The sequence below is a fragment of the Mesorhizobium shonense genome (assembly GCF_040545255.1).
GTDB lineage: Bacteria > Pseudomonadota > Alphaproteobacteria > Rhizobiales > Rhizobiaceae > Mesorhizobium > Mesorhizobium shonense.
In genome coordinates this window covers 55,772-108,326 of sequence record NZ_JBEPLM010000020.1, presented here as the reverse complement: position 1 = coordinate 108,326, position 52,555 = coordinate 55,772, and the positions used below count along the sequence as shown (strand labels likewise).

General features: G+C 59.9%; 66 protein-coding genes and 1 pseudogene. 21 read left to right on the top strand and 46 right to left on the bottom strand.

Going from position 1 to position 52,555, the window contains the following annotated elements; translation table 11 throughout:
* The first annotated feature begins 112 nt into the window (after positions 1-112).
* Complete coding sequence (locus ABID26_RS32605) at positions 113-427, top strand: hypothetical protein (protein ID WP_292340626.1); 315 nt, start codon at positions 113-115, stop codon at positions 425-427.
* Positions 428-633: 206 nt separating this feature from the next.
* Here the strand turns inward: ABID26_RS32605 and ABID26_RS32600 are convergent, their stop codons facing one another.
* Positions 634-906, bottom strand: coding sequence for a hypothetical protein (locus ABID26_RS32600; RefSeq protein WP_292299245.1), 273 nt, complete (start codon positions 904-906; stop codon positions 634-636).
* A 483-nt stretch (positions 907-1,389) separates the two neighbouring features.
* Between ABID26_RS32600 and ABID26_RS32595 the strand changes: the two genes are divergently transcribed.
* Positions 1,390-1,671: a hypothetical protein gene (locus tag ABID26_RS32595; protein WP_126098491.1), complete on the top strand. Its 282-nt coding sequence runs from the start codon at positions 1,390-1,392 to the stop codon at positions 1,669-1,671.
* Between the two features lie 525 nt (positions 1,672-2,196).
* On the opposite strand, the gene ABID26_RS32590 is transcribed toward ABID26_RS32595, so the two are convergent.
* Positions 2,197-2,421: a DUF768 domain-containing protein gene (locus ABID26_RS32590; protein WP_126098489.1), complete on the bottom strand. Its 225-nt coding sequence runs from the start codon at positions 2,419-2,421 to the stop codon at positions 2,197-2,199.
* Positions 2,418-2,600, bottom strand: a complete 183-nt coding sequence (locus tag ABID26_RS32585) for a hypothetical protein (RefSeq protein WP_292340628.1) — start codon at positions 2,598-2,600, stop codon at positions 2,418-2,420. Before ABID26_RS32585 ends, ABID26_RS32590 begins: the two co-directional genes overlap by 4 nt.
* Before the next feature lie 212 nt (positions 2,601-2,812).
* Between ABID26_RS32585 and ABID26_RS32580 the strand changes: the two genes are divergently transcribed.
* From ABID26_RS32580 to ABID26_RS32570, 3 genes are all read left to right on the top strand, one after another.
* Complete coding sequence (locus tag ABID26_RS32580; protein ID WP_292340629.1) at positions 2,813-3,040, top strand: hypothetical protein; 228 nt, start codon at positions 2,813-2,815, stop codon at positions 3,038-3,040.
* Positions 3,041-3,531: 491 nt separating this feature from the next.
* Entirely contained in the window at positions 3,532-3,696 is a 165-nt protein-coding gene (locus ABID26_RS32575; protein WP_292340658.1) for an XRE family transcriptional regulator, read from the top strand.
* A 339-nt stretch (positions 3,697-4,035) separates the two neighbouring features.
* Positions 4,036-4,341: a hypothetical protein gene (locus ABID26_RS32570; RefSeq protein WP_292340630.1), complete on the top strand. Its 306-nt coding sequence runs from the start codon at positions 4,036-4,038 to the stop codon at positions 4,339-4,341.
* Positions 4,342-4,698: 357 nt separating this feature from the next.
* Here ABID26_RS32570 and ABID26_RS32565 read toward each other — a convergent pair whose 3' ends face one another.
* Positions 4,699-5,250 (bottom strand): group I truncated hemoglobin, encoded by a 552-nt coding sequence (locus ABID26_RS32565; protein ID WP_292340631.1) that lies wholly within the window; start codon positions 5,248-5,250, stop codon positions 4,699-4,701.
* Between the two features lie 364 nt (positions 5,251-5,614).
* On the opposite strand from ABID26_RS32565, the gene ABID26_RS32560 reads away from it, so the two are divergent.
* The gene (locus ABID26_RS32560; RefSeq protein ID WP_126098484.1) at positions 5,615-5,800 is read left to right on the top strand and encodes a DUF3606 domain-containing protein; all 186 of its coding nucleotides are present in this window, start codon (positions 5,615-5,617) and stop codon (positions 5,798-5,800) included.
* Positions 5,801-5,885: 85 nt separating this feature from the next.
* Here the strand turns inward: ABID26_RS32560 and ABID26_RS32555 are convergent, their stop codons facing one another.
* From ABID26_RS32555 to ABID26_RS32540, 4 genes are all read right to left on the bottom strand, one after another.
* Positions 5,886-6,026 (bottom strand): hypothetical protein, encoded by a 141-nt coding sequence (locus ABID26_RS32555; protein WP_292369944.1) that lies wholly within the window; start codon positions 6,024-6,026, stop codon positions 5,886-5,888.
* A 456-nt stretch (positions 6,027-6,482) separates the two neighbouring features.
* Entirely contained in the window at positions 6,483-6,776 is a 294-nt protein-coding gene (locus tag ABID26_RS32550) for a hypothetical protein (RefSeq protein ID WP_292340633.1), read from the bottom strand.
* Between the two features lie 96 nt (positions 6,777-6,872).
* Complete coding sequence (locus ABID26_RS32545) at positions 6,873-8,393, bottom strand: FAD-dependent oxidoreductase (RefSeq protein ID WP_292340634.1); 1,521 nt, start codon at positions 8,391-8,393, stop codon at positions 6,873-6,875.
* Positions 8,394-9,421: 1,028 nt separating this feature from the next.
* Positions 9,422-9,706 (bottom strand): hypothetical protein, encoded by a 285-nt coding sequence (locus ABID26_RS32540; RefSeq protein ID WP_354417670.1) that lies wholly within the window; start codon positions 9,704-9,706, stop codon positions 9,422-9,424.
* 358 nt (positions 9,707-10,064) lie between these two features.
* On the opposite strand from ABID26_RS32540, the gene ABID26_RS32535 reads away from it, so the two are divergent.
* On the top strand, positions 10,065-10,274 hold the full coding sequence (locus tag ABID26_RS32535; RefSeq protein WP_354417668.1) for a hypothetical protein: 210 nt from the start codon (positions 10,065-10,067) through the stop codon (positions 10,272-10,274).
* A gap of 19 nt (positions 10,275-10,293) precedes the next feature.
* On the opposite strand, the gene ABID26_RS32530 is transcribed toward ABID26_RS32535, so the two are convergent.
* Positions 10,294-10,500 (bottom strand): hypothetical protein, encoded by a 207-nt coding sequence (locus ABID26_RS32530; protein WP_354417666.1) that lies wholly within the window; start codon positions 10,498-10,500, stop codon positions 10,294-10,296.
* Between the two features lie 438 nt (positions 10,501-10,938).
* Here ABID26_RS32530 and ABID26_RS32525 point away from each other — a divergent pair, with 438 nt between their 5' ends.
* Positions 10,939-11,238, top strand: a complete 300-nt coding sequence (locus ABID26_RS32525; RefSeq protein ID WP_354417684.1) for an ATP-dependent DNA ligase — start codon at positions 10,939-10,941, stop codon at positions 11,236-11,238.
* 53 nt (positions 11,239-11,291) lie between these two features.
* On the opposite strand, the gene ABID26_RS32520 is transcribed toward ABID26_RS32525, so the two are convergent.
* Together ABID26_RS32520 and ABID26_RS32515 are read right to left on the bottom strand one after the other, a co-directional pair.
* The gene (locus ABID26_RS32520) at positions 11,292-12,623 is read right to left on the bottom strand and encodes a PQQ-dependent sugar dehydrogenase (RefSeq protein WP_354417664.1); all 1,332 of its coding nucleotides are present in this window, start codon (positions 12,621-12,623) and stop codon (positions 11,292-11,294) included.
* 380 nt (positions 12,624-13,003) lie between these two features.
* Entirely contained in the window at positions 13,004-13,333 is a 330-nt protein-coding gene (locus ABID26_RS32515; protein WP_354417662.1) for a thermonuclease family protein, read from the bottom strand.
* 554 nt (positions 13,334-13,887) lie between these two features.
* On the opposite strand from ABID26_RS32515, the gene ABID26_RS32510 reads away from it, so the two are divergent.
* The gene (locus ABID26_RS32510) at positions 13,888-14,061 is read left to right on the top strand and encodes a hypothetical protein (protein WP_354417660.1); all 174 of its coding nucleotides are present in this window, start codon (positions 13,888-13,890) and stop codon (positions 14,059-14,061) included.
* A 99-nt stretch (positions 14,062-14,160) separates the two neighbouring features.
* Here the strand turns inward: ABID26_RS32510 and ABID26_RS32505 are convergent, their stop codons facing one another.
* From ABID26_RS32505 to ABID26_RS32465, 9 genes are all read right to left on the bottom strand, one after another.
* Positions 14,161-16,161, bottom strand: coding sequence for a glycosyltransferase family 2 protein (locus ABID26_RS32505; RefSeq protein WP_354417683.1), 2,001 nt, complete (start codon positions 16,159-16,161; stop codon positions 14,161-14,163).
* Entirely contained in the window at positions 16,143-17,372 is a 1,230-nt protein-coding gene (locus ABID26_RS32500) for an HlyD family secretion protein (RefSeq protein WP_435528630.1), read from the bottom strand. The genes ABID26_RS32505 and ABID26_RS32500 overlap by 19 nt, the downstream gene beginning before the upstream one ends.
* 277 nt (positions 17,373-17,649) lie before the next feature.
* Positions 17,650-17,988, bottom strand: coding sequence for a slr1659 superfamily regulator (locus tag ABID26_RS32495; RefSeq protein WP_292340650.1), 339 nt, complete (start codon positions 17,986-17,988; stop codon positions 17,650-17,652).
* An 18-nt stretch (positions 17,989-18,006) separates the two neighbouring features.
* Positions 18,007-18,567, bottom strand: coding sequence for a slr1658 superfamily regulator (locus ABID26_RS32490; protein ID WP_354417656.1), 561 nt, complete (start codon positions 18,565-18,567; stop codon positions 18,007-18,009).
* 2 nt (positions 18,568-18,569) lie between these two features.
* Positions 18,570-20,936 (bottom strand): SpoIIE family protein phosphatase, encoded by a 2,367-nt coding sequence (locus ABID26_RS32485; RefSeq protein WP_292372831.1) that lies wholly within the window; start codon positions 20,934-20,936, stop codon positions 18,570-18,572.
* Positions 20,933-22,111 carry a class I SAM-dependent methyltransferase gene (locus ABID26_RS32480; protein ID WP_292372830.1) on the bottom strand — a complete coding sequence of 393 codons (1,179 nt, stop codon included), beginning with the start codon at positions 22,109-22,111 and terminating at the stop codon, positions 20,933-20,935. Before ABID26_RS32480 ends, ABID26_RS32485 begins: the two co-directional genes overlap by 4 nt.
* Positions 22,108-22,581, bottom strand: coding sequence for a ubiquinone biosynthesis methyltransferase UbiE (locus ABID26_RS32475; RefSeq protein ID WP_292372828.1), 474 nt, complete (start codon positions 22,579-22,581; stop codon positions 22,108-22,110). The genes ABID26_RS32480 and ABID26_RS32475 overlap by 4 nt, the downstream gene beginning before the upstream one ends.
* 109 nt (positions 22,582-22,690) lie before the next feature.
* Entirely contained in the window at positions 22,691-24,430 is a 1,740-nt protein-coding gene (locus ABID26_RS32470; protein WP_435528629.1) for a putative bifunctional diguanylate cyclase/phosphodiesterase, read from the bottom strand.
* 381 nt (positions 24,431-24,811) lie between these two features.
* Entirely contained in the window at positions 24,812-25,000 is a 189-nt protein-coding gene (locus ABID26_RS32465; RefSeq protein ID WP_292372826.1) for a DNA ligase-like domain-containing protein, read from the bottom strand.
* A 278-nt stretch (positions 25,001-25,278) separates the two neighbouring features.
* Between ABID26_RS32465 and ABID26_RS32460 the strand changes: the two genes are divergently transcribed.
* Positions 25,279-25,851 carry a tyrosine-type recombinase/integrase gene (locus tag ABID26_RS32460; protein WP_292372824.1) on the top strand — a complete coding sequence of 191 codons (573 nt, stop codon included), beginning with the start codon at positions 25,279-25,281 and terminating at the stop codon, positions 25,849-25,851.
* 318 nt (positions 25,852-26,169) lie between these two features.
* On the opposite strand, the gene ABID26_RS32455 is transcribed toward ABID26_RS32460, so the two are convergent.
* From ABID26_RS32455 to ABID26_RS32445, 3 genes are all read right to left on the bottom strand, one after another.
* Positions 26,170-26,805 carry a Crp/Fnr family transcriptional regulator gene (locus tag ABID26_RS32455; RefSeq protein ID WP_292372822.1) on the bottom strand — a complete coding sequence of 212 codons (636 nt, stop codon included), beginning with the start codon at positions 26,803-26,805 and terminating at the stop codon, positions 26,170-26,172.
* Positions 26,806-27,426: 621 nt separating this feature from the next.
* Positions 27,427-27,603 (bottom strand): hypothetical protein, encoded by a 177-nt coding sequence (locus ABID26_RS32450; RefSeq protein WP_292372820.1) that lies wholly within the window; start codon positions 27,601-27,603, stop codon positions 27,427-27,429.
* Between the two features lie 118 nt (positions 27,604-27,721).
* Complete coding sequence (locus tag ABID26_RS32445; protein WP_292372818.1) at positions 27,722-28,012, bottom strand: DUF982 domain-containing protein; 291 nt, start codon at positions 28,010-28,012, stop codon at positions 27,722-27,724.
* A gap of 323 nt (positions 28,013-28,335) precedes the next feature.
* On the opposite strand from ABID26_RS32445, the gene ABID26_RS32440 reads away from it, so the two are divergent.
* Positions 28,336-28,644, top strand: coding sequence for a hypothetical protein (locus ABID26_RS32440; RefSeq protein WP_292372816.1), 309 nt, complete (start codon positions 28,336-28,338; stop codon positions 28,642-28,644).
* Between the two features lie 340 nt (positions 28,645-28,984).
* Here the strand turns inward: ABID26_RS32440 and ABID26_RS32435 are convergent, their stop codons facing one another.
* The 3 genes from ABID26_RS32435 to ABID26_RS32425 form a co-directional block, all read right to left on the bottom strand.
* On the bottom strand, positions 28,985-29,275 hold the full coding sequence (locus tag ABID26_RS32435) for a hypothetical protein (protein ID WP_292372814.1): 291 nt from the start codon (positions 29,273-29,275) through the stop codon (positions 28,985-28,987).
* On the bottom strand, positions 29,272-29,616 hold the full coding sequence (locus tag ABID26_RS32430) for a heme-binding protein (protein ID WP_292372851.1): 345 nt from the start codon (positions 29,614-29,616) through the stop codon (positions 29,272-29,274). The genes ABID26_RS32435 and ABID26_RS32430 overlap by 4 nt, the downstream gene beginning before the upstream one ends.
* Before the next feature lie 183 nt (positions 29,617-29,799).
* Positions 29,800-30,810: a zinc-binding alcohol dehydrogenase family protein gene (locus ABID26_RS32425; RefSeq protein ID WP_292372812.1), complete on the bottom strand. Its 1,011-nt coding sequence runs from the start codon at positions 30,808-30,810 to the stop codon at positions 29,800-29,802.
* Positions 30,811-30,957: 147 nt separating this feature from the next.
* On the opposite strand from ABID26_RS32425, the gene ABID26_RS32420 reads away from it, so the two are divergent.
* On the top strand, positions 30,958-31,815 hold the full coding sequence (locus ABID26_RS32420) for a LysR family transcriptional regulator (protein WP_354417650.1): 858 nt from the start codon (positions 30,958-30,960) through the stop codon (positions 31,813-31,815).
* Between the two features lie 54 nt (positions 31,816-31,869).
* Here the strand turns inward: ABID26_RS32420 and ABID26_RS32415 are convergent, their stop codons facing one another.
* The 6 genes from ABID26_RS32415 to ABID26_RS32390 form a co-directional block, all read right to left on the bottom strand.
* Complete coding sequence (locus ABID26_RS32415) at positions 31,870-32,112, bottom strand: hypothetical protein (protein ID WP_354417648.1); 243 nt, start codon at positions 32,110-32,112, stop codon at positions 31,870-31,872.
* A gap of 73 nt (positions 32,113-32,185) precedes the next feature.
* Complete coding sequence (locus ABID26_RS32410; protein WP_292372808.1) at positions 32,186-32,485, bottom strand: DUF982 domain-containing protein; 300 nt, start codon at positions 32,483-32,485, stop codon at positions 32,186-32,188.
* 140 nt (positions 32,486-32,625) lie between these two features.
* Positions 32,626-33,135, bottom strand: a complete 510-nt coding sequence (locus tag ABID26_RS32405; RefSeq protein ID WP_292372806.1) for an Hsp20/alpha crystallin family protein — start codon at positions 33,133-33,135, stop codon at positions 32,626-32,628.
* An 80-nt stretch (positions 33,136-33,215) separates the two neighbouring features.
* Entirely contained in the window at positions 33,216-33,683 is a 468-nt protein-coding gene (locus ABID26_RS32400) for an Hsp20 family protein (RefSeq protein WP_292372804.1), read from the bottom strand.
* A gap of 396 nt (positions 33,684-34,079) precedes the next feature.
* On the bottom strand, positions 34,080-34,349 hold the full coding sequence (locus ABID26_RS32395; protein ID WP_292372801.1) for an usg protein: 270 nt from the start codon (positions 34,347-34,349) through the stop codon (positions 34,080-34,082).
* 22 nt (positions 34,350-34,371) lie between these two features.
* The gene (locus ABID26_RS32390) at positions 34,372-34,719 is read right to left on the bottom strand and encodes a hypothetical protein (RefSeq protein WP_126098456.1); all 348 of its coding nucleotides are present in this window, start codon (positions 34,717-34,719) and stop codon (positions 34,372-34,374) included.
* Positions 34,720-35,055: 336 nt separating this feature from the next.
* On the opposite strand from ABID26_RS32390, the gene ABID26_RS32385 reads away from it, so the two are divergent.
* From ABID26_RS32385 to ABID26_RS32370, 4 genes are all read left to right on the top strand, one after another.
* Entirely contained in the window at positions 35,056-35,370 is a 315-nt protein-coding gene (locus tag ABID26_RS32385) for a co-chaperone GroES (RefSeq protein WP_354417679.1), read from the top strand.
* 59 nt (positions 35,371-35,429) lie between these two features.
* Complete coding sequence (gene groL, locus ABID26_RS32380; protein WP_354417645.1) at positions 35,430-37,058, top strand: chaperonin GroEL; 1,629 nt, start codon at positions 35,430-35,432, stop codon at positions 37,056-37,058.
* A 60-nt stretch (positions 37,059-37,118) separates the two neighbouring features.
* Positions 37,119-37,349, top strand: coding sequence for a hypothetical protein (locus ABID26_RS32375; RefSeq protein WP_292299209.1), 231 nt, complete (start codon positions 37,119-37,121; stop codon positions 37,347-37,349).
* A gap of 70 nt (positions 37,350-37,419) precedes the next feature.
* The gene (locus tag ABID26_RS32370) at positions 37,420-37,740 is read left to right on the top strand and encodes a DUF982 domain-containing protein (protein ID WP_292372797.1); all 321 of its coding nucleotides are present in this window, start codon (positions 37,420-37,422) and stop codon (positions 37,738-37,740) included.
* A 483-nt stretch (positions 37,741-38,223) separates the two neighbouring features.
* On the opposite strand, the gene aroQ is transcribed toward ABID26_RS32370, so the two are convergent.
* From aroQ to ABID26_RS32325, 9 genes are read right to left on the bottom strand one after another with little or no spacing between them, the layout of a single operon-like run.
* A complete protein-coding gene (aroQ, locus tag ABID26_RS32365) occupies positions 38,224-38,673 on the bottom strand; it encodes a type II 3-dehydroquinate dehydratase (RefSeq protein ID WP_292299205.1) in 450 nt (149 codons plus the stop codon).
* A gap of 26 nt (positions 38,674-38,699) precedes the next feature.
* A complete protein-coding gene (locus ABID26_RS32360) occupies positions 38,700-39,068 on the bottom strand; it encodes a 5-carboxymethyl-2-hydroxymuconate Delta-isomerase (protein WP_292372794.1) in 369 nt (122 codons plus the stop codon).
* A gap of 15 nt (positions 39,069-39,083) precedes the next feature.
* The gene (locus tag ABID26_RS32355; protein ID WP_292372792.1) at positions 39,084-39,944 is read right to left on the bottom strand and encodes a shikimate dehydrogenase; all 861 of its coding nucleotides are present in this window, start codon (positions 39,942-39,944) and stop codon (positions 39,084-39,086) included.
* A 15-nt stretch (positions 39,945-39,959) separates the two neighbouring features.
* Positions 39,960-40,715: an amino acid ABC transporter ATP-binding protein gene (locus ABID26_RS32350; RefSeq protein WP_292372790.1), complete on the bottom strand. Its 756-nt coding sequence runs from the start codon at positions 40,713-40,715 to the stop codon at positions 39,960-39,962.
* A 24-nt stretch (positions 40,716-40,739) separates the two neighbouring features.
* Positions 40,740-41,564: a transporter substrate-binding domain-containing protein gene (locus ABID26_RS32345; protein WP_292372788.1), complete on the bottom strand. Its 825-nt coding sequence runs from the start codon at positions 41,562-41,564 to the stop codon at positions 40,740-40,742.
* A 36-nt stretch (positions 41,565-41,600) separates the two neighbouring features.
* A complete protein-coding gene (locus ABID26_RS32340) occupies positions 41,601-42,251 on the bottom strand; it encodes an amino acid ABC transporter permease (RefSeq protein WP_292372786.1) in 651 nt (216 codons plus the stop codon).
* Positions 42,252-42,261: 10 nt separating this feature from the next.
* Positions 42,262-42,930, bottom strand: coding sequence for an amino acid ABC transporter permease (locus ABID26_RS32335; protein WP_292372784.1), 669 nt, complete (start codon positions 42,928-42,930; stop codon positions 42,262-42,264).
* 54 nt (positions 42,931-42,984) lie between these two features.
* On the bottom strand, positions 42,985-43,803 hold the full coding sequence (locus tag ABID26_RS32330) for a sugar phosphate isomerase/epimerase family protein (protein ID WP_292372782.1): 819 nt from the start codon (positions 43,801-43,803) through the stop codon (positions 42,985-42,987).
* Positions 43,804-44,541, bottom strand: a complete 738-nt coding sequence (locus ABID26_RS32325; protein WP_292299266.1) for a GntR family transcriptional regulator — start codon at positions 44,539-44,541, stop codon at positions 43,804-43,806.
* A gap of 261 nt (positions 44,542-44,802) precedes the next feature.
* Between ABID26_RS32325 and ABID26_RS32320 the strand changes: the two genes are divergently transcribed.
* Genes ABID26_RS32320 through ABID26_RS32305 form a run of 4 tightly spaced genes read left to right on the top strand, consistent with a single transcriptional unit; the run spans position 44,803 to position 47,972 of the window.
* Entirely contained in the window at positions 44,803-45,696 is an 894-nt protein-coding gene (locus ABID26_RS32320) for a dioxygenase family protein (RefSeq protein WP_292372779.1), read from the top strand.
* Positions 45,697-45,722: 26 nt separating this feature from the next.
* The gene (gene hpaH / locus ABID26_RS32315) at positions 45,723-46,505 is read left to right on the top strand and encodes a 2-oxo-hept-4-ene-1,7-dioate hydratase (protein ID WP_292372777.1); all 783 of its coding nucleotides are present in this window, start codon (positions 45,723-45,725) and stop codon (positions 46,503-46,505) included.
* A gap of 7 nt (positions 46,506-46,512) precedes the next feature.
* Positions 46,513-47,277: a 4-hydroxy-2-oxoheptanedioate aldolase gene (hpaI, locus tag ABID26_RS32310; protein WP_292372775.1), complete on the top strand. Its 765-nt coding sequence runs from the start codon at positions 46,513-46,515 to the stop codon at positions 47,275-47,277.
* A gap of 11 nt (positions 47,278-47,288) precedes the next feature.
* On the top strand, positions 47,289-47,972 hold the full coding sequence (locus tag ABID26_RS32305; protein ID WP_292372773.1) for a transporter substrate-binding domain-containing protein: 684 nt from the start codon (positions 47,289-47,291) through the stop codon (positions 47,970-47,972).
* 23 nt (positions 47,973-47,995) lie between these two features.
* On the opposite strand, the pseudogene ABID26_RS32300 reads toward ABID26_RS32305, so the two are convergent.
* From ABID26_RS32300 to ABID26_RS32280, 5 genes and pseudogenes are all read right to left on the bottom strand, one after another.
* Positions 47,996-48,180 (bottom strand): annotated as a pseudogene (locus ABID26_RS32300) (dihydrodipicolinate synthase family protein); the annotation flags it as partial.
* Between the two features lie 644 nt (positions 48,181-48,824).
* A complete protein-coding gene (locus ABID26_RS32295; protein ID WP_292372771.1) occupies positions 48,825-49,415 on the bottom strand; it encodes a type II toxin-antitoxin system VapC family toxin in 591 nt (196 codons plus the stop codon).
* Positions 49,405-49,701 (bottom strand): hypothetical protein, encoded by a 297-nt coding sequence (locus ABID26_RS32290; protein ID WP_292372769.1) that lies wholly within the window; start codon positions 49,699-49,701, stop codon positions 49,405-49,407. The genes ABID26_RS32295 and ABID26_RS32290 overlap by 11 nt, the downstream gene beginning before the upstream one ends.
* A 110-nt stretch (positions 49,702-49,811) precedes the next feature.
* Positions 49,812-50,120: a periplasmic heavy metal sensor gene (locus ABID26_RS32285; RefSeq protein ID WP_292372766.1), complete on the bottom strand. Its 309-nt coding sequence runs from the start codon at positions 50,118-50,120 to the stop codon at positions 49,812-49,814.
* 96 nt (positions 50,121-50,216) lie between these two features.
* A complete protein-coding gene (locus ABID26_RS32280) occupies positions 50,217-50,618 on the bottom strand; it encodes a hypothetical protein (protein WP_292299186.1) in 402 nt (133 codons plus the stop codon).
* Between the two features lie 267 nt (positions 50,619-50,885).
* Between ABID26_RS32280 and ABID26_RS32275 the strand changes: the two genes are divergently transcribed.
* Positions 50,886-51,899, top strand: a complete 1,014-nt coding sequence (locus ABID26_RS32275; protein ID WP_354417638.1) for a hypothetical protein — start codon at positions 50,886-50,888, stop codon at positions 51,897-51,899.
* Positions 51,900-52,555: the final 656 nt, after the last annotated feature.

Genomic DNA, 52,555 nt, shown 5'->3' with positions numbered 1-52,555 from the left:
ATCGCGTCCCCCCATCGAAAGCTTGACCCAAGCACGGCGGTGCTCAGGTGCTCACGGCCGGATACGCACTCCTGCGGTCTTCACCGGATGGGTACAAACAAGGAGGCCAACCATGGCACGAGAAAGAACCGAATACGAAACCGGCGCGCGAAAATATCCGGCAAGGACCGGCCCGGATCCGAATGACGATTTCTCGCAGGATGCAGCCGGCAATGAGCGCCCGCCGGGCGGCATGGGCCTGACGCGGTCGGCCGGCGAGACGGAAGACAAGACACGCCAGTCCGAAGGACAGAACCCGCCCGGCCGGACGACGCCCAGTCCCGCCACCGAGAAGAGTTCCGGGGCCGGGCCGGCAATCTCCGAACGCTCGAAGGACGCGAAAGCGGCAAAATCGGGCCGCCAGTCTGGCGCTCATGTCAAGGATTAAGACGGGGAAGTTGCCGCCGCGACCCCTCTGCTGGCCAATATTGCGGTCCTGCGCCTGCTGCTAATCACCGCTCCGACGGCGCCGGTGGCCGGGGGCGCGAACCACCGAGCCTAATCGGCGGGAGCTCCCGATGCTGGCGCCGGCTGATGATAATGTAAGCTCGTCCTAATATGTCTGTTGCCTATTCTTAAGGACGAGCGGGAAAGTCACTGGACAATCTGGCTGCGCAGTCCTTCCAAGGTGAAGAAGGTGATGTGACGCCGATCTCGATCGAACTCGCAAGACCCGGTCGATCGGCTAGGAGCATGGGCCTTGTTGCGCATCTCGAACTCAATTGTCACCTTCGGAGGATCGGCCTGTTCGATTGCGCTGAGGGCTTTGTAACCCGATGCGCGCTCGTGCGACTTCAACATCAAAAGGAAGAACTCGCAACGAGCAACCGGCGTCTGCGCCAGTGGTGGCGCAGGTTGGGAAATCATAAGCGCGTAGGCACATCGCCCTGCTATCACCAGACAGACCGCTACGCCGAAGGGAGAGAGATTGTTCCATAGTTGGGATCGCACTAGCCCAACATCTCTCGCCGGGCCTTGATGGCCGGGTTTACTTTTTGAGAGGAGTATCAAGCCCGAGCCTCGCGCGTTCGCTGTTGGCGAAGGCTTTTGCATCTGCTTGAGAACCGAAGCCCTTGATGCTTACCACGCCGTCCAAGCATGAACAACGTCTTAGCGGAAAACATGGGTCTGCGGATCGTGTTGCATCGCCTTTGAAACACGCTTTTGCCTAAGTGGTTATTTTTCCACGGGATTACAAAACATTTCCGCTCACTCCACGGAACAGGGATGGAACACGGAATTTCTGTGATTGTTCCCTGCACCTTCTTCCGGCGCCGGCTTCCATCGTATTTTAGCAAAATCTGAAACAAAGCCATTTCGCCAGCGTTGAAAGCTCCAGGAGCTTCGGCGATGGACGCGGCCACTGCGGCAGTGATGGTTTTGCTTCTGTGCAGCGGAGGCGACCCGGCCATCTGCAAGCCGGTCAATACGGCGACACGGGTGTTCGCATCGCTCGGCGAATGCCGTACCTCGTTGGCAATTGAACTCGCCGGCGACCCTAGCGGAAGAATGATCGGCCGATGCAAGGTGGTCGATCCGACTGTCACAGGCTCCCTGCCAGCCGGCTACACGACGGTTACGGTTACACACGGCGGCAGGGCTGTCAGGTATATTGTTCCTCACAAGAAATAGCCCGGCCACATGAGCAGCCAGGCCCAGTCCTTCCACATTAAGAAGGATTCAGGGTCGCTATCGCATGATGCGAAGCGTCCGCTACGTTTGCCGCAGCGGACGCTCCAGTGGCCCCCGTTTTGTCCCTCGCCAGGAAGACGGTACGCCTCACTAAGACGGATAATAAGCGCGCTCTAGTTGAAGCGCCGCATATTAGAGCTGCGTGACTTTTCTGCCACTAGACAGAGAAAGGCCCCGCGGAAATCGGCATTCAACCGTAATGGAACTTCGGTTTTGGCTCGGTGGCCCTCGGTCCTGCCGAGCGGGTACTCGTCATCCCCTTCCCACGTGCCGCCACTGCCGCCGGCCTGAGGCTCGTCGTTGATATGGCCGCCGTGCTCGTTCTCTGCCTCACGATCGCCGTAAGCGCTGCCACGTCCATCTATGAACATGCTGCTGCTGGCTATTCGACATATGCGATCCTCGTGAATGAGGGTCGCCGCACCGGTGAGGGATCTATTGCTGACTGCCTTTGACTTCAAGCCATCAATCGGATTTGCCTGCGTCTTCGCCAACAATCGCAGCCCGGATGGCGTCGTAGGCGCTCCCGACCTCCTCTTCGATCTCATCCTCGGAAATGCCTGCGGCCTTTGCGTCGGCGAACAGCTTCGTTGTCAGATCCGCCACAGAAATGATGTCGGCGCCGACGCTGCCGCGCATCACGTTATCGGTGATCCACTTTCCAAAAAATTCTGCCCCGCGTTCGCTCACAGGCGGTGCCGCGCCTTCAGGAAGTGAGCCTCTCGAAGCAGGGAATTCCAATCGACCCCGATCAGTTTGATCAGCTCGCGGGCTTGCTCTTCGGTAATGTCTGCCTCTCTGACCAGGCGATCGGCCAGAACCTTCGTCGCCCCACTTTGCGAACCTGATCTGTTGTCATCGTCACTCATGAAAATATGGCCTCCTAATCTCTAGAATGATCTCGAAGGCGGACTGTTCAGGTCAGGCAAAAACAATTCGCCGTCGGCTGAGCCCCTGGGATCATCTTCGGACCCGGGCCGACGGCGGTCGTGCCAGAAGACGCAAGGGACTGACTCGCCGCCGCCAGACCTCCTGATTTTCTTCGCGTCAGGCTTGCCGTGTGAGATAATTCGGAGCGGCGTTGAGGGCGTCGACAAATGTCATTGTCCGCTACAGTGGTGTTTACGAACCCGCTGATCTGGCCTTGCTCCAGCAGGTGTTTGGCCAGCTGTGCGAAGAACGCCGGCTGGCCAAGAAAGACCGCGAGCAGCGGGAGTTCCTGGCTATGGAATTGTTCCAAGTTTGCGACGACGGCACCCACGACGAAGCTGATCTATTGCGCGCGCTCTCTAAGCACCGTCGGCAATAACGCAAAGCTCGTTAAAAGCCCGCCGCCTTAGGGAGAGAACGACGGGCTTGTGCTTGGGCTTAAGAGCTGGCGGCTTAAGGGAGACGACGACCGCCACTCCGAATAATGGCTGAGCTAGCATTCAGTTCCGAAAGAAATCTGAGTGGCAAAGACCGCTGATGGGAACACCCACAGCCCAGCTCGCTTATCATTTCGCGGGCCGGGCCGTGTCCCGGAAGCTGGGTCCCAAGGCACGGTTAGATTGCAGCCATTTTGGAGCCCGCACCACACCGCCAATGGTCTATTAGCGTTTTCTTGAGTAAGCCGGCGTGCGCCCCACTTGGCAAAGGGCAGGCATTAACGTTGGCGACGAGGTCCCAGCGTACGACGCCGTCGGTGGGTAGCAGCCGGAACATTTTAGAGACATTGAATGTTCCACACCTATGGACAGCCGAGACCAACTTTGAGCAGAACAATTAAGAGCCGCAAGAGCTCTCTTGAACTGGTCGCGAGTGCGACTGGCTGCCAGGGCCAATCTTAGCGAACCGACGATCTGCGAATTTGAGAACGGCTTTAGGAAAACAAATTCCCGTAATGTCTCCGCAATGCGGCAGGCCTTGGAGGGCGCAGGAATCGCCTTTACCGATGAAGGGGGTCCCGTCGCTTACCCGCTCTGAGGATCAGAATAATGGTCGCCACGCCGACAATAGAACATGGCGGCGTCGGCACATAAAACGCGCGCCGTAAAGATGCCCGGGCTGTCGGGGGAGTCGGGCGCGACTTTGGACATACAGGCCGGGCTCTTATCCCGGTTTCGCGCAGGGCAGATGCACATTGTGCGCCGCCTTTGCAGCGGCCGACAGACTTAGCCAATGAAGAGCCCGCCGCCGGGAGGAATGGCGACGGGCTATCTCCGGACTCAGGAGCGGTGCATGTCCGGCAAACATCTGTTCCACGTCCGTTCGTAAATATTAGCAATCGCTTGACGAAGCCCGCACCCGCTCCAGAGTCATGCCATGCCACGGGGCCTGAATATCGGCGACGAGGTCGCCATCACCGCGACCGTACGCCGGCGCGTCACCCAGGACCGCGTCAGCGTCTCGATCCCGTCCTATGGCTTCCCTCATTCGATCGTCGACAGAACGTCTAAGGTGAGGAAAGGCCAGCCTGTCGAGTTGATCGGCAATGTCACACATATCGATGGCGAGTGGGTGACGGTGAATCTGGGCGTGCCGGTGACGGTGACCATGGACACGCTTCGGCTAGTGACAGCCTACAAGCCGCCCACGAGGAAGACGCCGCTGGTGGACAAGCCGACGTGAGCGACCTTGGTCCGTCGCAGCCACCTGCGGTCCGCGCAACGGGCCAACTTATTGAGGCCGGTGCTTGCCGAAGCTCCATTCCACCGGAACATCTAGGGTCTGCACGCCATTCACGACTAGTTGCACAGTGCACGCAAGCCTGAATTGCTGCTCCGCGAGCTTGATGCGGTTTAGCCCGGCAGCTACTATGACATGCTTCGGCCGTAAGTTCGTCCCCGTCGGCCATAGACGATGTCGCCCCGCTCGACCCACGCGCAATGATCCGCACTGACGCCTAGGCCTGACGGCTCTGCGGGAAATACATCGCATCACCCAGCCAGCGTGCCGGCACCGCAGCGTCGATTGGCCGGCCGCACGTCAGCCCTTTTTTGCGTAGCCGGCGGTAACCTCGCCCTTGTGCGCGGCGAATGCTGCCAGGACCTCCGTCTTCTCAGCCTTCGGAACCTTGAAGTGGTCCAGGGTCCGCCCGAGTTCCGCCGCTACCTCATCGAATTCCGCCGGAGAGATCCGCAAATCGCGGTGGGCTTCCTCGAGGCCGAGCGGCGTCGCGCCTGGCCTTGTGGCCACGAACTTGAAGGGGCCGCCGGAAACATCGCAGACCCACAGCGTGCGCATGAATTTGAGGCCGGGAAGCCGCTCAAGGTTCTTGGTGTGCCATTCCCGCAGCCGTGGGTTCTTGGACTTCTGGCCGACGACGGGATTCTTCACGACGGCGTCGCTGAAGTGGTCCACCACCGCAGCGATTGCGAAGACACCGCCCAGCCGCTCGTACAGGCTCTTCTCAGGCGCGGTTTGCTTGGTCTGCGCGAGCGCGTTGTCGGCGGGCAACACAGCCGTGGATGCGGCGGCGATGGCCAGCCCTGCGACAACGTTTCGTCTTGTGAACGGAATTGAAACAGCCGTTTTCATCTCTAGTTTCCTTTGCGTTGAGCCAGAGCAAGCTGCGGCCTGTCTGGCGGTTCAAATGAGGTGATTTGGGACATATCCACTTTGCCCTACCGGCTCGTTCGAAGGATTGTTCCGACCTGACCAGAATTCGCCGGGCACGTCGGCAGGACGAATGATTGCGTCGAATTTTGGCTCCAGCCATCGCCCTTTCTGGATGAAGGACAGCTGCGCGCCGGCGGCAGGCTTAGGCATGCCAAATTCCACACAAATTCGAACTTGAATCAATTTCGCACAGCCGTAAGCGTTCCATTAGCCATCACTTAATAAGCAAAAGGGGAACATTCCTGCACGGCCGCGGTTGTTTCTCGACCAGGAGGATCCAGCCATGGCCGACGACAGAACCAAGCGTGATTTCCGGGACCGCAACCGCGTATCTGCGGACGAGGACTACGAGGTCCGCTACTTCGCCAAACAGCATCGAATTACGCCCGACCAAGTTCGGGAACTGATCGGCGAACATGGCAACGACCGCAAGATATTGGAACGCGAGGCGAGGAAATTGCACGGGTGACGAAGCTTTCGGAACTTTTGCGGCCGCCCATCGTCGGGCACCGACATCGCGGCCGTCTCGTCGACAGGCGCGATCTCGGGCAAAGTCATTTGGCAGAACAGCAGAACCGCCGCTTGAACTCGGAAGAGACCGGATTGCCGCTTTGATGCAGGCGCACCAGCCGCTCTTTCAAGGCGAGACGCCGATCCGCTAAGCCCCAGGCATCGGTCGGCCGCCAGAGCCGCATGCCGGCGCTCATGCCCGGCGGGCAGTGAAGCCTAGTGTCGGCGTTTGTTTCGCGGCTGGAATGGGTCTTTCATGGAGAAAGAAGGCTGCTCGCTTCACCCCACAGCTGTTTCCAGCCGCCGGGCGTCGGAAGAGGTCCGAGGGATCTTTGGTCAAATGTTGGCGAGCAATTCGCTCACGCGGCTTTCCATGTCGGCAAGTGCGACATCGACGCGCTTCTGGCCGGTAATTGCAGCGCTCATCTCTTCGCCGACAATGTCCTTGATCGCGAACTGGCACCTTACCGGGGACGGCAGCGGCCTGCCGAGATCGGCGACCGCGGCGATTCGTATTGCGGTGCGGCAATGCCTTGAAGGCGTCCGAGGTAATGATGGCTTTGTAGGCCGGCAGGTGGCCGGTGCGCGACCATCGAAGTCATGTCCGCGAAGAATTTCAGGAACTTGCCGATGGCCGCGGTCTATTCGGGTGTACGGTCCTTCTGCGAGACTGCCCACGTGTGGCCGTCGCCGTATTGGGCATGGGCGCCGGCAAATAGCTGCGGGTACGGGTAGACCGCATAGCCACCCTTGTTGGGGGCCGTGCCCTTGGTTTCGGACTGAGCGTTGTCAACCCACGTGCCGTTGAGCTGAACGCCACCTTCACCGGCAAGGAAGGCGTTGATCGCGCCGCCGTAGTCGAGATCCTTGGTGGTGTAGTCCTTGTCGACCGCATCAAGATCGGCAACGCGGACGCAGGTGGCCACCGCGCGCATTTCGTCGTTGGACTTTACCTTCAGGTCGACGAAGGCGGCTTAAGGCCCAACCACCGACTGGGGCGTGCCGTCGCTCCAAGTACGGGCATGAATCGGCTAAACTAAACGTCGGACCGCTGGTCCGTTTAAGACAGCTCCGTCTGCCGCAAATTGTGAGCCGTGGCAGGGGCAATCCCAACACTGCTCGGTGGAATTCCACTGCACGATGCAGCCGAGATGCGTGCAACTGGCAGAGTGCCGATGCAGCTTGCCTTCGCGATCGCGGCACACGGCGAACTTGCTCAAGCCGTCCTGAAGGATGCCACCTTCACCGGGCTTGACATCTTCGGCCGACTTGATTTCACCGGGCAGCAAGTAGCCAGCAAAGTTCTTTACCGTCGTGAGGTTCTCGCTGAGATAGCGTGCAGACGCGGCAGGTGGCATCCGGTCCGGGGCGTAAACGGCTTCCCAGGGGTTCGATCCGTTCACGATCAGATCGTGGATCAGCAGTCCGGCTAATGCCCCATGCGTCATGCCCTGGCCCGAGTCGCCGGTTGCGATGAAGATGTTGCCTTTGCCGGGGCTTCGGCCGATAAAGCCGCAGTAGTCGATCGTTTCGAGAACCTGACCGGACCATCTCGCTCTTTCCCGACCAAGTCCCGGCACTAACGCCCTCATCCAGGCTTCGAGCGCGGTAAAGCGCGCCTCGCCGTCATTCGCTTCGCCCGATCTGTGATCGCGACCGCCGACGATGAGATAGTCAGTCTTGCCGGGGCCGGGATTGAGGCGAACATAATAATAAGGATCGTCCATGTCCCAGTAGAGCGCATCTGGGAGGGTTCCCCTGGGGATGTCGAAAGCCATCGCGTAGGTGCGGTAAGGCGCCATCTTGCTGTGGATCTTCACCCAGGTGTTGATGGGGGAATTCGTGGCAAAGACCGCGTTGGAAGCCGTGACGGTGGAGCCGCCGTCGCATTTCAAGCGGACCTCGTTCCCCTCGTCGGTCTCGACGACCGCGCTGTCGGCGAACGCCTTGCCGCCTTGCTTCTCAAAATCGGCAAGCACAGCGCGGAGATATTTCAGCGGGTGGAAGGTGGCCTGGTTCGGATAGCGCAGGATGGGCGCCGATTCATGGCCCTTGAGCTGTACGCCCTTGCCATGTTCTACCTGGGCACCGATCTTTGCAGCGGCCGCATACTCCTTGTTGCATTCTCTGGCGGCCTCCTTCTCATCCATCCACGCGGCCGGGAAAAGAAACCCGTCCAGCCGCCGGAAATCGCAGTCGATCTCTAGCCTGGCGACATGCTGTTCGATGCAGTCGACGGCGGCTTGCTGGCTCTCCTGAAATCCGCGCGCCAGAGCCTCGCCGCGCATATCAATGAGCGCGCTCAAGCCGTCGTCGCAAATAGGCGCCAGATGCGCGGTCGTGCGCGACGTCATGCCGCCGAGCAAGGGGCCGCGGTCCACCAGCACCACCTTGCGCCCTGCCAAGGCCAGTTCGTAGGCGATGGAAACCCCTGCGATGCCGGCCCCGATGACGGCCACATCGCAATGCTCGTCCTGCCCGAGGCGGGAAGCCTTGGGGAAGCTGGTGTCAATCGTCCAAAAGGATTTGGTCGCTTCGCTAGTGACGTTCATTGAGTTCTCATCCAGACCAAAAGATGAACCGAAGTGCTGCCGATTGCGGCGCGGGCGGAGTTCTCAGCTTTGCGTTTTCTTTCCATCTGTGCGCTACGTGCTTGTGAGCTTTCCGACTATTCCGTTCTGATGAATGCCGTTGCTCAAACCGTACTGATCGGTCAAATAAATGCGCAGTACCTGCCTCGGTCCTTGTCGTCGCGCCAATCGATCTCGCCCCGCAGCGGAAATCGCATTGGGTGCGCCAAGCCCTCCCGCCCATGCGCTAGAGCGCCGACGCTTCCTATGTGATAGGGGCCGCAGCTAAGAATTCCGGCGGGCCTCCTGGCGCATGTACCATGGGCCGAGCAACCGGCAGCGTCGCAAGTAGCCTACCGATAAGAAAGGCCGTCGCCGGGAGAACGTGGCGACGGCGCCTACCGGCCGCTGACGTGATAATCGGCAGAAGCCTGGGTTGGTTCCAATTTTTAGGAAGTAGGTTCCGCTGTTAGACGAAGTCTGCTCTGCACGCCTTGTAAGCGGAATCCCGGCTACCTGATTGTCGGCATCTCAATCTCGATCCGCACACCGACGAGGCACTGAGCGCCCTTGCGGCCGAAATGGGGAAGACAAGCCGGATCTGGTCGAAACGGACGAGTGGCTGGTTCGCTAAGGCCCATCTGCCCCTGCCAAGCCAATTGGACCAAGAGAGCGCGGCGGCCGGCACGGACATCAACCCACCAAGGGACGTTGGCCAGTACGCGGACCACGAGGTCGACTGCCAGCAGCAATGGAACCCGGTTTTCAGGCGATCGGCGATTGCATACTCGAACTCGGGTGGTCGCGCGGGCGAAGTCATGCGCGCCTGCGCCTGATCTCTCGACACAACATGACACAGAAGGAGAACGCCAGGGTCGAGGTCGAACTGGCAATTGCTCGGGCCATGCTAACCGGTGAGGCGCTCTAATTGGAAAGGTTTTTCAATCGTGTCAAAAACACAGGCCGCTGCCAATCGACAACAGCCTGGCTATTTGCAAATTTTTTCGCAGTTAGCAGCCTTCGGTTGTCTTTTTCACCTGACCGGGGGCGGCCGAGTTGGCGCTCGTATCCTGCTGTCCTGGTGCAGCCTGTTTTGCGCTACCCGTCTGCTGTCCAGGCGCGCAATCCTTGGCCGAGTTCGGATTGGTCGATTTCGTTTGAGTCGAGTCAGTGCCTTGGCTGCTCGGCATCGTCGTTGTTGTTGTCGATGATGAACCCGACGAACTGCCTGACTGTGCGACCGCAAGACCGCCCGACAAAGCCAGCAGGGCCGTCGCAAAAAGGATCTTTTTCATCACGATTGTCCTCTCGGTGCAGCGTCCCTTCGTTCGCTTAAACCCTGCACAGACAAGAGGGTTCCGACGGCCCGATCAGGGTCTACGTTGATCTCCGGTAAACTGTGGCTGTGCCACATTGCTGTTTGCGCGGCCAGCGCGCCGGCCGTAGCGATGGCCAACAAGATCAGTCGGCGCGGCACACTCGCCCATCTCAACGCGCGTGAGCGTCTGGCGCCCCCACGCGGGAGGATGCGCTTAAATAAATCGAAGTCCAGCGGCGCCGCTGGTGCTCCTTTGAGTATCGTGTGGCTTGGCGTCCAAATCTGTTGCAAAGTTTGGCGCGGCAAATAGCGCCGGTGCAGTGAAGAGGGGTGGAATGCCGATCTACCGGAAAGCTAAGGAAGCCGGGATCTTCGATTCGTCCGAAGTAGCCTTGCTTGGCCGCGTCTTCGACAGACTGAAAGAGGAACATCAATCGCAGCAGCGACGTGAAGCGCTCGCCTCCCGGGTCATAGCTAACTACCAGGCCGGGATTAGAGACGAGGACGAACTGGTTTCGGTGTCAAAGTTACCGCTAGGACGCTGAAGATGGCTGGCGGATTCTATTAATCGCCTGCTTTTCGTAGCAGCCGCGACAGGTGCTCGCGGTGCATCGCCTGCATATCCTCAAGCAGGTGGAGGAAGTTCATGGCGTCATCGGTTGGTAACCCCTTCTCGTCCAGTCCCGCAATCAGCTGATGTTGGCGGCGCAGGTGCCGCTCGCCTTCGTGAACATGCCGCCTGGCCATTTCGATTTCGTCGACGAGCGCCATTGACGGGAACGTCACGGCAGTCGTGTCGTTCCGCGCCGCCAGTGCTGGCCAAAATTGGAACTGATCACGTGACCGTGAATTGTTTCTAGGCGGTCGATCCCATTGGGGGTACCGTCTTGTGGCAGCATGAAGGCCCGTCGCTTACGCCCAATAGCTGCGACGGGCTTTTATTAGCTAAGTCTTAGAAAATGTTAATGTCAGTCGCTGCAAAGATGGCGCATAATGCGCGTCTGCCCCGCCACGCGGAGTAAGAGCCCGGCCTGTATGCGCAAGTCCCTAACCCCCCAACAGGCCGGGCCATCTGGCTCCTGTTCGACTGCCATACTCCTACATGAGTTTGCTAAAAGACCTGGAACCGGGCGACTGCCACGGCTTGAATCGCGGTAGGGTTTTGTGCATGCCGCAACGCCAGCGAGCGGCTGAAGTTCATCAGGGCCGCTGGAGCCAGTCCAGATCGAGACGCCGCCGGTTAGCGACGACTGGCTGCACGAAATCAAATATGACGGCTTCCGCACCCAGCTGATCGTCGACTGGGCCGGCGCGCGCGCCTTCACCCGCACCGGCATCGACTGGTCAAAGCGCTACTGGCCGGTGATCGATGCCGCCGAAAAGCTGCCGTCAAAGTCCTTCATCATCGACAGCGAGATGATCGCGGCGCCGGATCCGGATGGCACGCCGAATTTTCACGAGATGCACTCGCGCATGGCGGCAGCGCGCGGACCCTTAAGACGCAATTAGTGGAAGATGCGCTCCAACGGAGCTGGTAAAAGGGACCAGAAAGACACCTGCGATTAATGCCCATTTGCTCGGCTAACCCGCCAGATGACGTTACCGACATCGTCTGCGACGAGTAGTGCGCCGGTCCGATCGACAGCAACACCGACCGGACGGCCCATCGCTTTGCCATCACGTCCGAGGAAGCCGATGAGTACATCCTTGGGCGGACCGCTTGGTTTCCCACCGCGGAACGGCACGAAGATCACCTTATAACCGCTATGTAGGCTTCTGTTCCACGAGCCGTGCTGGCCCACGAAAGCGCCATTGCCGAAGGCCGGGCCGAGCGATGCGCCTGTGGAGAAGGCCAATCCTAGCGAGGCGGTATGGGAGCCCAGCGCATAGTCGGGCTTGACCGCCGCCGCCACGAGATCGGGACGCTGCGGCTTGACGCGTTCGTCGACGTTCTGTCCATAGTAGCTATAGGGCCAGCCGTAAAAAGAGCCGTTCCTGACCGATGTTATGTAATCCGGCACGAGATCGTCGCCGATCTCGTCACGCTCGTTCACTGCGACCCAAAGCTCGCCGGTTTCAGGATTCCAGGAGAGCCCGTTCGGGTTGCGCAGCCCCGAAGCGAAGACCCGGGTGCGACGGGTGGATCGATCTACTTCAAGGACGGCGGCGCGGTTCTTCTCTGCCTCCAAGCCGTTTTCTCCAGCGTTGCTGTTCGAGCCGACGGTGACATAGAGTTTGCGACCGTCCTGACTTGCTATCACGTCCTTGGTCCAATGATGGTTGATGTCTCCGGCCGGCAGGTCGACGATCTTCTCCGGCGGGGCAGCTACTCGGGTCTGGCCATTGGAATAGGGAAAAGCGACGAGCGCGTCGGTATTGGCGACATAGAGCTTGCCGTTGGATAGCGTCATGCCGAAGGGTGAATTGAGGCCTTCTGCGAAAATCCTGCGCTCATCTGCGATGCCGTCGCCATTGGTGTCGCGAAGGAGCGTAATGCGATTGGCACTTTCGGTCGCGGCGCCCGCTCGCTTCATGGCCTGGTTCATGAAGAGCTTTCTGAGGCTGAAGCCGTCGTCATGCTTGGCAGGAGCATTGGTTTCGGCAACAAGCACGTCGCCGTTCGGAAGCACATGCAGCCAACGCGGATGGTCGAGGCCAATTGCGAAGGCGCTCACTCTCAGTCCCTTCGCCGGGGTCGGCATAACTCCTTGCTGCCAGCCTTTCGCCTCGGCGATATTGACGGTCGGGATCAGCGTAGGTGTCGGTTTCGGTAGGGTGGGGTTGGGACCATAGCCGATTATTGCCGGTGTTTTCTGGGCCGGAACCCCAGCGCAACTCACTATCAGGGCTCCCAATACGACTATGACTGTGTTTCGCGGAAAGGCGGCATGCATAGGGCGTCCCTCTGACGGATTTGCGCCGTGCTCTTTGCGTAAACGCAATTCAGCCGCTTGTTATTCCAAATTGCTTCCAGATTTGCTCGACTGCGTGCCAGAATGTCTACGCATCTCCACTCCCTCATTCGGGCATCGCTCCCGCTTGAAATCTCGGTTCGGTCTCCATGATGCCAAGGCACTCGACAATGACTCCTCTCGCCTCGCGCCGCCGTACACGCCCTGCTCCATGGCGGCTTTAGACCGAGCTTGCAGCCGCCACCCTGGTCAGATTTCGATTCCCTCTGCGAGGGCCGACGCATCGTCGATGTCGGACTGAATTGGCGGAAATCTCGTCGCTGCCCTCAATAAGCATGCCCTCAGGCCACGAGCTCACACAGCTATGCCGCCTCGGCTTTCGCCTGCCGCTGTGCAACCGCGCCGGGGCTGTAGCAGGGCCAGTCGAGAGCCTGACCGTGCTCGACCATTCGCGAGGCGACGCTGGCACCATCTCCGAAAGCCTTGGCGTCATCGCAGTATTGCTGGCTCTCGGAAGCGTCGATCCCGTTGAAGCGAATGCGCGTGTCGCCGTCAATCACAGACGCGACGCCAGCGATCGGCTCGCACGTCGGTGCGAATAAGTCCGGCAAGCTGTCATGATGCTGCGTGGCGGTTTGGGCGGCTGCCGCGCCGGCGGCGACAACAGTCACGAAGACCAGACGCTTCGGCACGCTTGCCCAGCGACGCGCCAGCAAGCGAGTTGGCGCTGGTGGCGCTTGCGTCATTGCTCAGATCGATTGCCGCGCCGAGACCTATCCAAGCCCAATTCCCCGACTCGGCAGGATGTTCTTAAATACGGTTGAGTCCAGCGGCGCTCTCTCGGGGAACTATATTATGCTGCACTGCAAACGCACTGGGAAAGCTATCGCCAGTCGCTAGCCTCTCGCGCTATGACTGGAGAAGTGCGCCACCGTATTGCGCCCAAAGACGTTCGCAGTCCCAAACCCTCAAGCTTGGCGTTCCTGGTTCCCCATACAAGACCATTGCACCGCGCACGTCGTATCCAAGCACTGACGCGTTGGCAACGAACTGGATGGCGCGTCCTAAGCTGATGGCGCCTATCCGAGTTTCGATTTTGCTGGTGAGATCGATCACTCCGAAGATTGCCGCGTCTGCGCCTCTGCCGGCCAAAACAGCCGTCGAGACCGCATCGTCCAAGGCAAGCAACATCGCCAAATCCCCATAACCAGCACTATCTAACTTCGATGCGCTGAATTTGTTCCGCATGCCTGAAAAGAATCTGGAATTAACTGTCCATCTCTGGCGGCTTATGGTTCGGCTGCTCGTGCCAGATGACCTGCCGAAGATCGCGCAGATCGATGGCTGCCCGCATTCCTGGACAGATGTGGAAATAATCCCGTTCCGTGGCGGCGGTTTCGAACCTGCAATCTGCCAATGATCGGTGGGCCTAGATCGGACAGCTTTGTCACTCCCGCAGCTTTCTCGCCTGGTCCTCCCTCGCCCGCGGCCCTGTGCCTGATTGCCAGAGAGATTTTGGCTATACGCGTTGATAGTCCGGCCCGAACGTCCGTGAGAACAGGCCGGCGGCCACGGTCCGCCGTCGAAGCTCCTCGATATCCTGCGAGTAGTCGCCGGTGTAGAGCTTAATGATCATCTGGTCGCGCGCCGCTCCGGTCAGATCGTAATGCAGATGGCCATATTTGAACGGGCTGGTATCCCGGCGCCTCCCCTGTGTGCGCCTGGTGACGCGCCTGAGTTCCGCTTCGAAGGGCTCGACGCCGTGCAGCGTTACTTCGACGACCTTGCCGGTCTCGACGTCGGTTCCGATGGGGATTTCGACCACGGCTTTGTCGAGCGTGAGGCTGACGGCGCGCCCGGCGATGCCGCCGAACCGCGCCGGCTCGTCCGCACGGAGGCTCTCGGAGGCGGGATTCGTCTTCTCAAAACAGACCAGCGCCGCAATCGTGAGCACCACAACGTTCACCAGTGCCCAATAGATTGCGACTGGCGAGAATTCCCCCGGAGGAATGCGCGCCCATTCCGGCATGATGTTGATCACAAGGCCGAGCGCAGTGGCCGCAATCAATATTGCCAGGCAGGCAAAGGTGTAGCCGTCGAATTTGTTGTCGACATTCGAGCTTCCCTTGGGCGTCACCCGAAACGGCCGCCCAAATGGCCGGATCAGGCTCGATATCACAGTCGGCAGCATCCGGAAGGTGGAGAAGGCGCCGACAGCGCTCGAAACCACCGGCAGATAGCGCGTCGGCGTGATCCAGTGCATCAGGAGGAAATAGGCGACGAGAACAGGCAGCTGGTGGCTGACCAGATCGGCTGCTTCCGTGAAAAAGAGCGGAGGATACCCCGTCCAGAAATACATGGCAGGGACGATGAGGATCGCCACGCGCACGAAATACTGCACGAGCCAGCTCACAGGCAGGAACATGATGCGCTGGAACAGGCTGAGACCCGGACCGCGAAGGGGGCCGTTGTGCACGAAAAGGGTCTGGATCCCGCCTTGGCACCAGCGTTGCCGCTGCACGAAATAGCCCTTCAGGTTTTCCGCGGCGAGCCCGATTGAAAGCCGCTCGTTGAGGTAACGCGTCTTGTAGCCCTTGTTCAGCATCGTCAGGGTCGTCAGCAGATCCTCCGTGATCGACTCCGTCGGAAAGCCGCCGATTGCCTCCAGTGCCGCGCGACGCGTGATCGAGCACGAACCACAACAGAAGCTTATGTCCCAAGCATCCCTGCTGGCCGCCATCTCGTCAAAAAAAAGGCGCTGTTCGTCAGGCCAGGACCGCTCCAGTCCGAGATTGATCTGGACGGGATCCCTGTTGAAGAAATGCTGCGGCGTCTGCACGATACCGATGCTGGGATCGGTAAAGAAAGGCAGTGTGCGTCGAAGAAAGTTCCGGTGTGCCACGAAATCCGCGTCGAACACTGCAACGAACTCGCCATCGCTCACCGTAAGGCCGTTATTCATGTTGCCGGCCTTGGCGTGGGCATTATCCGGTCGGATAACGTGGATTGCGCCCTTTTCTTCGCAGAACCGCCGAAGCCAATCCCGGCGCTGGTCGTCTAGGACGTATACTTTCAGCTTTTCCTCAGGATAGTGGAGGCCGAGCGCACCAATGATGGTTCGCTCGAGCACGTCCAACGGTTCGTTGTAGGTCGGGATGAAGACGTCGACCGTCGGAAGCTCTTGCCGAGGCCGGCGGAAGAAATCGCTTGCGAGCGCATCCGCTTGGGCGCTGCGGTCGACATACCGGCTCATGATGATGAGGAAGAGCGTTATGTCGAAGAATGCCAGCAGTTCGATGCCATAGAGAAACCACACCCAGTAGAAATCGAGGCCATCATCGGGATAGGGCAGCACGGTCTCGGTGAGACGCCACCACAGATACCGGACAGCGACCCCGAAAACGATTGCGCAGGTGATGGTGCGCGTCCAGGTCTGGTACCGCGACCAGCCTTGGACGAAAACGAGGAAGAAAGCCGCGACCAGAAAGGTCGGGGCGAGCATTACCAGATACTGAACCATAGCCTCGTCAGCCACTGGGCCATTGTGAAGCTGCGCGTGTGGAAGCGGACCTGGACCGACCGCCCGACATGGCAGAAATTGCTGTAGTCGGTGTTGAGAGACGAGTTTGCGAGCGCCACCCTGATCCGGGCGTTGCGCCCTCTGCCGCTTGGAGGCATCGCCGCGAGTGTCGGCTCCTCCACCACTGCGGAATTGCCACGAACCGAAGTGACCTCACCGTCAATGACATTATCAGTCCCGAGGATGCGGACGTCTGCGGCGCGGCGCGGATAGATCTGGTCGAAATCGACCTCGGGAACCAGAATATCCACGAAGAGGTCGCGGCAATCGAGCACGCGCAGCAGTTCGTTTCCGGCGACGACATTGGCTCCCGCAACGACGTTGTTACGCCAGATTACGCCGTTGAAGGGCATTGTCGTGACCGCGCGTTCGAGGCTGTCGACCCGTCGCGCCTCCTCTGCCAGCTGTTTGGAAATCTCTCCCAGACGGGTACGGCTTTCTGCGGCACGGGCATCGAGATCGGCGATCTGGATCGCCAACTCGTCCTGCCGCTGGTGCGAGTAAGGAACGTCGTTTTGCCCGTCCTCGAGAAAAACGCCTTGCCGCATCGCCTCCAGCTGCCGCTCCAGCCGTTTCAGGGTCAGGTTTTCGACTTCGACCTCTGCCGAGGCCGCGATCTCTGTCGCTTGCGCCTCGTCGACACTGCTCTGCGAAACGACACCTCTCACCATCAGCGTGGAATTGCGCTTGAGTTCCGCCGCACTCGCCGATCGCCGGGCAGCTAGCATCGTGATGCGTTGACGTGAAATCGCAATCTGCTGTTCGATGCTGTTGATCATCGCCTTGCTATATGCATCGAAGCGTCGGCCCAATCTGGCACGCAGCGCCTCCAACTCGCTGCGCTGATTTTCGAGCGCCTGCACCCTGTTCCGCGTGGTCTCCAGTTCCGCGGCCAGCGATGTCTCGACGGCGCGATTCACTCGTTCATTCCGGATCGTCAGCAGTACTGCATTTTCCGGCAGGTGCGTGCCGGTTTTCGGCGGCGTCTGCAGCACGGTGCCCTCGATCGGGGCCGAGATCTCGGCGAAACGCGCATTGATGGTGCCGTCGAGGCTGGTGTAGCCCGTAAGTCCAGGCAAGAGAGCAAGCACTGCGGCAGCCAGCAGCATGACTCCTACCGCAATTCGGACAAAGCGATTGTTCCAGAACATGGGCGCCTACAAAGCGATCTAACAGTCGTCATTGGTGACGGCGCCCCACGCCCGATCGCTACCTTAGCTTGCGACCGTTAACAATAACACACCCATTCAATGAGGATTCAGCGACTGAGCGAGGCTTGGCCTATGCAGATGACACTTTTCCGATGCGCCCTTGCGGACAGGGTGCTTGCGGACGGTTAGTGGCGAGCCCGCCGCGAAAAGGCGGCTGCTGCCGTCCCGTTATGGCGAGGGGCCTTCAGGTCTCGGGCGACACTTTCGGACAACCCGGTTAGTTCATCAAAAGCACGAGGGCAGGATGCAGCTTCTTGAGATTCGGCAATGATTTCGATTGCCAGGGTATATCGGGCGTCCCACGCACGATGAGTCGAACATCGGGATGCTTGCGCACCTCGATCGTAAATTTGGCCAGCAGGTTGATGCCGGAAGAGTTGAGAAAGTGAAGGTCCTTTAGATTGAGCGTGATGGAAGAAGGATTTGAGGTAAGAACACTGTTCGCCAAAGCCATGATCGGTGCACCGGCCTCCGAACTGGCAAGCCGCATCGCACCGTCGAAAAAAATATCGCTTCCTTCAATCCACACCCGGTAGTCGTCTGTCTTGATTTCCATAGGCTGGCTTCGTTTCATCTAGTTGCGAGTTTGCGAGATCGGAATGGAGGCGTATGTCTCCAGGCAAATCCGATCGCTTTCGTCGGCGGCGCTGAATATCCAGGCCAGGCGTGCGCCATAGTCGCTCATCAACGTCAGCAATCCGAGCCCGGAGCCCGACACGTCAGGGTTCGCGGCATTCGATTCAATTCGCTGTATCAGCAGGTCCGCCGGGTCGCCAACGGTAATGTCGGCAAGGAGGCTTTGGAATCCGGACGCGTTTTCACCATCGATGTCGTTCGACACCTTGATCTTGAAACACTCCGAATCCATCGACGCCTCGATCACGATCTCGCCCGGCGCGCGAAACTTGACGGCATTTTCGATGAGTTCGTTGGTCAGATATCCGATGCTATGTCGCACTTCCATGTAGTCATTGCGGGACGACCGAAAGCGCAAAGCGAAAAGATCGGCGATGAAGTCCGAGGTCGTAGCACAATGACGCCAACTCAAGTCGAGAGGCCCGTCGAACAGCCGCACGCGACTGACATTCTCCTTCATGCCGATTGCAATGTCAGGGGTACCGAACAGCGCTGTCATTTCTATGTGTGCCTTATGATCACGAGGGTGATGTCGTCGTGGATCTTCTGGATGCCGATATGGGCCATCAGATCCTCGATGATCCCGGTTTTGATTTCCTCCGCACTTGCGCCGTGCCGTTTTTGTGCGCTCTGGCTGAGGCGCTCGAAGCCGAACAGCTTTCTGTCCTTGTCTTCCGCCTCGGTCACCCCGTCGGTGTGCAGCACGATCACGTCGCCGCTCCCGAACCGGATGTCATGCGTGGCAATGAAGGGCGAGATGTCATTCTCCAGACCAACCGGCAGGCCGAGATCGATCGTATCGATGCGCTCCACCTCGCCATCGGCGCGGACGACCAGAACCTCCTCATGCTGGCCGGACAGCGTTACCCGCTCGTCCTCGAAGTCAAGAAAGGCCAGCGAGAGATGCTTGCCGGTATTCGTCCGCTCGATGTTCTTGTAGATCGCCCGGTTCAGCCGGTCCAGAAACCGGCGCGGATCCCCTTCGTTGGTCTCCTGCAGCGCGCGCGCGACCGATTGCACCATCAGCATCAGCACGCCGCTCTCGAGACCGTGACCGGTCACGTCGCCGATGCCGATCTTGACCCGCGACCCGTTCTGCAGGACGTCGTAATAGTCGCCGCCGACCTCGTCTGCCGGCCGCATGTAGGCCGCGATCTCCAGCCCCGGAATGGCTTCGAGTTCGAATGGTTTCGGCAGGACCATCATCTGGATATGCTTGGCGACCGCGAGCTCGGCGCCGAGGCGGACGTTCTCGTCGCGCAGCTTTTCGTTGAGCTCGGAAATCTCCTGGTTTGCGTCGCCGAGTTCCCTGGTTCGTTCGTCGACGAGTTGCTCGAGGTTTTCGGTGTGAAAGCTGATCTGCTCGGCCATGCGGTTGAAAGCGGTGCCGACCGCTCCAACCTCGTCGCGCGTCGGAATGCTGACGCGGACCGAATAGTCCTTAGATTGGAGCCGCTGGGCGGCGCTGGCAAGCGCCCTGAGTCCCCTGGTGATCCGCTTCGAAATTCCGAGCACTGCCGCAAAGACGATCAAAAGCGAAACGACGATCGCGCCGATCTGAAAGAGCAGGATACGATTGGTCGCGCGAGAAATACTATCCTGCGCGGCGAACAGGGACGCATAGATTTCCCGCTCGGGAACGACGATCCCGACTGACATCGTTTCGGACTTGATCGGCCCCGAACTCCACAAATTGGTCGGCTTCAAACGCTTCAGGACAACAATGTAGGGAACGCGTTCGCCCTTGTCGTCGAGCATGATGTGCTGAATGACACCGTCATTGTTCTGGTCGAGAGGAAGCGAGGCGATGGCTGGCTGCGTGCTTCCGTGCAGGGACCGCTCGAGGCCGGTGACGCCCTGCGCGCCGGCGTCGCTCGACGACCTCAGGCCGATGATCGCCTGGCCCGACGGATTGATCGCCACCACGTTGCCGGTCGACATGGTGAGGAAGCCGAACCCGGTTTCGGCGATCTTGACACGTTCGACGACTTCCGCGAGCTGGTCGAGCGTGATGTCCGCCCCCGCCGTGCCGGCGATACCGGTACGATCGCGCGTCCACAGCGGATGGAAAAAGCTGACGATCAGCTTTCCCGTGATCGCATCGGTGTAAGGCGCTGTTTGCGTGATGTCGTCAGGGACCGGACGCGAGGCCGGATCCCTGGCCCATTCCTGCCATGACCCATAGATCCCCGGAAAAAAGAACTCCCAGAATTCCGCCTTATTGTGGCCTGGATAGAGCCGGTCGAAGGTCTGCGCCTGGTCGGTGTAGGGCACCGTCCTGAAGATCGGCCGCTCTTTCGGTCCGATATAGTACATCTGCAGTTTGGACGATCCGCTGGCCATGAGGGTCGGCGCGACGAGATCGATTACAGTGCTGTCTTCTATTTCCTGCTGAACGCTCGGCAGCGGAGTGTGGTCGGCGCCCAAGAGATAGCCCCAGACGCTGACCACGGAAGGCGCGCCCGCCAGATTCTGGGCCCAATCGCCCTTCGCGTCGTAGACGACCTTCACGGAGGCCGGCGCCTGCTGTGCAAGCGTCGCTCCGACCTGTTGCTGCCGCTTCGGATCATCAATCTGAGCCTGCAGCACCCCGGCCAGCGCCTTGACGTCGCCATGAACCCGATCGAGCAGCAGGTCGACGCTCGACGCCGTCGATTGGGCATAGGAGCGAATGTATTCCTGGTTCGCGGTCGTCAGACCTTCACCGACTTCCGACGTGGCGTCGCGCGACAGCTTCTGCACGTTCCAAAGCGCCAGGCCTCCGCTCAGCAAGAGGTCGAACAATACGGCGCCGCCCACGACCAAGACGAATTTCGCTCGAAAGGAGCGCAGGCCGAAGCGCGGTGTGCGCTCATCGTCGGTTTTCATTGCGGCCGTCTTCCCGAGGCGACCCAGATCGGCCAACCCGCATAACCCTTGGGGTGAAGCGCCGCGAAAATGTGGTCCTGGAAACCCTGCCGGAAGCGTGCGACGAACTCCGGCCCGTCGCCGCGGCTGGAAGCCATCTCGCCGGCATAGACATCCGCCCAGGCTGCTATGACATCGGCGAAGTCCTGCGGATCGCCGTCCAGGTTGGTGACCATGAAGGTCTCGACACGGATATCCTCGAATCCGGCTTCGACCAGATATCGCCTGCTCTTCGGTCCGAGCTCCACGTCCATCTCGAAATGCGCGAACAGCTTCGCCACCTCGTCGTAGGTCCACCGAATGCTTTCAGCGCGGGGCTCGCCGAGGCAATGTGAATTCTTCTCGTTGGTGATGTAGACGCGCCCGCCCGGCTTGCAGATGCGGTAGAGCTCCTTAAGGATGAGTTCAGGTCGATTGAAGATCTGAAGGGAATGCCGGCAGGTGACGATGTCGAACTGCTCTTCGTCGAGCAGCATCTCGGACGCATCGCCATAGGTATATTCGATGCCGCGGATATCGAAGTCTCGCATCACTCGTCGGGCATATGCGAGGCTTGACATGGAGTGGTCTAGGGCGACAATCCGCGATGGCTGGAACTCCTTTTGCACGAGCACGGCGAAATCACCGATCCCGCAACAGATGTCGGCCATAACGATCCCGGGCCTCATGCCATGTCGCGGCAAGATTGCGCGCTCGTGGCGCCAGGTCATCTTTGTCTGCGTGCGCAGGATTGGAACGAACCCGCCTTCCTCCAGGAAGCCCTGCCCCGGATAGAATGCGCTGTCATACTCCTCGACGGTGATGTTCGGTTCTATTGCGCTCAAGCGACCGAATTTTCGTGACGTCCATCCAACGACGCTTGACGTGATGATGACGAATTTAAGATCGGGTCGAGCGCGGCAGGCGTCGATGATGATCCTCGAAAAGGCGTGAAACGCCGCGTTGTTCATCTGCGTCAGGCGTCTGACATTGACGTAGAGCACACCACGCACACGGTCGATCGCATCGCGGAGCAACGCTATGCTGGGCCCAAGCTCATCGATCGCCTGTGGCCTGACGACCCCCGATATGGCGAACTCCTGATTGTTCGCGTCGTAGCGAGCCTTGAAACGCGGGAGAAAGTCGTAGGAGTTCAATTTTGTGGACCCTCAAGCGGAAGATCCGCGACAAGCTTGATCGCGTCACCGTCGGCTTCCTCGACCCTGAGCGTCGCGCCGTAGTCAATAGCCAGTTCCAGGAGCACAACCTCCCGGCTGGGCGCGATATCCCCGGACACCGAATTAAGGTATCGCTCCCTGGCCTCGGACCCTGTGACTTGCGCTACCGCCTCCTCGTAGAATTGGCGTTCCTCGGGCACGCAAGGAATTGTCAGCTCAATCCTATCCGTCGCGCCATGGCGAGACACCCTGCATGCCAGTTCGCCCTCGGCTTGGCGCGTACGAAAGGCGACTTCCAGCAATTCGTTGAAGGCGGAGGAAAAGAGATTTGAATGCCGGACCGAATCCGACCTGTTTTGACTGATCATGCGGGCCATGTAGGTCGACACATAGTCGCAGTGCCTCCAAGCTGAGACAAAAGCTTTCATTTCCATGTCGATCTGGATCATGGGCTCAAAATTCGGCTCGCCAGTCAGATGAACAGATCCCATCGGCATCCTCACTTGTTCCATAAGAATTTGTACCCTGGGGAGCGATGACATCCGAGGGCGCAAGGCACTAGCCAGCCCCGTTTGTTTGCTCCATCGCTCGTCCCACTCTCGTCGGGACCCGTTTGATGAAATCGCCGATTGCCTCGATTCCTATCGGCCGTCCCAGGAAATTGCCCTGCAGGCAATCGCAGTTTTCCTTGATCAGCCACCGTGCCTGCGCGGACGTCTCGACGCCCTCGGCGGTGACGCTTATTCCCAGCCCGTGCGCCAGATTTATTATCGATCGCACGATCGTTTGGCTTTTGAGATCGGACTCCAGGTCCACGATGAAGTACTGATCTATTTTCAAGGTGTCGAAGGGAAAATTCTTAAGGTAACTCAGCGACGAATAGTAAGTTCCAAAGTCATCGAGAGAAATGCGTATCCCTAAGACATTAAGCGTATTTAAAGTATCGATATTGTCGATCGTCTTCTCAAGCAGGATCTTCTCTGTTATTTCAAGTTCAAGTCGGTCGGCCCGGATTCCAACTGTGTCGACGATCTGAGCGACGGTGTCTGTCAGCGAGCCGCTAAGGAACTGCGCCGGCGACAGGTTGACTGCGACGGTCATCGAGGAAGGCCACGTCAACGCCTGACGACAGGCCTCCTCGAGCACCCACCGTCCAATTTCGTCCATCAGGCCGTCGGCTTCGGCGATCGGTATGAACACGCCCGGTGGAATGACCCCGATCTCGGGATGCCGCCACCGCAGCAACGCCTCGAAACCGATCACTGACGAGGGTGGCCTAATGAAGGGCTGATACTCCAGATAAAGCTCCCCGCGCTCCAGCGCCATTCGAAGGCTGCGCCTAAGATTCTCGCGTTGCTCAAGCAAGAGCAGCATCGCACGGTTGAACGTCCTGGCGCAGCCGCGCCCATCTGTCTTGGCTGCGTAAAGCGCAATGTCGGCGGCTTTCATCAGCTGCTCGCCATCGGTCCCGTGCTCCGGCGCGAACGCAATTCCGATACTGGAGCCAACGAACACGGGAATGTCGTTGATGACGAACGGCTGCTTGAATGCATCGACGAGCGATCCGGCGAGGCGCTCAGCTTCCCTGGGCTGCTCCTTTCCCAATTGAATGACGGCGAACTCATCGCCCGCATAGCGGTACGCGGATTCTCCCTCCTGCAGTGCATCGCGGATTCGACCTGCCGCGAGTTGAAGGAGCGTGTCGCCCGCGCCGTGGCCGAGTGTGTCATTGACCGCTTTGAAATCGTCAAGATCGATTTGCAGCAGCGCCGCTTTCGGCCTTTCTCCACCAGTGGCCGCCAGTGCCTGCTGCAGCCGCTCGCCAAACCGTCGCCGATTCTGCAGGCCGGTCAGCACGTCGTGCGTCGCCTGATGGAGCAGAGTTACACGCTCCTGCTCCTCCACTGCGCTCCGCCCCACGCGCTCCCTCGATTCGATGATGCCCACACCATTTGAGGTACCGAAGACGAAAACAGACAGAGGCGCATCGCCCGTTGACCGCGGCAATTCGATTCGTGCCGCGGAGCCACCCTGGAAGACTCGAAGAAATTCGCCGCGGCACCTGGAATCGAGGAAGCCCGGATAGACCTGCCAAATGGCAGCACCCGGCGTCACCGCACCTCCATACAGGTCTTTGAGCCCGGTTGCATAGTGCGTCAGGCGGAAGTCGCGATCATAGAACGACACGAGATCCGCGGTGTTCGACAAGAGGTCGGCGAGAAGCGCTTCAGCGGTATCTGGAACGTCAGGGCTGGACCCCTTACTCTCCTTGCCGACACCGGATGCCTTTGGATGCAAGTGCGACCTCCATAGGCGGTGCCAATATGCGTTCCCCCTTAGTTTAGAAATAGCATAACCGCCAAACTTGGCAAACTTTCAACTTGCTTTCTTAACAAGGGCCGTTTGCAGGGTAGTCGCAATGCGTGACCCCCTATCAACACGATGAACATTAATTAAAAATTACTAAATTAGTAATTTACAGAAATTGGCGCAGGCGTCGGCCGCGATTCGAACTATTACGACCCACGGGGCCGAGCGGCGTTCGCTGCCCACGCGGGACTACCAGCTTCGCAATTCGAAATCGGCTTTATCGAATATTTGACTTCAGCCGTGTTTTAGACGGTCCCCTTCGGTACCGGCTATCGGCGCGTTTCGAAATGACGCCATCTAGCCCTGTCTTCACCAGTGCGTCGCCCTCAAAATGCTCACTGTATTGGATCTTGCCGGCGCCAGCTCAACCAATTGACGCAGCGCTTGCTTGCGCTGCAGCAAGGGCCAGGGAGGAAGATTGCAACCGTCGAGATGGAGGATGTCGAACGCGACGAACACCAGCCGGCTCGGCTCGTTCCAGATCGCAACTTCCAGCACAGGGGGAATCGGGCGTACCCTGCTCGCCTGACACAATCACCTCGCCGTCGAGAATGGCGGCCCGGCATGGCAGTTCCTTCAACGAGAGGAACTCGCCATGGATACCCTGTCGACCGACGCACCGACCACGCCACTTCGCCAGCGCATGCAGCAAGACATGCTCATGCGGGGCCCGGGCTCAGATACCCAGCAGGACTACGTTCGTCACGTCCGGCGCTTCGCAGCCTCTCCGACGCTTTTCCGATACTGCGACGCCCAAGGACATCCGCCGCTTCCAGTTGTATCAGCATGAGAACGGCGTCGGGCCTGCGACCATCAACGGCGCGGTCTCGGCGTTGCGATTCCTGTTCCTGGTGACGCTGAAGCGGCGGGATCTGGCCCGTGTGCTGGTGATCATGCGCCATCCACGCAAGCTGCCGGAGGTGCTGAGCGTGGAGGAAGCGGCGCGGCTGCTCGAAGCAGCGCCTGGTATCAAGTACAAGGCCGCGCTCGGTGTCGCCTATGGCGCGGGCCTGCGCGTATCGGAGGTCGCGCACCTCAAGGTCGATGATATCGACAGTACACGCATGCTGATCCGCGTCGAACAGGGCAAAGGACGCAAGGATCGCAACGCCATGCTCTCGCCGCAACCCTTGGAGCTGCTGTGGCTGTGGTGGCGCGAAGGCAGGCGTCGCGGGGTGATGCTTCCGCATGGCTGGCTATTCCCGGGGCGCAGTTGCACCGATCCGATCTCGTCGCGGCAACTCCATCGCGCGGTTGGATCGACATCGGTAGCCCCTTCGTCCTTAGGGATGCGTATCATGTATATTAGCAGGAGCGTATGTTCATTCGTTAGCCGGTGCCCCCGGTAGCCAACTACCCCTGCTAAGCCCTGCCGGTTAGGCCCGGTGGCCAGCACGCCACACAAAGGCTGCCGGGCCGCTCCCGTATTGCGGCTAGCTGGCCGCCCATTCATCCCGCCAACTACCCCCGTCTCCAAGCGAAGTTCTACTGACCACCGGCCACTATCTCTCCAGGGGCATCGCCGGTGAGCACGCCGGCCGTATGTGGCTCGAGCGGCAGCTGCTCAGGGTCTTGATGAAGCCGTCGATGAGCTTGCCGATGCCGAGCCAAGTTAGAGCCGATCTTGGCGATAGGCAGAACGCGTGCGTCGCAATACAGCCGGACTGTCAGGTCGAGATATAGGACCGGTCAAATCCGGCCATTTCAATAAGCCCCTGATGGTCGTGCAACTCCACCACGCCACGGCGGAACGAAGCCAGGTCTGCCTCCCGCAATGTCTTCAGCACGCGACTCACATGCACGGCCGAGAGACCCAACGCATCCGCCAGTTCGGTCTGGGTCAGCGGGCAGTCATAGCGATCCGGATAGCTCGTTGCCGATCGTTGGCTGCGGCACGCCAGTTCGAGAAGAAGATGGGCGGTGCGCTCGACGGTTCCCCTTCGGCTGACACTCGCCAGATGTTCCGCGACCCTTGAATACCGGCTCGCCTCAGCCGCCAGCACTGCCTCGCAAATGACCTGTGGGTAACGCGAAAAAACGGAACGGATGGGACCGGCGAGCTCAATCGCGGCAACGTTCGACAGTGCCGTCACCGTCTCGCTCATCTCTCCGGTGAACTCGATCAAGGCCATTTCGTGCGGCAGCGCGAAATCGGCGATCAGACGCGAGCCGTTCGGCAGCATCCTGGCAAATGCCGCCCAGCCCGCGGTTATGACCAAGATAGTCGATCTAGCCTGATATTCGCGCGCGATCGTCGTGCCCGCCGGATGGACACGCCGGACGGCTCCGGGCAGTTCGGACACACGTTTTACCCAACTTGAGTCGGCCAACGCGGGTGTCCGCCCGTATGCCAGAGACTGTTTTGATAAACCCATCTCGCCCCGAATTAACTCAACGCCCAGGCAACCTGAAGCTGCAAAGCTAATTCAACTATGCCGGAGGGTCCATTCATGATTTCACACAACCGATCTTAAACGTACCACTTTTGGGTATTTTTTTACTGCTCAGCGGCACGGAACGGGCACGTATGCAATCGGCGGTGACTAAGAAGAACTTCACGGCTCCCGCAACAACGTCGCTCTGCGTTGCCGGCAATCGAGCAAGCGTGCTCCCGACATGCACGCAATTGTCACGCAATCGCGTACAAACTTAGCTCAATGGCACGTTGCCGCAGTGCGTGTTGCACCAAGGTACCCTTCCCGCTGCGAAGGGAGGATCAAAGCCGCACTTGCTGTCACGGTCGGTCTAGAGGCCGACCCTCCTGACGTTGCCTTTCCTCACCCTGATCCCAGGCCCCGTCAGTCTCGGTAGTCAACCCCGGCCCGCTCCAAGGCCTTCTGGACACGCATGCGGATCTCGACGCCTAGCGGCTCAGCGGCCCCGAGGGGCACTAGCACGCGCTTGCTGATGCCGGCCATTTTGGCCTATTCGGCGGCGTTGATGTCGAGCGCCACGCGTGCGGCGTTGTCGATCGACAAAGCCAAGGCGGCAAATGCGATCGCCGGCGCCAGCGCCTCGATCCTGGCCTTGACCTTGACCTTCTCGACGGCGACGGGATCGCCGGAATGGATCGATTCGTCATTTGCAGAGTCGGGAAACACCGACCTCTTCCGATTGACTGCCGGAGCCCGGGCCGGCTTCTCGGGTTCGTCTGGCTGGCCGATTTTAGAAAATCAATTCACGCTAGGAATCAGTTCCGGCAGAGATGACGCGGGTAGTTCAGGCGCTTAACCATTCCTGAGCATAGCTAGCCGCTGCTCGCTCGAGCGCTTCCTCCGAGAGAATACCCTTGGTGCGGGCAAAGCGCTCGAATGCTCCACGCGCGTCTTCAGCCGTCCGGTCGCCGTTAAGGGCTTTTCTACAGACTTCGAGGGCACCATCATGGTCGAGATCGGGGATGCCATTCCATTCGAGCAGAAGATGGTAGGCGTCCAAAACGGTTGAGACTTCGTGAGGAAAGCCAAGACCTACGAACACTGAAACAGGCTCGTTGAACTTATGATTGGTCATAAGTTTGAAACTCCTTCGATGGGCTGCATTTGCAACGCTGGAAATGGGCAAGACCGAGATTGGCTTCGTCCAAATGAAGAATGGGCGTCACGGTTAGCGACCATCTATTTTGAGGTTTACTTTAGTCTTTCCTCACGAAGATAATACTTCTCCAAAGGGCTTAGCCATTGCCAGTCTGGCGATTCAGTGTGCATCGCGCCCGGGACAGGCCCCGTGGGCGCCAAAGGGTGAATGGTTCATGCTTTGAGCTTAGGTGCCGTTGCCAAATGGGTATTAACGGTGACAGATGCCGTCTGGACAGTGAAGATAGCTCCGCCCCAGCGATGATCGACGTCACTGGACCAGCACTGATCGCAATCAATCATCGCACCAGGGGATTGTTGAGGCGGCTGTTGAGCAAAGAGCATCGCCGGGCAAGCAGCGATCTGAAAATAGGTCTGCTTTCAGGTGTTGCAAAAGCGGGTTTGAACGACAGATATCGGCGCGAAGCGACATATCGTAGTGCGGCGGAAACCTGTGCTTTGGAGGATATTTCCACTTCGTGGCTGTCTAATGCCGCGTTCAGTCGACCGTTCCAAGCACAATGCGAAATCGAAATTGCGGGAGTTTGGCAACCTTGGTCTAAGCCGTAAGTCTCTCACCGGCGTTGTCCTCGCGCAGGTCGCCACCCGTGAATCAAAAATACGGTTTGGCGAGCCAATAGGGGCGACTTCACAATGGCAGCCGTGGTGGCATTGGCCCGGCAGGAAGTGCAAGCAAACGGGCTAACATAGGGAGGGCCACCCTAAATTAGGGTGGCCCTTTTCTTTGGGGTTTAGCCAATGTGTCGCCACTTGGCCCCGCTGTCTCAGGATAAATGGATGTGTCGCAGATGCCAGCTGCCGTTGTCGCTGGTCCACACCATCGTAAACGGCGCCCGAAGCTCGGTAGACGGCTTGTCCTTTGGGCCTACCGAGCCGACACGTACGCCCGTTAGACCGCGGTGCTGCCGAAGCGTTGCACGTTCACGTCTTCGGCGCGGAGCCTGATCACCGCATCCGAATTAAACAGCGCCTCGAACGCCGCAGGCTTCAGGACGTGAACCGAAGGCGCCGACGGGCCGATCTCGGCGAATCCGACAGCGGGGATGTAGCGAAGGACCCCAGCCAGATCCCGTTTGGTCATCCGCGCATAGAGGTCACCCGCGGCAGAGGCGACATCGACATCAGCGGCCGCCGTAGCCAACGCGACGCCGGCGTCGCGTTGAGAGAGGGTTGTGTTCATTTGGAGACCTCCAGACCGGCGGCCTCGAGCGCAGCGACCGCCATGTCGTGGTCTTGCTGAGCGGCGCCGCCGGAGATGCCGATGCCGCCGACCACACGGCCGCCCACCACGATGGGAACACCGCCGCCCACTGGCATGACGCGCGGATGGTTGGCCAGCGGAGCCGTGGCCGGCTGAGCGACGACCTGGTTCCAGATCATCGTGTCCAGACCGAAGGAGGCGGCAGTCCAAGCCTTGTTGATAGCCACTTCGGCGGCCAGGAACGGCGTGGCGTCGGCGCGCTCAAAGGCGATCAGGTGGCCGCCGTCGTCGGTGATCGCAATGGCCAGGTTCAGGCCGATCCTGGTGGCCGCGTCACGCGCGGCGACGGCCAGCGCCAGCGCGCTGTCGCGCGTGATGGAAGCCTTGGTTTGGGTATGAGTAGCGTTGCTTTAAGCCATTTGAGGTTCCTTGTGTTGAAGTTGGCGGAAGGGTGAAAGAGTTGAAGTTGTGCGCCTGGGTGCTCGTATGCGGAGCGCTCGAAATCAGAAGCCTTCGAGCACGACCTTGCCTACGGCCTTGCCGCTTTCGATCAGCGCATGCGCACGGGTCAGGTTTTCCGCGTTGATGCGGCCGAAGACGGCGTTGGCGGTCGTCTTGACGCGGCCGGAGTCGACCAGGTCGGCCACGCGCCCCAGCAGAACGCCCTGCTCTTGCATGTCGGGCGTCTCGAACATCGAGCGCGTGAACATCAGCTCCCAGTGCAGCGACAGCGACTTGCTCTTGAGCGCGATCGGATCCAGCCCTTCCATGTCGTCGATGACAGCGAGCGCGCCCTGCGGCTTCAGGCTTTGGATGATCTCCTGGTAATGCGTGCCGGTCTGCGTCAGCGAGGCCACGTAGTCGACGTGCTCGATGCCGGCCGAGCGCAGCGCCTGCGACAACGGCTTGGAGTGATCGATAACCGCGTGCGCGCCCAGCTCCAGGCACCATTCACGCGACACCGGACGCGACGCCGTGGCGATGACGCGCAGCTTGGTCAGCTGCCGGGCCAGCTGGATCAGGATCGAGCCCACGCCACCGGCGCCGCCCACGACCATCAGCGTCTGACCTTCGCCACCGCCTTGGGCGATGCGCAGCCGATCAAACAGCAGCTCCCAGGCGGTGATGGCCGTCAGCGGCAGCGCCGCGGCTTGCCCATCCGAAAGCGACCTGGGCGCCTTCGAGACGATGCGAGCGTCCACGGCGTGCAGCTCGCTGTTGGCGCCCGGGCGCTTGATCGAGCCGGCATACCAGACGCGGTCGCCGACCTCAAAGCCACTGGCCTGCGGGCCAACGGCCTCGACCAAGCCGACGGCATCCCAGCCGAGCACCTTGACTTCGCCGGTGGCCGGCGCGCTGCCGGCGCGGACCTTGGTGTCGACCGGATTGACCGAGACCGCGTGTACACGCACGAGCAGGTCATGCGGACCAGGCACCGGCGCGGGCAGATCCATGTCCTCGAGCGCCTTGGGCGCGTTGATGGGCAGGTTCTTGTGATAACCGACAGCTTTCATGGCAATCTTTCCTTCCATATCGATGGAAGGCAATGTAGATAACATTCCTACGCTTGATAAGATGACCTCTAGATGTTTCACTTTCAAACCCGAATTGAAAATGTAAACGACCTCCAAGTGCTGCTGCACACGGTCAGCGGAGGATCATTGACCGCAGCGGCGCAGGCACTCGGCATCACGCCGGCGGCGGCCAGCGCAACGCTCAAACGGCTCGAGACTCAGCTGGGCACGCGGCTCTTCGAACGCTCCACACGTGCAATGCGGCTTACGCCGCCAGGTCAAATCCTTCTGGAGTACGCCCGGCGCGCGTTCGAGCTACTTGCCGAGGGAGAGTCCCAGCTCGATGCCGAACGCGGCGCGCTGGTGGGCACCGTGCGTGTCTCGGCGCCGTCGGACCTTGCTCGGACAGTGCTAATGCCAATGTTTGATGAGTTCTTGCACTTTCATCCCGGAGTGAAACTGGCGCTCAATGTTGGCGACCGCGTGCTCGACGTGCTACGAGATGAGGTGGACTTGGCTATCCGGTACGGTGAGTTGAACGACTCTCGCCTCGTGGCCCGTCCACTTTCGCTTGCGCACCCTGTCGTCAGCGCCTCTCCCGACTATTTGAGTCGTCGCGGCACGCCACATACGCCGACAGACCTGGTGGACCACAACTGCATCTCATTCATTCGCGGCGGTCGCACGTTCAGCTCGTGGCGGTTCGGTCAGAACGGCCAATGGACCACGGTAAGGGTCAGTGGCGACCGGATCGTGGATGACGCCTCGCTGGCACGCGAATGGGCTGTTTCGGGAGCCGGAATCATCTTCATGACGGAGATCGAACAACGGCGTGATCTGCAAAGCGGCAATCTGGTGCGACTACTGACCGAATGGGAGACAGATCCGTATCCGTTGCATGCTCTCTTACCTAGCGGGCGCTTCGTCCCCAATCGCGTTCGCGCGCTCCTGGACTTCATCGCTGGGCGCTTTGCTGAACTCCGGCGATCAAACACGGAGCAATGAAGAAGGCGCCCGGCAGTCCGAGTCAAGCGTTGAGCGGGCATCGCGGAGAGCGCATCACGCCAAAGAAGATGCGCCAGCAGAAGCGCTGACAGCGGTGTCAGGTCGGCAGGCTTGAGAATAAGCGCGTTGCCGCCAAATGACATCCTGGTAAGAAGAAAGAAAATCGTGGCTGTTTGAGTTACGTCCGTTAATCACCGCAATTCGCGGGATGAGTCTCTTTGGTGGGGCCCAGAGGACGGCGACAAGAGCGTTGAGTTTATTCGTTTTTGTAGGGCCAAAATCAGAAATCTGCCCCATAGGTTTTCCGTGATCGACCTCGTCCAGTCGAAGTCCCTACCCTATGCGCGCCCAAGAGCAGCCCGGGCTGAAGTCAGGGCCCGCGCTCAGAAACCGACGGCTTTTGGTCAACCCCTGCCAGTGGCGAAAAATCGGATTTGGCCAGCACCCCAGCTATCCTGGCAAAGCTGACAAATGCCTGTCGCGCCTGTTCGGTTGTCATCTGCCCGGCGATCGCGGCGTTGCAGCTTCTCACTGCGCAGCTGTATACCGGTCCCCGACGGACCTTCGGCCATTGATTCAAGAATACGAGCGCCTCCCGCACCGAGTTGATGTCGTGTATCGCGTTAGTGGTCTTAACCTGCACGGGGGCAAGGAAAGCCAGACCGGTCATTTGTTACCTCCCTGTGATTGCGAGGGCGTGGTCCAGCATCCCATGATGCGGCTCTGTCGAGGCTGTCGGATGTCATTTGGCCATCCTCGCTATCTGCGAGGGCCGGAGCTGGACGAGCCCCGGCCCTCCTTCACGAACCGTCATTTGCTGCCATTGATTGCAATGCGCTTGGCGTTTGCCTGGGCCTTTTTGGTCTTCGGCAGTGTCACGGTGAGCACGCCGTTCTTGAACGTGGCCGCCACCTTGTCTTCTTCAACCTCACGGCCGAGACTGAAGCGCCGCTCAAAGCGCCCATAAAAGCGTTCGCTGAACTGGCGGTCCTTATCCTCGGTCTCTGCCTTCTTCTCGCCGCGAAGCGTCAGAACACCATCATCCAGCATGACTTCGACGTCGTTTTTATCGAGGCCAGGGATTTCGGCCGTCACCCGGATTTCCTGATCGGTTTCCGAGAACTCTACGCTTGGCCAAATGCCGTTGTTAGGGCTCATGCGGCCCAGCATCGAAGGCGTGTCAAAACCGCGGAACACCTCGTCGAATAGCCGGTTGACATTGCGATGCAGCGACAGGAACGGATCCATTCCTTCATTGCGATAAATGCTCGGCACCTGGCTGCCGCCACGGCTCCAGGGAATCAAGTCACGCACGCTCATTTGTCCTTCTCCTTTCGAACTTTGGGTCGTAGCCAGGCGCACCACGACAAACGGGGTGGAGGGCAGGTCGACCGCTAAGATCAGGCTGCAGCGTTTTCAATGCGCTTGGACGCGGCCTTCTTGCCGGTATCGACATTGATCGCGATGCGGCGCGGCTTCATCTCCTCGGGGATTTCTTTCTTGAGGTCGATGATCAGCAGACCGTTCTCCAGCTTTGCCCTCACAATAGTCACATGGTCGGCCAGCTCGAAGCGGCGCACGAACGGCCTCAGCGCCAGGCCATGATGGAGGAACTGAGCGTCGTCGTTCTCTGTCTTGGCGCCCTCGATCACGAGCATATTTGGCTCGTGCGTGATCGTAAGCTCGTCTTCATCGAAACCGGCGACCGCAAGGACAATGCGATAGGTGTCTTCGCCATGCTTGGCGATATCGTAGGGCGGCCAGTTGTCCGCGTTCTGTGGCGGGCTGGCGTTTTCGAGCAGGGTGAAGATGCGGTCAAAGCCGATGCTCGACCGATAGAAGGGGGAAAAGTCCAAGTTCGTTCTCATAACTACATCCTCCTTGGAGCAACATAGATACGAGGGAACGCCAAGAAGCCTGGCGCTCCCTGACACATCGGTCCCTTACTCGGCGGCCGACAACGATGAGTTGGGAATCGGTTTCCGGGGCGTCAAGGGGGAAAATAATCGCTAAGGCGGCTTAGCGCCGGTCTTCAAATGCTTAATGGCAAGCGCTTCAACGAGTACGCATCTGTTTCGCTGCTATGCACGACCACTGCAATGCTCGTTCTCGTTCCACTGGAACTGACCGATCCGAGCGCATCGGTTTTTTGTGGCTGCTGCACACCGCCAACCAACAAAGAGGCTTTGGTGTGACGGTCTTTGGCCAATAGCCCTGACGTCGGCAGACCTAGCGGGCCTGGCCGAAGCGAAACCGGGCGCCGTCTATTGAATTGTCACGATGCCGTCTACGGCCTGCCATTCGGAAGGCCGGATCAGGCGGTGATGGGCGACGCGCACGGAATGGAGCGCGCCTTCGAGTTCGCGCTCCCAGTAGTCCAGAAACCCCTTCAGGGTTGGGAATTCCGGTGCAAGATCGTATTCCTGCCAAACGTAGAGCTGCAAAAGGCTTGGATGATCGGGAAGATGGTAGTGGATTTCCGCGGTTGTGAGACCGTAGCCCTCCATTTGCAGCCGGAATTCCCTGCTGACCATGCGTCCCTCCTATAGCACGCGCTCAGGCATCAAGTCTTTGCGGGCGTTTTCTGTCCCGTCGTTGCTTGAAGTCACAGCCAAATTCGGCGCGAGTGTTGTCCAGTCGGCCAAGTGCATCCATGACTGCGTCAAACGTCACCGGGCTCGCAGTGCCCGGTGGCTTTCGCAGCGCAGGCAGGGATTCGACGGCGCAAGCATCCGACGCCCATGAGGCAAGAATGGCGCGCTTTTCCTGAATATCGAGCGTGCGATCGCACACCACCTCGTCGGGGTGATTAAAATGCCGCGCCGGGAACAGCAGGCGATCAAGCGAAGGATCAGACGTTTCAGGGGCGATCGAGGGGATGTTTTTCGGCAAGGTTCGCTCCATCGATGGTCTCCGCTTACTGACAATCTCCTTGGCATCGTTTGTGTTGCAGTGAGGCCTTTTGGGACTCCAACCGCAAAAAATTTCGTGGGGTTCGGGCCGAATTTCAAGACCCAAAAATCGCGCGCCCTAGCAAAATAGCTTCATGATTTCATGTCGCTAGCACTCCGAAGTGCCGCGTGCCAAAAATTTTTCAGCGCCCTCTTGAAACTCAAAAAATGCAAAACTAGCTCGATATGCGTGATGCCTGAAGAAGGATCGCGGCGCCCCGCACCGGCCGATATTGCCGGCCCGGTGTTGAGGAACCTCAAAAATCTGTTTGTCCTGAAGGAGAACGAAATGACGTTCCGTCCATTGCACGACCGTATCCTGGTTCGCCGCATCGGGGCCGAGGAGAAGACGGCCGGCGGCATTATCATTCCCGACACTGCCAAGGAGAAACCGCAGGAGGGCGAAGTGATCGCTGTCGGCCCGGGCGCGCGCGACGAAAGTGGCAAGCTTACGCCGCTCGACGTCAAGGTCGGCGACCGCATCTTGTTCGGCAAATGGTCCGGCACTGAGATCAAGCTCAACAGCGAAGACCTGCTCATCATGAAAGAAACCGACGTGATGGGTGTGATCGAGAACGAAATCCAGGCCAGCAAGGCCGCGTAGGCGACGCGCCTGATCGGGTCTTAATTCGTCAAATGCTGCCTAAGGGAAGGAGGTGCAAAATGGCTGCCAAGGACGTCAAATTCCATACCGAAGCCCGTGAGAAGATGCTGCGCGGCGTCGATATCCTCGCCAACGCGGTGAAGGTCACCCTCGGCCCCAAGGGCCGCAACGTCGTCATCGACAAGTCGTTCGGCGCGCCGCGCATCACTAAGGATGGCGTTACTGTCGCCAAGGAAATCGAGCTTGAGGACAAGTTCGAGAACATGGGCGCTCAGATGGTGCGCGAGGTTGCCTCAAAGACCAGCGATATCGCCGGTGACGGCACGACGACCGCAACGGTACTCGCCCAGGCGATCGTCAAGGAAGGTGCGAAGGCCGTTGCCTCGGGGATGAACCCGATGGATCTGAAGCGCGGCATCGATAAGGCCGTCGAGGCGATTGTGCGGGAGTTGAAGACCAACGCTCGCAAGGTGACCAAAAATGACGAGATCGCCCAGGTCGGCACCATCTCGGCCAATGGCGATGTCGAAATCGGCCGCTTCCTCGCCGAGGCGATGCAGAAGGTCGGCAATGAGGGCGTGATTACGGTCGAGGAAGCCAAGACCGCCGAGACTGAACTGGAAGTCGTCGAAGGCATGCAGTTCGACCGTGGCTATCTCAGCCCCTACTTCATCACCAATCAGGACAAGATGCGCGTCGAGTTGGAAGAGCCCTATGTGCTGATCCACGAGAAGAAGCTCTCCAACCTCCAGGCGCTGCTTCCCGTGCTTGAGGCTGTGGTGCAGTCGTCCAAACCGCTGCTCATCATCGCCGAGGATGTCGAGGGTGAGGCCTTGGCGACGCTGGTCGTCAACAAGCTGCGCGGTGGCCTCAAAGTCGCCGCTGTCAAGGCGCCCGGCTTCGGCGACCGCCGCAAGGCCATGCTGGAGGATATTGCCATCCTCACCGGCGGCACCGCTATCTCGGAAGATCTCGGTATCAAGCTCGAAAACGTCACGCTCAACATGTTGGGCCGCGCCAAGAAGGTAGTGATCGAGAAGGAGAACACCACCATCGTCGACGGCGCCGGCTCGAAGAGCGAGATTCAGGGTCGCGTCAGTCAGATAAAGACGCAGATCGAGGAGGCGACCTCCGACTACGATCGCGAGAAGCTGCAGGAGCGGCTGGCCAAGCTCGCCGGTGGCGTCGCCGTCATCCGCGTCGGCGGCTCGACCGAGGTCGAGGTCAAGGAGCGCAAGGACCGTGTCGACGATGCCATGCATGCGACGCGCGCTGCGGTCGAGGAAGGCGTGTTGCCAGGTGGCGGCGTAGCGCTTCTGCAGGCGGCAAAAGCACTGGACAGCGTGCAGGCCGAGAATGAGGATCAGAAGCACGGTATCGAGATCGTGCGCCGCGCGATCGAAGCACCTGTGCGGCAGATCGCCGAGAACGCCGGCGCGGAAGGTTCGATCATCGTCGGCAAGCTGCGGGAGAAACCGGAATTGGGCTGGGGCTGGAACGCACAGACCAATACCTTCGGCGACCTCTACAACGAGGGCGTCATCGATCCCGTGAAGGTGGTGCGGACCGCGCTTCAGGATGCGGCATCGGTTGCCGGCCTGCTGGTGACCACCGAAGCGATGATTGCCGAGAAGCCAAAGAAAGAACCCGCCGTTCCGGCAATGCCCGGCGGCGGCATGGACTTCTGAGGAAAGGCAGCGGTGTCCGCGCTCCATGGGGCGCGGACGTCTCTGACATTGGGTGAGGCCATGAACGTGATGAAACTGGATGTCATCCCGCCGCCCTCGCGCGCGGCCACCGACCTGAACTACGAAGCGGATCTGAAAACCGCGCTGGAGCCGATCCTGTCGGAACTGCTCGACCGGGCAGAACACGCAGGTTGGGATCGGCGCAAAGCAGCATACACGGTGATGTTTCTGGCCGCGCGGAATCTTAGCGACGGCAAACAACACCCGGCGAACGGGAGTTCGACAGGCTAATAGGCCAACCTTTCACGAAACGCGCCGTGGGGAATCTTTCGATCGATGAACCACGTGAACGGATGAAAACATGGAACACAATCAATTTCAGCATCCCGTGAGGGTGCTCGTGGGTCTTGGGTTTCCGACCGACATTCAAAGCGTAAAAGAGGCCTTCGTCCTGCTGGATGAATGGCCGCCATTGAAGCGGAACGCTGCTCACGGCATCGCGCTCAATGCCTGTCGGGCAGCCCTCGCCGGCGAGGTGGATGCCGAAACCGCTCGCAGCACTTTTGTCGCCTTTGCCCGCCGCATGGATTTGCTTGTACCGGCCGCGGGAGACATCGTCGCGGCCAATGCAGTCGGCGCCTTCGGAATCGCTTCGGGAGGCCATTACAACAAATCGATATAATCGATCTGTCGGAAAGGAGAAAATCGAGGGGTGTTCGATTCCCCGAACCAATGAGACCGCGCCTGAAGTCCGCAAGGGGAGCGCGTCGTTGCCAGTCCCTGGGAACCGCTCGAGTGCCTTCACGATCAATGGCCAGAATGGGCGAGAGGACCAAGCTATCGAGCAGCTGCCGCACGTAGCCCTATGGAAAACGCTGCTAAAGCAACATTATGCGGCCTTGGCAGCGGCTCGCACGTCCACTTCTGTGAACGCCTGAAAAAGCGAATGGGAGGTTTAGTTGAATCTGTAGGGTTCGGCTTCGCGCGCCAGACGTCAAGCCTTCTCGGGTAGAAATTCTCGTTCGAGTCCATTGCTCTAAAGCCGGAGGCGGATCGGCGATGGCGCTGAGCGTCGCCTCCGGTTCCGACAATACGTGCTGGACATGGCGCTTCCCGATGAGGCCGACACCCATGACCGCCAGTCGTCGTTCTCGTCATCGCACTCTCATCCTGTGTCCTTGGGCGTGATCAGTGAGGCGACACGTCGAAGCCCAAGTTGATAGCCTTCGGTCCCAAGCCCGCAGATCACACCGTCCGCGCGGTGGGACACGAACGAGTGGTGGCGGAAGCTCTCGCGTTTGTGGACATTCGAAATGTGCACCTCAATCACCGGCCCCTCGAAGGTATTCAGCGCGTCCAGGATCGCCAAGGATGTGTGTGTGAAAGCCGCCGGGTTGATGACGATGCCCGCGCCGTCTTCGCGCGCCTCGTGAATCCAGTCTATGATCTCGTATTCCCGATTGCTTTGATGGAAACGTATTTCTTGGCCCAGTTCGCTCGCAAGTCGCCGGCAATCCGCCTCGACATCTGCCAGCGTCTCATGTCCGTAGATGTGGGGCTGGCGTTTGCCGAGCAGATTCAGGTTCGGGCCGTTCAAGACGTAGATGACGCTCATGGTTGGCTCTTTTGAATGTGGCATCGTCAAGGAATCGAGCTGGCCGAAATGGCGAACTCGGGATTGGACTCATAGAGGTCCGCTCTAAGGCCGATCCGACCGTCGGTGAGCGCGACCGCGGCCACGCCTCGCGCCGCCTCGAACACGCGCTGAAGGAGCTGTTTCTTCACCTCCGGTTCGCGGCCCGGTGCCATGCGCACGATGATCTGGATGAAATGGTTCTGCGGATGCTCGTCGGCCACCAGGGACACAGTCGCCTCTCTGGCCAATGTTCTGACCGCGGTGGGCTTCACGAGCCCTCCATCGCGCACCTCGCGATGAACCGCGCGGGCCAGGGCCTCCAGGTCGACGACTTCGGAAGCGCCGCGGCTGTAGTCGATGATGATGTGCGGCATTTGCCCGTGTCCTCTTCACGCCGACTGGCGGCACAGCACCTCGAAATAGCGAGACATCCTGTCAGCGTCAGGCTCGACGCCTGTGAACAAGTGAAAGGCAGCGGCCGCTTGGAAGACGGTCATGCCTCCTCCGGGCAGTACCCGGCATCCCTTTGCTCTGGCCAGCGACAAGAGCTCTGTCACGAGCGGCATGTAGACGATGTCGGCGACCCAGTGGCGCGGTTGGAGCCATTGCGGTTCTATCGGCAATCCCGGATGGCCCTTCATCCCCATCGGCGTCGCGTGGATCAATCCCGACGACTGCTCCAAGGCCGCCCCGACGTCGGTTATGGCTTGTGCGCATTCGCGGCCGAAGCGTTTGTTGAGTTGGTTAGCCAGGGTTTGGGACCTCGATGGGTCCTGGTCGAAGATATAGAGCATCCCCATGTCGAGCTTGATCGCCGCATGTGCGACTGCCACCCCCGCGCCCCCTGCACCGAGCAAGACCGCCCGGGATTTGTCGACGTCGGCAAGCCCGTTCGAGAAGTTCCGATAGAACCCGTGCCAGTCGGTGTTGTGCCCGATGCGTTTGCCTGCCCGCATCACGACCGTGTTCACCGCCCCCAGCATGTCAGCGTCCTCGGACAAGCCGTTCAGAAGAGGTATGATGGACTGCTTGAACGGATGGGTGACGTTCACCCCCGCAAAGCCTCTCCTGTCCGCCTCCGCGAGCAAGTCGGGCAATGTCGCGCCTACACGAGGCGGTTCGGCGGCATCGAGAAGCTCATAGGCGTATTTCAGGCCTAGCACGCGGGCCTCCTCCTCGTGGAGGGCCGGCGATTTCGACATCTGGATGCCGGCACCGATGAGGCCGACGTGAAAGCCATCGCTGTTCATCTGGGAGTTCCGTGCTCAGTGGTGCGCGAGGATTTCGCCGAGGAAGGCTTTCGTGCGTTCGTGCTTGGGCGAAGTGAAGAAGACCTCGGGTTGCGCCTCTTCGACGATTTGCCCGTTGGCCATGAAGATCACGCGGTCGGCCACCTGCCGAGCGAACCCCATCTCGTGCGTCACACACACCATCGTCATGCCGTCGCGGGCCAAGCTGATCATGGTGTCGAGCACCTCCTTCACCATTTCCGGATCGAGGGCGGACGTCGCCTCGTCGAAGAGCATCGCCTTCGGCTCCATGGACAGCGCCCTTGCGATGGCGACGCGCTGCTGTTGGCCACCCGACATTTGCGCGGGATACTTGTCCGCCTGATCCCCTATTCGGACGCGTTCCAGGTATTTTCGGGCCAGCTTCTCGGCCTCGGCCCGGCCCAAACCCCTGACCCTCATCGGCGCGAGCGTACAGTTTTGGAGTGCGGTCATATGTGGAAACAAATTGAAGCTTTGAAACACCATGCCGACCTCGCGACGGATCGCGTCGACGGCCTTGGCCGACCCATCGAGCAGTTGCCCCTCGACAGTGATCTTGCCTTCCTGCGTTTCCTCCAAGGCGTTTATGCATCGGATCAAAGTGGATTTGCCCGAGCCAGAAGGCCCGCAGATCACGATTTTCTCGCCTCTGCGGACCTCTAGGTTGATGGACTTCAACGCATGGAAAGGGCCGTACCATTTCCCGACCCCCTTAAGGGCGATCATGGTGGACTGATGATTGGGGGACATGGAACGGTCTCTTCGATCTGCGGTTTAATTGACGGTGAACGGGATGTTGGGGATCGATTCAGGGAATTTCGGAAGATCGATGCCCATCCACTTCTTCGTGATCGCGGCGAGTTCGCCATTTGCCTTGATCTTGTCGAGGAAGGCGTTGACCGTCTCATTCCAATCCTTTTCGCCCAAGCGCGTGCCCACGCCGTTGTAGGTCGTCAGAAAGTCGATCTTGCGCTCGTAGGTACCGGCGCTGGCAGCGTCGAGGCGCTGTCCGTAGAACTGGTTGCCGCCCACCGCCTTGACCTGTCCCGACAGCAGCGCCTGAATCGTCGCGGCGTCGTCATCGAAGCGGCGCACGGTCGCGCTCGAGCCAACTGCTGCGGTCACGGCCTTGTCCTGGGAACTGGACTTTGGCACGCCGATCTCCCAGCCCGCCACATCCGTCGCCGATTTGGCGGCGTCGGTCTTGGCCGCGTAGAGGGAGATCGTGTTGGCGGCATAGGGCTTGCTATATTGGATCGACTTCGCTCGCTCTTCGGTCATCGCCATCGTCGCGAAGAGGATGTCGACCTTTCCGGTGGTGAGAGCGGGAATGCGGTTGGCGACCGCCAGCGGCTGGAATTGGATTTCGACGCCGAGCTCCTTGCCGAACAGCTTGGCTATGTCCGCGTCGAAGCCGTCCTGGATGCCGCTGGAGTTGATGAAACCCCATGGCGCGTTGTCGCCCTGGATGCCGACGATTAAGGTCCCCTTGGCCTTGATTTCCTCGACCGTCGCGGCGACGGCCAGGCTCGATCCGATCAGGGACATCGCCGCTACCGCCAGGGCCGTTTTCATGACGTTTCTGCGTGAAATGCTCATTCTATTTCCTCCTCTTGGTGTGCTTCCCACGAAGCGTTAGCGGGCGGCTTTCGCCATCCGTTTCTCGATGCCGCTGCCCAGATGGGAAAGCGGCCAACAAATGATGAAGTAGATCAGGCCGACGATCCCGAAGACGAGAAGGGGTCGATAGGTCTGGTTGGAGACGATCTGGCCGGCTCTCGTCAGTTCGATGAAGCCGACGATCGCCGCGAGCGAGGTTCCCTTGATCAACTGGACCAGGAAGCCGATCGTGGCCGGCATCGATATCTTCAGGGCCTGCGGAAGAACGACGTCCTTCATGCGGGACACGTAGTGCAGCCCGAGCGCCTTGGCCGCCTCTGTCTGGCCCCTCGGCACCGCCTCGATCGCGCCGCGCCATATCTCGCCGAGGAAGGCGCTGGCGTGAAGCGTAAAGGCGATTGCCACCGCTATCCAAGCGTTGACGTCAACGCCCAGAAGCGCCACGCCGTAATAGACGACGAACAGCTGCATCAGCAGCGGCGTGCCCTGGAAGACGGCGATGTAGCCGGTCGTGACGGTGCGCGCCACGCGGTTCTGGGCGGTGCGTAGCAGTGCGATCAGCACTCCGAACGCCCCGCCGCCCAGGAAGCCGATGACTGCGAGCAGGATGGTCCACTTGAGGCCCTGCAAGAGGAAGAACAGTTCGTTTCCGCCGATAGGTCCCATCTGGCGCCTCCTATCGGGTCGGATAGTTGAAATAGATGCGGGAGATGATGGTGAAGAGACCCATCATCAGGCTCGAGATCACGAGGTACATCACGGTGACCGAGAAATAGACTTCGAAGCTGCGGAACGTGTCGGACTCTATGATCTGAGCGGCCGAGGTCAGCTCGTAAGCGGCGATGGAGGTGCACACCGACGTCGTCAGCGTGAGCATGACGAACTGGCTCGTAAGCGAGGGATAGATTGCCCGCAAAGCGGGCTTGAGCACGATCTTCCTGAAGACCTCGCCCTTGTGAAGGCCGAGCGCCAGGCCCGCTTCGATCTGGCCTTTGTTTATGCTTTCGACGCCGCCGCGGATGATTTCGATGGCATAGGCACCGCCGTTGATCCCGAGTGCTATGATTGCGGTCAGTGTCGGATTGAGCCGGATGCCCATGAGCGGAAGAGCGAAGTAGATAAAGAAAATCTGCACTAGGAACGGGGTGTTTCGCACGATCTCCACAAACGCAACGGCGGGGGCGCGCACGGCCCTTACCTTTGATGTTCGCGCCGCGACGCCGAAGATCCCGATGACCAACGCGACGGCCATCCCGGCGAGCGCGAGACCCAAAGTTCCCAGTGAAGCGAGCAGCAGCTCGGGTGCGCGGTCCCAGACCACGCTGAAATCGAACTTGTAGCCCATTGTTTTCTTTACCTCCCCAAGGGACGCGTCGCCCCTTCGGCTGTGCTGGCACCGTCAACGCCGGCTTCGTTCCAGGAGACTTTTTGCGGTGGTCGCGAGCCGCGAGAGGTGATCGACTGGAGCCTTGCCGCCCGTCAACGGGACCTCGACCGAGAACCTCGTTCCTGGCCGCGTCGCCGCGACCAGTTCGGCGAGACCGAGCTCTCCGGCACCCGGGGCAAGTCTCCCGCCACGGGCTTCTGCGATCATTTCCTCATTGGTTCGCGGTGCAGGCCCTCGCGCGTCGCAGAGCTGAACATGCGCGACCCGCCAAGAGTGTTCCCGAAGCTCCGACACAGTGGCCCCATTGCGGAAGAAGTGGATGCCATCGACGAGGACCCCGGCATTTTCAGCGCCGGCTTCTTTCACGACGGCGGCACCGTCCTGGAAGGTCTTGATGACCCGCCAGCCCATGTTCTCGATGTCGACGGACATGCCGTGACGCGCAGCGATCGCGCACAACGCGGCGAAATTCGCCACGAGGCGTCCCCGGTCCCAGTCGTCGCCGCAAACGCTCAGCCGCCTCGCTCCGAGGTCGGCGGCGGATTCGATGACGCGCTCGACGGCAGACGCCTCGAACGAAGGGTCGATGACGAAGAACTCGATGTCAAAGACCTCGAGCCCCTCGGTATCCAGGACGCTCTTGAATTCCCCAGAAGCGCGCGAGCCAAGGGGAAGCTCATAGTAGGGCGCGCCCTGGAAAGCCGGGTGCAGCCTCAAGCCGATGGCGCCGAAACCAGCCCTTGCCGCAGCCCGGGCGAAATCGTCCGGGGGCAGCATGATGGCGGAGAAATGTGCGACGCCGAGCAGATCGACGCCATGCATGTCGACCATTTACTTGATCCCCTTCTCGGCCAGATGGTTGCGCAGATTTGTCCCGGTCCGATGTATGTGCTGGCGCAGCTTGTCGCTCGAATACTCGACGTCGCGCGCCACCGCGCCCTGCGCGATCTCGCTGTGCTCCTGGGCGACGTTTCGATCCCCCGACGTGCGGGTGAGGAACACGCGCCTGTAACGGTCGTTAAGGTTGAGCAGCAGGTTGCAGAAATGAAGCAGCAGCGGCTTCTGGCATCCCGAGATCAAGGTGAGGTGGAACTCGCGGTGCATAGCTTCCCACTGTTCCAAAGTCTCGGGTCGAGAGGCGTCGCGCTCCGTCCTGCTGAGGCGGTGCAGCGCCCGCATGACGTTGCCTTCCCATTCGACGTCGCCGAGACGCATGGACTCCCGAAGCGCGAAGATTTCCAGCTCCTCGCGCAGGGCCGTGATTTCCTCGAGATTGGCCAAAGATATGGGGGACACCCGGTAGCCGCGGTTGTCCTCGAATTCGACGAGGCCGTCCGAGATCAGACGCGCGAGGCCCTCGCGCAACGGGCTCAGACTCACATTGAACGACTGCCGCGCCTTGTCGAGGTTTATCTTGCTTCCCGCCGCCAGGTCGCCGGAAATGATGGCCTCGCGGAGCCTTGAGGCGAGCTGGCTTCCGATGGTGTTCTTGCCGTCGTCGGCGAAGCCCGAGCCGGAGGATGTTGTCTCCGGCCTCGATCCTTCATCACTGTGGATGTCGGCTTGCATGTTTCCTCCCGTTGGCGACGATGCCGGCAAGTGTCGATGATCAATCTCATAAACGATTATTTTTGTCAACCAGCGGATGTTCGCCGAGGTCGAGCTATTGAGGTGGCATTAAGATGGCTCAGATTTTATGTGATGTTATCAGTGCATTATGGCGGACATCGTCTCTCATGATGACTTGGTTGGGCAAAAGAACCCCATAACGAAGCTTGACAAATAATCGATTATTCTCGTAGTCATTGATCCATTGGAGGGAACCCTTGCATGCCTATCGAGTCAGAGAGCGATCTCACACCAGCAGTGCTCGCGGTCATGGAGCGGACGCGCGACCCCCGCCTGCGGGAAATACTGGTCGCTCTGGTCAAGCATCTGCACGCTTTTTGCCGCGAGGCCCGCCTTACTGAACCCGAGTTCCGCAACGCGACTGCCATTCTCAATGAGATCGGACAACTCCAGACAGACAGCCACAACGAGTTTGTGCTGATGGCCGGATCGCTTGGCGTTTCCTCGCTCGTATGCCTCCTCAACAACGGCAACAACGGGCAGACGGAAACTTCACAGTCCCTGCTCGGTCCATTCTGGCGGCTCAATTCACCTCGTGTCGAGAACGGCGGCACCATCATCAGATCGCAGACGCCCGGTACTCCGCTATTCGTCCAGGGCAAGGTCGTCGACCGCGTCGGACACCCGATCGCGGACGCGGAAGTCGATATCTGGCACGCATCGCCAGTCGGTCTCTACGAGAACCAGGACCCCGATCAGGCGGAGATGAATCTGCGCGGCAAGTTCACGACGGACGACTGCGGTCGTTTCTGGTTCCGAACGGTCAAGATGGTGGGCTACCCGATTCCGACGGGCGGTGTAGTCGGCCGGTTGCTCGCTGCCCAAGGCCGCCATCCCTATCGTCCCGCCCACCTGCACGCGCTCATTTTCAAGAAGGGTTACAAGACCCTGATCTCCCAGGTGTTCGACCCAAGCGATCCCAACATAGATTCCGACGTCCAGTTCGGCGTCACCTCGACCCTGACAGGAGACTTCGTACGCCATGAAGGTCCCCACGGGGAACACGCCGACGTGGCGGGTCCGTGGTTCTCGCTCGACTACACTTACGTGATGGAACCGGGCGAGGCGGTCTTGCCCCGCGCGCCAATTCAGTAACCGGACCGAACAGGAACCACGACAGCATGATATCCGAACGAGATCGGCAGGCCGCCGCAGCCGCGCTTTTGCAGGCCGAGCGTGAGCGCAAACCGATACCCCAGCCGAGCAAGACGTATCCCGATTTGGAACTGGAAGACGCCTACCGCATCCAGGAACTATGGGCGCAGGCGCGAACAGCCCAAGGGGCAAGGATTGCAGGGCACAAGATCGGCCTCACGTCCCGCGCCATGCAGATGGCGTCCAAGATGACCGAGCCCGATTACGGCCGCATCCTGGACGACGCGCTGTTCAACGACGGTGCGCAGATAAAGGCCGACCTGTTCATAAAACCGCGCCTCGAAGTCGAGCTCGCTTTCATCATGGGCGAGGACCTCAAGGGCCCAAACACGCGCATATATGACGTGATGCGGGCGACGGAGTTCATTGTCCCCGCAATGGAGATCATCGACTACCGGACCGAAGTTCCGCGCGCCATCACCGACACCATCGCCGACAACGCGGCATTCGGCGCTATCGTGGTCGGAGGCAGGGTCGTGCGCCCGATGGACGTGGACATCCGGTGGATCGGAGCCACGCTTTCGAAGAATGGCATAATCGAAGAATCGGGCGTTTCGGCCGCGATCATGGGACATCCCGCCGCCGGCATCGCCTGGCTCGCGAACAAGCTCCATCCGCTGGGCTCGGGCCTGACCAAAGGCCAGATCGTGCTTGCGGGGTCGTTCACACGGCCAGTGGACATCATGAAGGGCGACGTGATCCAGGCGGACTTTGGTCCGATCGGGGCGATCGGCGTCTCATTCGTGTAGGTGCCGCATGAAGATGCCCGTAAATAAGTTCAAGAAGCGCCTGATCGAGCGAGAGTGCCAGATCGGGCTATGGTGCGCGCTGCCGGGCGGCTACACTGCGGAGATAGTGGCGCCGTCGGGCTTCGATTGGCTTCTTTTCGATACCGAGCACTCTCCGAGCGATGTGCTGACCGTGTTGCCGCAACTTCAAGCTGTAGCGGCCTACGACGTCTCAGCGGTGGTGCGGCCAGCGTCAAACGACCCGGTCCTGATCAAGCGCTATCTCGACATCGGCGTTCAGTCGCTTCTCATCCCCTATGCTCAGAACGCTGACGAGGCGCGTGCCGCCGTCGCCGCCGTCCGTTATCCTCCCACGGGAATCCGTGGCGTTTCTGCCCTTACGCGCGCCACGCGGTTCGGGCGCGTGCCGGAATACGCGCAAAGCGCCGAGGCGGAAATCTGCCTGCTGGTGCAGGTCGAGACACGCCAGGCTCTGGACAACCTGGAGGCCATCGCGAACGTCGAGGGCGTGGACGGCGTTTTCATCGGACCTGCCGACTTGGCCGCGAGCCTGGGCCATGCAGGAAACCCGGGCCATCATGAGGTGATCGTAGCCGTTGAAGACGCGATAGCAAGACTCGTCAAGCTTGGGGTGCCGGCAGGGATACTCACTCCAGACCAGAGCTTCGCCACAAGGTGCATCGAGCTCGGGACGCTGTTCACCGCCGTCGGCGTGGACGTCGCCGTCCTGGCGCGCGGTTCCGAAAGCCTGGCTCAAAGGTTCAAATCGTAAGGCACTTGAGCATGGCCATTCCTTCTCGTGAAGTCGTCGCCGAACTCGCTCCCAACGGGACAATCCGGGCGGCCATCAATGCCGCCAACGCCGCCCTCGTGCAGGTGGACCCTTCATCAGGAGAGATCGCGGGACCGAGCTCGGATATCGCCCGGCGGCTCGGATCGGAACTCGGCGCGCAGGTATCGCTGGTGAGGTACCCCACGGCGGGCGGAATAATGGCCGCGATAGATCGAGATGAATGGGACATCGCGCTGATCGCCGAGGACCCCTCTCGGGCCGATCGGCTCTTCTTCTCGCCGCCCTATGCCATCATCGCGGCCACCTATGCCGTGCGCGTTGATCTGCCCTGCCGGACGTCGAACGACGTCGACGCGTCCGGGGTCCGTATCGCCACGGCGCGAAGCGCTGCGTACACGTCAAGACTGGAGCGCTTGATCAAAAGGGCGACCCTCGTCTACGCCGACGATCCTAGCTCGGCCTTCGCACTGATGGTCGGCGGCGAATGCGACGCCGCGGCGGGGATTCGGGAGTCACTCGCGAGGTTCGCGGTCGGCGCGCCCGGCGTGCGCGTCGTCGACGGCGCGTTTTCCGAGATCAAGCAGACCATCGCGATACGCCACGGCTCTCCGCAGGCGGCGGCGCATCTGACCGATTTCACGGTTCGGTACATGGACATGGCTGAAGCTCGATAGCTGCGCACCGGATCGTGTCGGAACCGATCGTAGCGCAGCAGCGGCAGATGGGCATCGTAGATGTCCTGCGCAGCCACGCGGTCACCGACCTATGATATGCAACCGCATCGATCAGCATTTCGGAGAACGCGTATCAGGTCATGGCCCCATCGGCCCCGCGCGCCATCTCGCAGTCAAGGAAGAGACCGCCGTTCCCGCATAGAACTGCTTCGTAGCCCACTGGCGAATAACGATTATATTAGTCGCTGAGGGTCGGTGTTTCCACGGAAAATCAATACTTAGCGGATGATTCGCCAACCCATTTCCTTCGTATTCTCTCGTATGGTCTGGCGAACCTAAGGAACAGGAGAAGGACTAGTTTCCGTGCGAGCGGTGTCGATCGCGGCAGGGGATCTACCCTTCCCTGGCGTGCTGCGCTGGGTAGTGGGTCGGTTTGAAAGCAATGACGGAAAAGCACCCAAAGCGCCCGCGCGATCCTAACCAGTGGCGAAGTCGATCGCCGATCTGGCGACGACTCAACGGCAACAGAGCAAAGCAAGATCGCCAAAAAAGCGGCTAGCGCCCCTTGGAAAAAAGGTCTTCCTGCTCGGGAGCAGACAGAATAGCCATCGCGTTTCGTCAACGAGCTTGTCGGCTATGCCCTTCATCAGAACATAGGGCAGCATCGCGGAATCGGTGAACCGAAAGCGATAGGGTTCTTTCCATCCGCTTCATCTGGAGAATGTTGCCGCGCTTTGCCGACGCGAAGTCTTTGAAGTTTGCGTTGAAGTGGTCGACGCGCCTTGCTGCCCCAACGATCCGGCTAAATGGTATCTCTACATTCTTTGGCGTGAACCATCCGCTCGCGTCCGTTCACACGGATCGCGACGCTTCTGGGGTGCGGTACAGAACAATGCGCCCTGTCGGAACGAGTTGGGAAAGAAAGTCGAAGTCCCGGATGTTTCCCGTGAGCACGCTTGCACCTAGTTGACGTGCCTGTAGGAAAACCAGAGCGTCGTTGACGAACTTGCGTTCGTGACCTTCGCCCTTTGGCAAATTGCTCATTCGGAAGAGCAGACCAGCGAGGATCCCGGCTTGCTCCCAGACGGCAGTATCGGGGGTATGAAGTCTGTGCTCCGGTATGTCCGCGATCGTGGCTTGGATCGTTTCCAGAACAGTCTTCGTAGAGATATGCTTCGGATCCAGCCGGCCGAACAGGTGTGTCAACTCGGAAAGGCTCACCGCCGAATGGTGGCACAGCCGATACGTTAAAAGCGTATCCACCCCTGCCGGCGATCGACCCTGCAGAACATCCAGATAGACGGTAGTGTCCAGAAACAATGGACCGCCGATAATCGGTTCGTCGTCGCTCCATGGCAGATCGTCATCGGCCCGGCGCGCGAGTGTTCCTTGGCGTTTCTGGGGCTTGAGTGCTCGCAGAGTTTCGGAAAGATCAAATCCCAAGGTCGATATCCGAGGGAATGCTGCCTTTGCGCTTGACGAGACGAGCCCCGAAATCGTCCTCCAGCGCCAGGCGCGACAGCGCAAGCTCCAATAACTCGGTGTCCGAAGTGACGTGGGCGTGCTTCTTGGCCGCGGCGATCAGGTCCGACGATACACGCCCCGACAAACGCGTGTTCTTAGCAGAGCCGAGCAGACCAACGGCCCTCGCCTGCTCAAGGACGAGCTTGTTACGGGTCAGCGCGACCTTTGCTTCGCTGTCTGCAGCAGTATGGATCTGAGCACCCATGCCAACCTCCTGTGTTGAACATAACGTAGGTTACGTTCAACATATTTGCAAGGAGCACTCGAGGTTCTTGGCCCTTTGACAGGAATGCATGGACTGTCGACTGGCATCGATCAGCGATCGCCCTTCACTGCGACGCGCACTGCAGCGATCGCTTTGGTCACCGCAGCTTCATCGAAGGGCTCAGCCTTCTCGGTCGCAGCCAGATCGGAGCGTGCGGCGCGCAGTTCTCGCAGCGCTTCGAAGGTGCGGGCGCGATTATCGCGCATGACCGTGCGGAATCCCTCGCGCACCTCCGGCGAATAGGCGCCCGCGATCTCAGGGATCAGCCCGCGCGCCGCCGCAGCCTGGCGTAGGCCGTGCGCGGCATAGCCGATGAAGAAAAAGTTGAGGCCGAGCGACAGAGCGAGAAGCACGAGCACCGCCAGGAGCTCCGAATCCTGGGCCTCGTCCTAAGGCGAGCCACCTGGTAGCCGGCGACCGTGCGCATTGGTCCACCGATCTTGTTCGACCGGCAGTTACTTAACGCCAAGAGCCTCCTTGAGCTCTGCCAGTTTTTTCATGCATCCTTGCTCGTCGCCAGCTTGGGACATCTTGCGGGCTTCGGCCATCAGCTCGCTGGGATGTTCGGCGCTTTGGCCACTGCGGCTGCCAGTCACCTGCTCCTGATGAGGTGTTGTGGGCTTCACGGCTCCCGCCGTTGATCCAGTGACCTCGCTGTTGCCGCCCTGTTGCTTGCCGGCCAGGACCTCGGCTTGGTGCTTCGTCGCCGGAATACCCGACTTGTTGTCAGGGACTGCGCCCGTTTCGGCAGTGGTGACGTTAGGCTCGAGTGCCTTCAATTCATGTCCGCAGTCGGCAAAAGCCGGCGAAGCGATCGCTAAGATGAACGCCGATGCGGTGGCTATTCGTATAGACATGGACACCTCCCAATAGGACTTGGTTCTTAACGAGGAACGGCCCTACCTCCCGCGGGTTCCTCAAATCGAAAAGCGCAAGGAAGAAGATTGGTTGGTTGGCTTAACTGCGCGGGCTTCGCCCTTCGCGAATAGGAAACCGCCAAGTCTCAGATCGAAAGGAGGTACCCAACGGTGGTTGTTTCGAACATAGCCCTCAACTGCGGCTCACCCACCTTGGCGATATCCTGGCGCAGGTGGTCCATCGTCTCCTGCAGCCGAATTTGCATCTTGTCCGTACTGGTGACGAGGGTCTCTGTCGCGTTCACTCCCCATGAGGGCGCTCCTTCGACAACTCGCCGTCAATCCGGTCGAGCTGTTCGAGCCACAGCGCAGTCTCGAGCTTCCACGGCAAGCACGTCGGACTTGACGCGCGCCCTCGCCCCGCATGCTTTCGGACGAAGACTGGATCGACAAGCCGCTGCAAGGATGTTCGACCTCCAGCGGCGTTCGGTGGAGGAGCAGAAGTCGATCCTTCAGCGCCGGGAAGCCGAGCTGAAGCAGGAAATCGCCGCGACGGAGCGCGAGAACGAAGGCCTGTCCGAGCAGATCCGGATCATGGAGGAGGAGGTGGCCGGCAAGGAGCGTCTCGTGGAAAACGGCCTCCTGCGCAAGCCCGAGCTTCTGGCCCTTGAAAGGGGGCGGGCCCAGCTTCGTGCAAAGGTGGCCTCCAACGAGGCGATGATCGCACGCTCGGGCCAGCAGATCGAGGAGACCGAGATTTCAGTCCTGTCATCGGAGACCGACTTCAACAGCAAAGCCAGCCAGGAGATGGAGCGCGTGTGCGGCGAGCTGGCGCAAGTTGAGGAAGACGTCGCCGCCACGGAGGACACGTTCCGGCGCACGGAGATATCGGGCAATGTCGTCGGGCTTGGCCTTTCTGGACCGCCAGCCCATGCGAAGCGCTTCCATTGCAACGTCGAGGCCGACGGCATTGCGGAAGCGGAAGCAGTCCACGATCGACTTGGCCGGATCAAAGATCCGGACAGGCACCGAATCGATGGTGTAAGTCTTGACGCCGATGGTGAGCGCCTTTTCGCCGAAGCGAGCAACCCGGATCGGCGGATAGTCGATCGTCGGCTTGCGGTCCTTGGAGCCGATTGCGATCCAGACGTTGCGCGGAAGCTGCAGCGTGATCTCATGAAACTGGAGCGCCGATACAAGGCAGATCACGCCTTTCGGAACTCGGGTCGCGATCTCGGCCAGCGAATGAGAAATGTCGACGTCGGCATCGCGCGTTCGTAGAGCCCACGTGAGGGCGATGGGGGATGCCCTCGTCTACCAGACGCGCAAGTGTAGCCGGATTGATCCCGCGGCGTTTCAGATCCGACAAACGCATGATCCCGTGGCGCTCAATCAGACTGACGGCAAGATCGCGCTGAGAGGTTTCAAGGGATTCGGGCATGTATCAAACTGTCGGCAATTACAGGTAAGTTCCGACATTCTATTATACCGGAGAGGGAAGTCGGCAAGCAGCCTTTCCACCGTTCCGTAAGCCTCCATCGGCTCCGGCGGATCACTGAGCCGGTACTGCAACGCATCGAACCACGATGACGACATCACTCTGACCGCGGAAAGTAACGCATTTGGCAAGACGCGGCCATCATCCCTGCATCTATGCTGAGGTACTGCAACGGCTCATGGTTCCCAGGAATCAGGATGACGCGACTCGATATACGACGGGATCGGCTATAGGCGATGGAAATGAATGCTCCAATGACGCGCACCTTAACCCGCCAGGAGTACGTGCCGCGTCGGGGCTCCCGTTTTCCGACACGCCAGGTACGGGGCGGTCGAGCACGATAGAGCAGGCATCAAGCAATCCTTCGCGCTGGTGCATGTCCAGCCCTTCGCAATGCGCCGCCATGCCGATCCCGTCATTGCCGCCAATGCCGCCGGCC

What these genes read in the sequence shown, in the direction of transcription:
- ABID26_RS32440 (WP_292372816.1), top strand. Translation starts at nt 28,336, where the DNA reads ATGATCGACGTCACTGGACCAGCACTGATCGCAATCAATCATCGCACC.
- aroQ (WP_292299205.1), bottom strand. Translation starts at nt 38,673, where the DNA reads ATGAGCGTCATCTACGTCTTGAACGGCCCGAACCTGAATCTGCTCGGC.
- ABID26_RS32395 (WP_292372801.1), bottom strand. Translation starts at nt 34,349, where the DNA reads ATGGTCAGCAGGGAATTCCGGCTGCAAATGGAGGGCTACGGTCTCACA.
- ABID26_RS32540 (WP_354417670.1), bottom strand. Translation starts at nt 9,706, where the DNA reads ATGAAAAAGATCCTTTTTGCGACGGCCCTGCTGGCTTTGTCGGGCGGT.
- ABID26_RS32415 (WP_354417648.1), bottom strand. Translation starts at nt 32,112, where the DNA reads ATGGGGCAGATTTCTGATTTTGGCCCTACAAAAACGAATAAACTCAAC.
- groL (WP_354417645.1), top strand. Translation starts at nt 35,430, where the DNA reads ATGGCTGCCAAGGACGTCAAATTCCATACCGAAGCCCGTGAGAAGATG.
- ABID26_RS32445 (WP_292372818.1), bottom strand. Translation starts at nt 28,012, where the DNA reads ATGACCAATCATAAGTTCAACGAGCCTGTTTCAGTGTTCGTAGGTCTT.
- ABID26_RS32290 (WP_292372769.1), bottom strand. Translation starts at nt 49,701, where the DNA reads ATGGGTGCTCAGATCCATACTGCTGCAGACAGCGAAGCAAAGGTCGCG.
- ABID26_RS32425 (WP_292372812.1), bottom strand. Translation starts at nt 30,810, where the DNA reads ATGAAAGCTGTCGGTTATCACAAGAACCTGCCCATCAACGCGCCCAAG.
- ABID26_RS32325 (WP_292299266.1), bottom strand. Translation starts at nt 44,541, where the DNA reads ATGCAAGCCGACATCCACAGTGATGAAGGATCGAGGCCGGAGACAACA.
- ABID26_RS32390 (WP_126098456.1), bottom strand. Translation starts at nt 34,719, where the DNA reads ATGGAGCGAACCTTGCCGAAAAACATCCCCTCGATCGCCCCTGAAACG.
- ABID26_RS32320 (WP_292372779.1), top strand. Translation starts at nt 44,803, where the DNA reads ATGCCTATCGAGTCAGAGAGCGATCTCACACCAGCAGTGCTCGCGGTC.
- ABID26_RS32280 (WP_292299186.1), bottom strand. Translation starts at nt 50,618, where the DNA reads ATGTCTATACGAATAGCCACCGCATCGGCGTTCATCTTAGCGATCGCT.
- ABID26_RS32545 (WP_292340634.1), bottom strand. Translation starts at nt 8,393, where the DNA reads ATGAACGTCACTAGCGAAGCGACCAAATCCTTTTGGACGATTGACACC.
- ABID26_RS32585 (WP_292340628.1), bottom strand. Translation starts at nt 2,600, where the DNA reads ATGAGTGACGATGACAACAGATCAGGTTCGCAAAGTGGGGCGACGAAG.
- ABID26_RS32570 (WP_292340630.1), top strand. Translation starts at nt 4,036, where the DNA reads ATGCCACGGGGCCTGAATATCGGCGACGAGGTCGCCATCACCGCGACC.
- ABID26_RS32405 (WP_292372806.1), bottom strand. Translation starts at nt 33,135, where the DNA reads ATGAGCGTGCGTGACTTGATTCCCTGGAGCCGTGGCGGCAGCCAGGTG.
- ABID26_RS32340 (WP_292372786.1), bottom strand. Translation starts at nt 42,251, where the DNA reads ATGGGACCTATCGGCGGAAACGAACTGTTCTTCCTCTTGCAGGGCCTC.
- ABID26_RS32435 (WP_292372814.1), bottom strand. Translation starts at nt 29,275, where the DNA reads ATGAACACAACCCTCTCTCAACGCGACGCCGGCGTCGCGTTGGCTACG.
- ABID26_RS32330 (WP_292372782.1), bottom strand. Translation starts at nt 43,803, where the DNA reads ATGGTCGACATGCATGGCGTCGATCTGCTCGGCGTCGCACATTTCTCC.
- ABID26_RS32305 (WP_292372773.1), top strand. Translation starts at nt 47,289, where the DNA reads ATGGCCATTCCTTCTCGTGAAGTCGTCGCCGAACTCGCTCCCAACGGG.
- ABID26_RS32500 (WP_435528630.1), bottom strand. Translation starts at nt 17,372, where the DNA reads ATGTTCTGGAACAATCGCTTTGTCCGAATTGCGGTAGGAGTCATGCTG.
- ABID26_RS32345 (WP_292372788.1), bottom strand. Translation starts at nt 41,564, where the DNA reads ATGAGCATTTCACGCAGAAACGTCATGAAAACGGCCCTGGCGGTAGCG.
- ABID26_RS32385 (WP_354417679.1), top strand. Translation starts at nt 35,056, where the DNA reads ATGACGTTCCGTCCATTGCACGACCGTATCCTGGTTCGCCGCATCGGG.
- ABID26_RS32605 (WP_292340626.1), top strand. Translation starts at nt 113, where the DNA reads ATGGCACGAGAAAGAACCGAATACGAAACCGGCGCGCGAAAATATCCG.
- ABID26_RS32595 (WP_126098491.1), top strand. Translation starts at nt 1,390, where the DNA reads ATGGACGCGGCCACTGCGGCAGTGATGGTTTTGCTTCTGTGCAGCGGA.
- ABID26_RS32535 (WP_354417668.1), top strand. Translation starts at nt 10,065, where the DNA reads ATGCCGATCTACCGGAAAGCTAAGGAAGCCGGGATCTTCGATTCGTCC.
- ABID26_RS32510 (WP_354417660.1), top strand. Translation starts at nt 13,888, where the DNA reads ATGCCTGAAAAGAATCTGGAATTAACTGTCCATCTCTGGCGGCTTATG.
- ABID26_RS32485 (WP_292372831.1), bottom strand. Translation starts at nt 20,936, where the DNA reads ATGAAAACCGACGATGAGCGCACACCGCGCTTCGGCCTGCGCTCCTTT.
- ABID26_RS32475 (WP_292372828.1), bottom strand. Translation starts at nt 22,581, where the DNA reads ATGATCCAGATCGACATGGAAATGAAAGCTTTTGTCTCAGCTTGGAGG.
- ABID26_RS32400 (WP_292372804.1), bottom strand. Translation starts at nt 33,683, where the DNA reads ATGAGAACGAACTTGGACTTTTCCCCCTTCTATCGGTCGAGCATCGGC.
- ABID26_RS32505 (WP_354417683.1), bottom strand. Translation starts at nt 16,161, where the DNA reads ATGGTTCAGTATCTGGTAATGCTCGCCCCGACCTTTCTGGTCGCGGCT.
- ABID26_RS32360 (WP_292372794.1), bottom strand. Translation starts at nt 39,068, where the DNA reads ATGCCGCACATCATCATCGACTACAGCCGCGGCGCTTCCGAAGTCGTC.
- ABID26_RS32490 (WP_354417656.1), bottom strand. Translation starts at nt 18,567, where the DNA reads ATGACAGCGCTGTTCGGTACCCCTGACATTGCAATCGGCATGAAGGAG.
- hpaI (WP_292372775.1), top strand. Translation starts at nt 46,513, where the DNA reads ATGAAGATGCCCGTAAATAAGTTCAAGAAGCGCCTGATCGAGCGAGAG.
- ABID26_RS32530 (WP_354417666.1), bottom strand. Translation starts at nt 10,500, where the DNA reads ATGGCGCTCGTCGACGAAATCGAAATGGCCAGGCGGCATGTTCACGAA.
- hpaH (WP_292372777.1), top strand. Translation starts at nt 45,723, where the DNA reads ATGATATCCGAACGAGATCGGCAGGCCGCCGCAGCCGCGCTTTTGCAG.
- ABID26_RS32350 (WP_292372790.1), bottom strand. Translation starts at nt 40,715, where the DNA reads ATGTCCCCCAATCATCAGTCCACCATGATCGCCCTTAAGGGGGTCGGG.
- ABID26_RS32550 (WP_292340633.1), bottom strand. Translation starts at nt 6,776, where the DNA reads ATGCGCGCGGTGGCCACCTGCGTCCGCGTTGCCGATCTTGATGCGGTC.
- ABID26_RS32560 (WP_126098484.1), top strand. Translation starts at nt 5,615, where the DNA reads ATGGCCGACGACAGAACCAAGCGTGATTTCCGGGACCGCAACCGCGTA.
- ABID26_RS32370 (WP_292372797.1), top strand. Translation starts at nt 37,420, where the DNA reads ATGGAACACAATCAATTTCAGCATCCCGTGAGGGTGCTCGTGGGTCTT.
- ABID26_RS32520 (WP_354417664.1), bottom strand. Translation starts at nt 12,623, where the DNA reads ATGCATGCCGCCTTTCCGCGAAACACAGTCATAGTCGTATTGGGAGCC.
- ABID26_RS32375 (WP_292299209.1), top strand. Translation starts at nt 37,119, where the DNA reads ATGAACGTGATGAAACTGGATGTCATCCCGCCGCCCTCGCGCGCGGCC.
- ABID26_RS32555 (WP_292369944.1), bottom strand. Translation starts at nt 6,026, where the DNA reads ATGCGGCTCTGGCGGCCGACCGATGCCTGGGGCTTAGCGGATCGGCGT.
- ABID26_RS32495 (WP_292340650.1), bottom strand. Translation starts at nt 17,988, where the DNA reads ATGGAAATCAAGACAGACGACTACCGGGTGTGGATTGAAGGAAGCGAT.
- ABID26_RS32355 (WP_292372792.1), bottom strand. Translation starts at nt 39,944, where the DNA reads ATGAACAGCGATGGCTTTCACGTCGGCCTCATCGGTGCCGGCATCCAG.
- ABID26_RS32565 (WP_292340631.1), bottom strand. Translation starts at nt 5,250, where the DNA reads ATGAAAACGGCTGTTTCAATTCCGTTCACAAGACGAAACGTTGTCGCA.
- ABID26_RS32335 (WP_292372784.1), bottom strand. Translation starts at nt 42,930, where the DNA reads ATGGGCTACAAGTTCGATTTCAGCGTGGTCTGGGACCGCGCACCCGAG.
- ABID26_RS32600 (WP_292299245.1), bottom strand. Translation starts at nt 906, where the DNA reads ATGATTTCCCAACCTGCGCCACCACTGGCGCAGACGCCGGTTGCTCGT.
- ABID26_RS32410 (WP_292372808.1), bottom strand. Translation starts at nt 32,485, where the DNA reads ATGACCGGTCTGGCTTTCCTTGCCCCCGTGCAGGTTAAGACCACTAAC.